Origin of the sequence: Actinoplanes sp. NPDC024001, from assembly GCF_040638955.1 — a bacterium.
GTDB lineage: Bacteria > Actinomycetota > Actinomycetes > Mycobacteriales > Micromonosporaceae > Actinoplanes.
The window spans coordinates 57,672-103,857 of sequence record NZ_JBEZZB010000008.1 but is presented as its reverse complement, the minus strand read 5'-3'; the positions used below and the strand labels follow the sequence as shown (position 1 = coordinate 103,857).

45 protein-coding genes are annotated in these 46,186 nt (G+C 70.7%); 13 read left to right on the top strand and 32 right to left on the bottom strand.

Annotated elements, in window-relative coordinates; translation table 11 throughout:
* The 10 genes from AB0F81_RS05555 to AB0F81_RS05510 all read right to left on the bottom strand — a co-directional run.
* A partial coding sequence (locus AB0F81_RS05555) for a Clp protease N-terminal domain-containing protein (protein ID WP_360191387.1) occupies positions 1-1,601 on the bottom strand: 1,601 nt, incomplete at its 3' end.
* A 408-nt stretch (positions 1,602-2,009) separates the two neighbouring features.
* Positions 2,010-2,366, bottom strand: coding sequence for an Lsr2 family protein (locus AB0F81_RS05550; protein ID WP_360191384.1), 357 nt, complete (start codon positions 2,364-2,366; stop codon positions 2,010-2,012).
* Between the two features lie 103 nt (positions 2,367-2,469).
* Positions 2,470-3,978: a lysine--tRNA ligase gene (gene lysS / locus AB0F81_RS05545; RefSeq protein ID WP_360191381.1), complete on the bottom strand. Its 1,509-nt coding sequence runs from the start codon at positions 3,976-3,978 to the stop codon at positions 2,470-2,472.
* 94 nt (positions 3,979-4,072) lie between these two features.
* Positions 4,073-4,831, bottom strand: coding sequence for a type III pantothenate kinase (locus AB0F81_RS05540; RefSeq protein ID WP_360191378.1), 759 nt, complete (start codon positions 4,829-4,831; stop codon positions 4,073-4,075).
* Positions 4,832-4,877: 46 nt separating this feature from the next.
* Complete coding sequence (gene nadC, locus AB0F81_RS05535) at positions 4,878-5,735, bottom strand: carboxylating nicotinate-nucleotide diphosphorylase (protein ID WP_360191375.1); 858 nt, start codon at positions 5,733-5,735, stop codon at positions 4,878-4,880.
* A 73-nt stretch (positions 5,736-5,808) separates the two neighbouring features.
* Positions 5,809-7,455 (bottom strand): L-aspartate oxidase, encoded by a 1,647-nt coding sequence (locus AB0F81_RS05530; RefSeq protein ID WP_360191372.1) that lies wholly within the window; start codon positions 7,453-7,455, stop codon positions 5,809-5,811.
* Positions 7,456-7,517: 62 nt separating this feature from the next.
* Positions 7,518-8,411, bottom strand: coding sequence for a septum formation family protein (locus tag AB0F81_RS05525; protein WP_360191369.1), 894 nt, complete (start codon positions 8,409-8,411; stop codon positions 7,518-7,520).
* Between the two features lie 81 nt (positions 8,412-8,492).
* Positions 8,493-8,921 (bottom strand): aspartate 1-decarboxylase, encoded by a 429-nt coding sequence (gene panD / locus AB0F81_RS05520; RefSeq protein WP_360191366.1) that lies wholly within the window; start codon positions 8,919-8,921, stop codon positions 8,493-8,495.
* Positions 8,922-9,755, bottom strand: a complete 834-nt coding sequence (panC, locus tag AB0F81_RS05515) for a pantoate--beta-alanine ligase (protein WP_360191363.1) — start codon at positions 9,753-9,755, stop codon at positions 8,922-8,924. It abuts the gene before it with no gap.
* A complete protein-coding gene (locus AB0F81_RS05510; RefSeq protein ID WP_360191360.1) occupies positions 9,752-10,612 on the bottom strand; it encodes a Rossmann-like and DUF2520 domain-containing protein in 861 nt (286 codons plus the stop codon). The genes panC and AB0F81_RS05510 overlap by 4 nt, the downstream gene beginning before the upstream one ends.
* Positions 10,613-10,773: 161 nt before the next feature.
* On the opposite strand from AB0F81_RS05510, the gene AB0F81_RS05505 reads away from it, so the two are divergent.
* A complete protein-coding gene (locus tag AB0F81_RS05505; RefSeq protein WP_360191406.1) occupies positions 10,774-11,745 on the top strand; it encodes an SAM-dependent methyltransferase in 972 nt (323 codons plus the stop codon).
* A 12-nt stretch (positions 11,746-11,757) separates the two neighbouring features.
* Positions 11,758-12,945, top strand: a complete 1,188-nt coding sequence (locus AB0F81_RS05500; RefSeq protein WP_360191357.1) for an NADH-quinone oxidoreductase subunit D — start codon at positions 11,758-11,760, stop codon at positions 12,943-12,945.
* 107 nt (positions 12,946-13,052) lie between these two features.
* Here the strand turns inward: AB0F81_RS05500 and AB0F81_RS05495 are convergent, their stop codons facing one another.
* The 4 genes from AB0F81_RS05495 to AB0F81_RS05480 form a co-directional block, all read right to left on the bottom strand.
* Positions 13,053-15,314 (bottom strand): hypothetical protein, encoded by a 2,262-nt coding sequence (locus AB0F81_RS05495; RefSeq protein WP_360191354.1) that lies wholly within the window; start codon positions 15,312-15,314, stop codon positions 13,053-13,055.
* A 78-nt stretch (positions 15,315-15,392) separates the two neighbouring features.
* Complete coding sequence (locus AB0F81_RS05490; protein WP_360191351.1) at positions 15,393-16,391, bottom strand: glycine betaine ABC transporter substrate-binding protein; 999 nt, start codon at positions 16,389-16,391, stop codon at positions 15,393-15,395.
* A gap of 141 nt (positions 16,392-16,532) precedes the next feature.
* Positions 16,533-17,249 (bottom strand): ABC transporter permease, encoded by a 717-nt coding sequence (locus tag AB0F81_RS05485; RefSeq protein WP_360191348.1) that lies wholly within the window; start codon positions 17,247-17,249, stop codon positions 16,533-16,535.
* Positions 17,246-17,941, bottom strand: coding sequence for an ABC transporter permease (locus AB0F81_RS05480; protein WP_360191402.1), 696 nt, complete (start codon positions 17,939-17,941; stop codon positions 17,246-17,248). The genes AB0F81_RS05485 and AB0F81_RS05480 overlap by 4 nt, the downstream gene beginning before the upstream one ends.
* 29 nt (positions 17,942-17,970) lie before the next feature.
* Between AB0F81_RS05480 and AB0F81_RS05475 the strand changes: the two genes are divergently transcribed.
* Positions 17,971-18,936, top strand: a complete 966-nt coding sequence (locus tag AB0F81_RS05475; protein WP_360191346.1) for an ATP-binding cassette domain-containing protein — start codon at positions 17,971-17,973, stop codon at positions 18,934-18,936.
* A gap of 3 nt (positions 18,937-18,939) precedes the next feature.
* Here the strand turns inward: AB0F81_RS05475 and AB0F81_RS05470 are convergent, their stop codons facing one another.
* The 7 genes from AB0F81_RS05470 to folP form a co-directional block, all read right to left on the bottom strand.
* Positions 18,940-19,431 (bottom strand): hypothetical protein, encoded by a 492-nt coding sequence (locus tag AB0F81_RS05470; RefSeq protein WP_360191344.1) that lies wholly within the window; start codon positions 19,429-19,431, stop codon positions 18,940-18,942.
* Between the two features lie 45 nt (positions 19,432-19,476).
* On the bottom strand, positions 19,477-19,758 hold the full coding sequence (locus AB0F81_RS05465) for a hypothetical protein (RefSeq protein WP_360191341.1): 282 nt from the start codon (positions 19,756-19,758) through the stop codon (positions 19,477-19,479).
* A gap of 14 nt (positions 19,759-19,772) precedes the next feature.
* Positions 19,773-21,017: an ABC transporter permease gene (locus AB0F81_RS05460; RefSeq protein ID WP_360191338.1), complete on the bottom strand. Its 1,245-nt coding sequence runs from the start codon at positions 21,015-21,017 to the stop codon at positions 19,773-19,775.
* A 127-nt stretch (positions 21,018-21,144) separates the two neighbouring features.
* Positions 21,145-21,675, bottom strand: coding sequence for a DUF3180 domain-containing protein (locus AB0F81_RS05455; protein WP_360191336.1), 531 nt, complete (start codon positions 21,673-21,675; stop codon positions 21,145-21,147).
* Entirely contained in the window at positions 21,672-22,199 is a 528-nt protein-coding gene (gene folK, locus AB0F81_RS05450; RefSeq protein ID WP_360191333.1) for a 2-amino-4-hydroxy-6-hydroxymethyldihydropteridine diphosphokinase, read from the bottom strand. The genes AB0F81_RS05455 and folK overlap by 4 nt, the downstream gene beginning before the upstream one ends.
* The gene (folB, locus tag AB0F81_RS05445) at positions 22,196-22,558 is read right to left on the bottom strand and encodes a dihydroneopterin aldolase (RefSeq protein WP_360191331.1); all 363 of its coding nucleotides are present in this window, start codon (positions 22,556-22,558) and stop codon (positions 22,196-22,198) included. The genes folK and folB overlap by 4 nt, the downstream gene beginning before the upstream one ends.
* Positions 22,559-22,586: 28 nt before the next feature.
* Positions 22,587-23,399: a dihydropteroate synthase gene (folP, locus tag AB0F81_RS05440; protein WP_360191399.1), complete on the bottom strand. Its 813-nt coding sequence runs from the start codon at positions 23,397-23,399 to the stop codon at positions 22,587-22,589.
* A gap of 363 nt (positions 23,400-23,762) precedes the next feature.
* On the opposite strand from folP, the gene AB0F81_RS05435 reads away from it, so the two are divergent.
* The 7 genes from AB0F81_RS05435 to AB0F81_RS05405 are packed head-to-tail and all read left to right on the top strand — an operon-like array spanning position 23,763 to position 32,095.
* Entirely contained in the window at positions 23,763-24,026 is a 264-nt protein-coding gene (locus tag AB0F81_RS05435) for a hypothetical protein (protein ID WP_360191328.1), read from the top strand.
* A 1-nt stretch (position 24,027) separates the two neighbouring features.
* Entirely contained in the window at positions 24,028-24,390 is a 363-nt protein-coding gene (locus AB0F81_RS05430) for a hypothetical protein (protein ID WP_328463031.1), read from the top strand.
* Positions 24,391-24,427: 37 nt separating this feature from the next.
* Complete coding sequence (locus tag AB0F81_RS05425; RefSeq protein WP_360191325.1) at positions 24,428-27,880, top strand: ATP-binding protein; 3,453 nt, start codon at positions 24,428-24,430, stop codon at positions 27,878-27,880.
* Position 27,881: 1 nt separating this feature from the next.
* Entirely contained in the window at positions 27,882-29,834 is a 1,953-nt protein-coding gene (locus AB0F81_RS05420) for a DMT family transporter (protein ID WP_360191322.1), read from the top strand.
* 7 nt (positions 29,835-29,841) lie between these two features.
* Positions 29,842-30,384 (top strand): hypothetical protein, encoded by a 543-nt coding sequence (locus tag AB0F81_RS05415; RefSeq protein ID WP_360191319.1) that lies wholly within the window; start codon positions 29,842-29,844, stop codon positions 30,382-30,384.
* The gene (locus AB0F81_RS05410; RefSeq protein ID WP_360191316.1) at positions 30,381-31,496 is read left to right on the top strand and encodes a M23 family metallopeptidase; all 1,116 of its coding nucleotides are present in this window, start codon (positions 30,381-30,383) and stop codon (positions 31,494-31,496) included. Before AB0F81_RS05415 ends, AB0F81_RS05410 begins: the two co-directional genes overlap by 4 nt.
* Entirely contained in the window at positions 31,493-32,095 is a 603-nt protein-coding gene (locus AB0F81_RS05405; protein WP_360191313.1) for a hypothetical protein, read from the top strand. Before AB0F81_RS05410 ends, AB0F81_RS05405 begins: the two co-directional genes overlap by 4 nt.
* On the opposite strand, the gene AB0F81_RS05400 is transcribed toward AB0F81_RS05405, so the two are convergent.
* Genes AB0F81_RS05400 through AB0F81_RS05380 form a run of 5 tightly spaced genes read right to left on the bottom strand, consistent with a single transcriptional unit; the run spans position 32,096 to position 34,599 of the window.
* Entirely contained in the window at positions 32,096-32,614 is a 519-nt protein-coding gene (locus AB0F81_RS05400) for a hypothetical protein (protein WP_360191310.1), read from the bottom strand. It lies immediately after the preceding gene.
* A gap of 29 nt (positions 32,615-32,643) precedes the next feature.
* A complete protein-coding gene (locus AB0F81_RS05395; protein WP_360191307.1) occupies positions 32,644-32,928 on the bottom strand; it encodes a hypothetical protein in 285 nt (94 codons plus the stop codon).
* A gap of 17 nt (positions 32,929-32,945) precedes the next feature.
* Positions 32,946-33,938: a hypothetical protein gene (locus AB0F81_RS05390; RefSeq protein ID WP_360191304.1), complete on the bottom strand. Its 993-nt coding sequence runs from the start codon at positions 33,936-33,938 to the stop codon at positions 32,946-32,948.
* Positions 33,935-34,291: a hypothetical protein gene (locus tag AB0F81_RS05385; RefSeq protein WP_360191301.1), complete on the bottom strand. Its 357-nt coding sequence runs from the start codon at positions 34,289-34,291 to the stop codon at positions 33,935-33,937. Before AB0F81_RS05385 ends, AB0F81_RS05390 begins: the two co-directional genes overlap by 4 nt.
* Complete coding sequence (locus AB0F81_RS05380) at positions 34,285-34,599, bottom strand: YbaB/EbfC family nucleoid-associated protein (RefSeq protein WP_360191299.1); 315 nt, start codon at positions 34,597-34,599, stop codon at positions 34,285-34,287. The genes AB0F81_RS05385 and AB0F81_RS05380 overlap by 7 nt, the downstream gene beginning before the upstream one ends.
* A gap of 128 nt (positions 34,600-34,727) precedes the next feature.
* Between AB0F81_RS05380 and AB0F81_RS05375 the strand changes: the two genes are divergently transcribed.
* The 3 genes from AB0F81_RS05375 to AB0F81_RS05365 are packed head-to-tail and all read left to right on the top strand — an operon-like array spanning position 34,728 to position 38,274.
* Positions 34,728-37,325, top strand: coding sequence for an FtsK/SpoIIIE domain-containing protein (locus AB0F81_RS05375; protein ID WP_360191296.1), 2,598 nt, complete (start codon positions 34,728-34,730; stop codon positions 37,323-37,325).
* Complete coding sequence (locus AB0F81_RS05370) at positions 37,322-37,996, top strand: hypothetical protein (RefSeq protein ID WP_360191293.1); 675 nt, start codon at positions 37,322-37,324, stop codon at positions 37,994-37,996. The genes AB0F81_RS05375 and AB0F81_RS05370 overlap by 4 nt, the downstream gene beginning before the upstream one ends.
* Positions 37,997-38,013: 17 nt before the next feature.
* Positions 38,014-38,274: a hypothetical protein gene (locus AB0F81_RS05365; RefSeq protein WP_360191290.1), complete on the top strand. Its 261-nt coding sequence runs from the start codon at positions 38,014-38,016 to the stop codon at positions 38,272-38,274.
* 42 nt (positions 38,275-38,316) lie between these two features.
* Here AB0F81_RS05365 and folE read toward each other — a convergent pair whose 3' ends face one another.
* From folE to dacB, 6 genes are all read right to left on the bottom strand, one after another.
* Entirely contained in the window at positions 38,317-38,961 is a 645-nt protein-coding gene (gene folE / locus AB0F81_RS05360; protein WP_360191396.1) for a GTP cyclohydrolase I FolE, read from the bottom strand.
* Positions 38,961-40,976 (bottom strand): ATP-dependent zinc metalloprotease FtsH, encoded by a 2,016-nt coding sequence (gene ftsH / locus AB0F81_RS05355; RefSeq protein ID WP_360191287.1) that lies wholly within the window; start codon positions 40,974-40,976, stop codon positions 38,961-38,963. The genes folE and ftsH overlap by 1 nt, the downstream gene beginning before the upstream one ends.
* A 252-nt stretch (positions 40,977-41,228) precedes the next feature.
* A complete protein-coding gene (gene hpt / locus AB0F81_RS05350; protein ID WP_360191285.1) occupies positions 41,229-41,804 on the bottom strand; it encodes a hypoxanthine phosphoribosyltransferase in 576 nt (191 codons plus the stop codon).
* Between the two features lie 64 nt (positions 41,805-41,868).
* The gene (tilS, locus tag AB0F81_RS05345; RefSeq protein WP_360191282.1) at positions 41,869-42,837 is read right to left on the bottom strand and encodes a tRNA lysidine(34) synthetase TilS; all 969 of its coding nucleotides are present in this window, start codon (positions 42,835-42,837) and stop codon (positions 41,869-41,871) included.
* Positions 42,837-43,877, bottom strand: a complete 1,041-nt coding sequence (locus tag AB0F81_RS05340; RefSeq protein ID WP_360191279.1) for a zinc-dependent metalloprotease — start codon at positions 43,875-43,877, stop codon at positions 42,837-42,839. Before AB0F81_RS05340 ends, tilS begins: the two co-directional genes overlap by 1 nt.
* Before the next feature lie 54 nt (positions 43,878-43,931).
* Entirely contained in the window at positions 43,932-45,290 is a 1,359-nt protein-coding gene (gene dacB / locus AB0F81_RS05335) for a D-alanyl-D-alanine carboxypeptidase/D-alanyl-D-alanine-endopeptidase (protein ID WP_360191276.1), read from the bottom strand.
* Positions 45,291-46,186: the final 896 nt, after the last annotated feature.

Sequence of the window (46,186 nt, the reverse complement as noted above, 5' to 3'; positions counted from 1 at the left end):
GCCCGGGTCCGCCGGATCGCCTTGGAGACCGCCTGCACCGCGTCCTCCTGGCCGATGACCCGCTTGTGCAGCTCATCCTCCATGCGCAGCAGCCGGGAGGTCTCCTCCTCGGTGAGCTTGTAGACCGGAATGCCGGTCCAGTTGCCCAGCACCTCGGCGATCTGCTCGTCGTCGACCTCGGACACCACGTCCAGGTCGCCGGCCTTCCACTCCTTCTCCCGCTGCGCCTTCTGACCCAGCAGGGTCTTCTCCTTGTCGCGCAGCTGCGCGGCACGCTCGAAGTCCTGCGCGTCGATCGCGGACTCCTTGTCGCGGCGCACCTGGGCGATGCGCTCGTCGAAGTCGCGCAGGTCCGGCGGCGCGGTCATCCGGCGGATACGCATCCGGGCGCCGGCCTCGTCGATCAGGTCGATCGCCTTGTCCGGCAGGAACCGGTCCGAGATGTAGCGGTCGGCCAGCGTCGCCGCGGCCACCAGGGCGGCGTCGGTGATGCTGATCCGGTGGTGCGCCTCGTAACGGTCGCGCAGGCCCTTGAGGATCTCGATGGTGTGCGCGAGGGACGGCTCGCCGACCTGGATGGGCTGGAAGCGGCGCTCGAGCGCGGCGTCCTTCTCCAGGTGCTTGCGGTACTCGTCCAGAGTGGTGGCGCCGATGGTCTGCAGCTCACCACGAGCCAGCATCGGCTTGAGGATCGACGCGGCGTCGATCGCGCCCTCGGCGGCACCCGCACCCACCAGGGTGTGGATCTCGTCGATGAACAGGATGATGTCGCCGCGGGTGCGGATCTCCTTGAGTACCTTCTTCAGGCGCTCCTCGAAGTCACCGCGGTAGCGGGAACCGGCGACCAGCGCACCCAGGTCGAGCGTGTAGAGCTGCTTGTCCTTGAGCGTCTCGGGCACCTCGCCCTTGACGATCGACTGGGACAGGCCCTCGACGACGGCGGTCTTGCCGACGCCCGGCTCGCCGATCAGCACCGGGTTGTTCTTGGTCCGGCGCGACAGCACCTGCATGACCCGCTCGATTTCCTTCTCCCGGCCGATGACCGGGTCGAGCTTGCCCTCCCGGGCGGCCTGGGTCAGGTTGCGCCCGAACTGGTCGAGCACCAGCGACGTGGAGGGGGCCGCCTCACCGGTGGCCGTGCCGGCCGCGGCCGGCTCCTTGCCCTGATATCCGGAGAGCAGCTGGATGACCTGCTGGCGGACCCGGTTGAGGTCGGCGCCGAGCTTGACCAGCACCTGGGCGGCGACGCCCTCACCCTCGCGGATCAGGCCGAGCAGGATGTGCTCGGTGCCGATGTAGTTGTGGCCCAGCTGGAGAGCTTCCCGCAGGGAGAGCTCAAGAACCTTCTTGGCGCGCGGCGTGAACGGGATGTGCCCGCTCGGCGCCTGCTGGCCCTGACCGATGATCTCCTCGACCTGCTGCCGCACTCCCTCGAGGGAGATGCCGAGGCTCTCCAGAGCCTTCGCGGCAACGCCTTCGCCCTCGTGAATCAGGCCTAGCAGGATGTGCTCAGTACCGATGTAGTTGTGGTTGAGCATCCGGGCCTCTTCTTGGGCCAGGACGACAACCCGTCGCGCTCGGTCGGTGAACCGCTCGAACATGCCCTCGTGCTCCTCACGTGCCGTGCGCCAATGCTGAGCCTGTCTCAACAGCTGGCGGGGCCAGCGCACGGGCATCGGTGATGCCCGTGCTGTAACTCTATCGCCGCCGACGGGCTCCGCTGGGCCCTCGCAGCCCTTCGAAACGATCCGCAACGTTGATTTAGCCAACTTCGCACGCTCAACGGCTGTTCCCCCACCCGAACGTGTACGCGTACAGCGAAATCCCCACGATCCACAGGCTGTGGATAACGTCCATGATCCCTGTGGATAACCTGGGGACAGATACGCCGAGAGGGCGCGCCGATCACTTGATCAGCGCGCCCTCATCAGCCGGGAAGCCCCGCCGCATCCGAAGTAAGCCCGGCCACGACCGGAGCCGAAGGCGAAGGGCAGGACCGGGACGGCCGTTCAGGCCCGTCCCGGTCCCTTCGCGTGGAACTCGTCCACGATCTCCTGCGGGATCCGGCCCCGGTCGGAGATGTCCTTCCCCGCCTTCTTCGCCCACTCGCGGATTGCCTTGTTCTGCTCCCGGTCGGCGGTCGCCCCACCCCGGCCGCGCGCCGCGCGGCCGCCGACGACGACGCCACCGCGAGCCACCTTGGTGCCGGCGTCGACGTAGGGCTCGAACACCTCCCGCAATTTCGCGGCGTTCTTCTCCGAGAGGTCGATCTCGTACTGAATGCCGTCGAGCGCAAACTTCACGGTCTCGTCGGCGTCGCCGCCATCGATGTCATCGACCAGCTTGTGAATGATCTGCTTGGCCACGCGCGGTTATCCTCCCGAACACAGGTTCTCTCCCCAGCAATGGGAAGACAATAACGCCAGGGACGCATAGCCCGTCAATGGCGGGGGAGATAATGACGAGTGGCTACTCCGGCCGGACCAACGGGAAGAGGATCGTTTCCCGAATGCCGAGGCCGGTGAGCGCCATCAACAGCCGGTCGATTCCCATTCCCATGCCACCGGTGGGCGGCATTCCGTACTCCATGGCCCGGAGGAAATCCTCGTCGAGCTGCATCGCTTCGGCGTCGCCACCGGCCGCGAGCAGGGATTGTGCCTGCAGGCGATCGCGCTGGATGACCGGGTCGACCAGCTCGGAATACGCGGTGGCCAACTCGAAGCCGGCGACGTAGAGGTCCCACTTCTCGGTCAGGCCGGGCGTCTCCCGGTGCGGCGCGGTGAGCGGGGCGGTCTCCTCCGGGTAGTCCCGGACGAACGTGGGCGCCTGCAGGGTCGGCTGCACGAGGTGCTCGAACAGTTCCTCGGCCAGCTTTCCGGCACTCCACTTCGGGTCCACCGAGAGCTGCACCTTTTCCGCGTACCGCTGCAGCTGGGCGAGGTCGGTGCGCACGGTGACCTCCTCGCCGAGCGCCTCGGAGACCGAGCCGAAGAGGGTGATCTGCGCCCACTCGCCGCCCAGGTCCAACTCGGTGCCGTCGTGATGGGTCACCACGTGCGATCCGGAGACGGCGAACGCGGCCTCCTGAATCCACTCCTGCACCTGCTGCTGCATCACGTTGTAGTCCGCATACGCCTGATAGGCCTCGAGCATCGCGAACTCCGGCGAGTGCGTGGAGTCCATGCCCTCATTCCGGAAGTTGCGGTTGATCTCGAAGACCCGCTCGATGCCGCCGACCACGGCGCGCTTCAAAAATAGTTCCGGAGCGATCCGCAGATAAAGATCAGTGTCCAGTGCGTTGCTGTGCGTCACAAACGGGCGAGCGGCCGCGCCACCGTGCAGCAACTGCAACATGGGCGTTTCCACCTCGAGATAATTGCGGCGGAACAGCGACTCGCGCAGGCTGCGGATCACGGTGGACCGAGTACGCACCACCTCGCGCGCCTGGGGCCGGACGATCAGATCGACATAACGCTGCCGAACCCGGGTCTCCTCGGAAAGCGGCTTGTGCGCGACCGGAAGCGGGCGCAGCGCCTTGGCGCTCATCGTCCAGGAATCGGCGAGAACGGAAAGCTCGCCGCGGCGGCTGGTGATCACCTCACCGGTGACGGCGACCAGGTCACCGAGGTCGACCAGGCGCTTCCAGTCGTCGAGCGCCTCGGCGCCGACCTTGTCCAGGGAGAGCATTGCCTGCAGCTCGGTCCCGTCGCCGGCGCGCAGGGTGACGAAGCAGAGCTTCCCGCCGTTGCGAATGAAGATCACCCGGCCGGTGACCGACACGTGGTCGCCGGTGGCGGTGTCGGTCTCCAGGTCGGCGTAGCGGGTGCGGATCTCGGCCAGCTCGGCGGTCCGGGGCACGTTGACCGGGTAGGGCGCGACGCCGTCGGCCAGCATGCGGTCCCGCTTGCCCCGGCGGACCCGCATCTGCTCGGGAAGGTCCTCGGCGGGGTCGGTCGCTGGCGTGTTCTGCTCGGTCACGGCACGTCTTCCTGTGGATGGCGGGAAAGAGTCCTGGAAAGGGTACTCAGTGTCTTACCGGGGCGGAAAACCGAATTAAAAACCGCATAACGCGTCAGACGTTCCGCTCGTACACCATCCGCAGGCCGATCAACGTGATCATCGGCTCGTGCGCGGTGATGGTGTGGCACTCGTCCTTCACCAGCCAGGCCAGGCCGCCGGTGGCGATGACCGCCCGGACCGGGCCGATCTCCTCGATCATCCGCTCGACGATCCGGTCCACCTGCCCGCCGAAGCCGAAGTAGAGGCCGGCCTGCAGACACTCCACGGTGTTCTTGCCGATCACCGAGCGCGGCTTGGTCGGCTCGACCTTGCGCAGCTGGGCGGCGCGGGCGGCGAGCGCGTCGAAGGAGATCTCGATCCCGGGGGCGAAAGCGCCGCCCAGGAACTCACCCTTCGCGCTGATCAGGTCGAAGTTCGTGGTGGTGCCGAAGTCGACCACGATCGACGGTCCGCCGTAGAGGGCGTGCGCGGCCAGGGTGTTCACCACCCGGTCGGCGCCGACCTCCTTGGGGTTGTCGATGGCCAGCTGCACACCGGTCTTCACCCCCGGTTCGACGATCACGTTGGGCAGGTCGCCGTAGTAGCGCTTGAGCATCGTGCGCAGGTTGCGCAGCGCGGCCGGCACGGTCGAGCAGGCCGCCACGCCGGTGATCTCCACGGCGTCCCCGGCGAGCAGGCCGCGGAACATCAGACCCAGCTCGTCGGCGGTCGACGCGGCATCGGTCTTGATCCGCCAGTTGTGCACCAGCTTGTCGCCGTCGAAGGTCGCCAGCACGGTGTTGGTGTTGCCGATGTCAATGCAAAGCAGCACGACCGCCCCTAAAAATCAAAATCAAGAGCCCCATTGTGTACGGGGCTCAGCGCGGCCGGAGGTCCAGGGCGATGTCCAGGATCGGCGAGGAGTGGGTCAGCCCGCCCACCGAGAGGTAATCCACCCCGGTCGCGGCGTACGCGGCCGCCGTCTCCAGCGTCAGGTTGCCGGTGGCCTCCAGCTCGGCCCGGTCCCCGACCGCGGCGACCACCTCGGCCAGCGCCTGCGGCGTCATGTTGTCGCAGAGCAGGAAGGTGGCGCCCGCCTCCACCGCCTCCTCGGCCTCGGCCAGCGTGGTCACCTCGACCTGCACCGCCACGTCCGGGAAGGTCTCCCGCACCAGCCGGTACGCGGCGCTGATGCTCCCCGCCGCCAGCTTGTGGTTGTCCTTGATCATCGCGACGTCGTAGAGGCCCATCCGCTTGTTGGTGCCCCCGCCGACCCGCACCGCGTACTTCTCCAGCGCGCGCAGCCCGGGCGTGGTCTTGCGGGTGTCCAGCACGGTCGCCTTGGTGCCGGCCAACAGATCCGCCCACCGGCGGGTGTGCGTGGCGACCCCGGACATCCGGCAGATCAGGTTGAGGGCGGTGCGTTCGGCGGTCAGCAGCGCCCGGGTCGGCCCGGCGATCACGGCGAGCACGTCCCCGCGGCGTACCTGGTCGCCGTCGTTCGCGATCTGCTCGAAGGTCGCCGCGCCGGTGGAGGTCACCGCGAAGACCTCGGCGGCCACCGGCAGGCCGGCCACCACGCCGTCGGCGCGGGCCACCAGCTCGGCGGTGTCGACCTGGTCGGCCGGGATGGTGGCCTCGCTGGTCACGTCGACCGGCGGGGTGCCGAGGTCCTCGGCCAGCGCGGTCAGGACGATCCGCTCGATCTCGGCGAGGGCCAATCCGTACTCGTTCACGCGGTGCTCCCTGAAGGCAGTGTGTGGATTTCGGGTGCGATCCGCACCCGAGATCCACACGGAGGGATGGCGGTCACGCCATCTCCTGGAAGGTCTGGGTCAGCCGGCCGTCGGGCGAGACGGCGTCGAGCAGGTGGCCGCGCCATTCGTCGGCCGCCGTCGGGTGGTCCTCGCGCCAGTGGCAGCCGCGGGTCTCCCGCCGGCTCTGCGCGGAGGCCACCAGCGCGGCCGCCACGGTGAGCAGATTGGTCGCCTCCCAGGCCGCGGTGTTCGGCTTGGACCGCTGCTCGGAGAGGCGGGTCAGCTCCTTGGCGGCGGTGGCGAGCGAGTCGGCGGAGCGCAGCACCCCGGCGCCGCGGGTCATCGCGCGCTGCAGGTCGGCGCGGATCGCCGGGTCGGCCACCCAGGCGGATGCGGCGGCGGCGCGCACCGGCTCGGACTGCGGGGGCAGGTCGTGGGCCACGTCGTCGGCGATCCGCTTGGCGAAGACCAGGCCCTCCAGCAGCGAGTTGCTTGCCAGGCGGTTGGCGCCGTGCACGCCGGTGCAGGCCACCTCGCCGCAGGCGTACAGCCCCGGGATGCTGGTGCGGCCGTGCAGGTCGGTGCGGACCCCGCCGGAGGCGTAGTGCGCGGCCGGCGCCACCGGGATCAGGTCGGTGGCCGGGTCCACCCCGGCGGCCCGGGTGGACGCCATGATGGTCGGGAAGCGGCCCTCCAGGAACTCTTTGCCGAGGTGCCGCGCGTCCAGGTAGACATGGTCGGCGCCGGTCGCCCGCAGCACCCGGTAGATGCCCTTGGCGACCACGTCCCGGGGCGCCAACTCGGCGAGCTCGTGCTGCCCGACCATGAACCGCTCGCCGCTCTCGTCGACCAGGTGGGCGCCCTCGCCGCGCAGCGCCTCCGAGATGAGCGGGCGCTGCACCGAGTTGACCGTCCCGCTCACGAAGGACGTGGGGTGGAACTGGACGAACTCGACGTCGGTCACCTCGGCCCCGGCCCGCAGCGCCAGGGCGACGCCGTCGCCGGTGGAGACCGACGGGTTGGTGGTGGACGAATAGATCTGGCCCATCCCGCCGGTGGCCAGCACGACGGCCCGGGCCAGGATGGCGCCGACGCCGTCCTCGCTGCCCTCGCCGAGCACGTGCAGGGTGAGCCCGCAGGCCCGGCCGTCCGCGGCCCGCAGCAGGTCCAGCACCAGGGCATGCTCGACCAGCCGGATCCACGGGTCGCGGCGGACCGCCTCGTGCAGGGCGCGCTGCACCTCGGCGCCGGTGGCGTCGCCGCCCGCGTGCACGATGCGGTCGGCGCGGTGGCCGCCCTCGCGGGTCAGCATCAGGGAGCCGTCGGGGTTGCGGTCGAACTCGGCGCCGCGGCGGATCAGCTCGCGGATCCGCGCCGGGCCCTCCTCGACCAGGACCCGCACCGCTTCCGGGTCGCAGAGCCCGACTCCGGCGATCTCGGTGTCGTAGGCGTGCGCCTGCGGGGTGTCCAGGGGATCCAGCACCGCCGCGATCCCGCCCTGCGCCCAGCGGGTCGACCCGTCGTCGATGTTCACCTTGGTGACGACGGTGACGTGCAGGCCGTGCTCGCGCAGGTGCAGTGCGGCGGTCAGGCCGGCGATGCCGGAGCCGACCACCAGGACGTCGGTGGTCTCGGTCCAGCCCGGCTCAGCTGCGGCGAGCCGGCGGGGCAGCGCCGGAAGATCCGCGAGAGGTGACATGTGTTTCAGTACACTCCGCGTTCACGGGTCAGTCGCGGCGGGGGCACCATCAGTGGTCATCGTTACTTGTACTGGACCGGAAGGGCTTTCGTCCCCTTGCCCTTGAGCGACGACTTCAGCGCGGTCCCCTCGAGCCAGAGGTAACAGCGCACGCCGTGGTCGCCCTGCGCCCAGACGTCGGCGTTGCCGGGCAGTGACACCACGCCGGTGCGGTACTGGAGGTCCCTGTCGTTCGGCACCCCGACGTAGTCCGCCACCACGCCGCGGCAGCCCTCGTGGAACTCCTCCCAGGCGGTGTCGCCCTTGGGGTAGGAGGCCTTGGCCGGCGCGTTCCAGATCCCGGCGAACTCGGCGTCGTGCTCGTCGGTGCACTCGGCCGGGGGCATGGTGTCGATCGCCCCGGCGTCGTCCAGCTTGATGGCGTAGCAGGTCAGCATCAGGTCGGAGGTGCCGTTCACGAGGGCGCCGCGCAGGCTGCCCTGGCGCTGGACGAGGGCGCCGTCGTCCTCGATCGAGTCGAGTTCGACGACCTCGCAGCGGAACCAGCGGGCGCCACCGGTCCACGCGGCCGGCGACGGGTGGGTGACCCCGATCCAGAGCCGCGCGTGCCGCCACGGGCCGCCGACGTACTCGGTGGTCTTGGTATCGCAGGTCTGATAGGCCGCGCGGGCCGCCTTGGAGGTGTTGTCCGGCGGCTCCGCGGCGTCGGTCTTGAACTCACCGACGAAAACGGTCTCGGTGCGGTGCAGGACGTCGCAGTCGACCTCTTCGTAGGTGGCCCGCGGCCCGGCCTTGGCGAAGTTGGAGAGGTGGCAGGTCTCGGCGGCCGGCTGGAAGCCGCTCGCCGCGGCCATGGCGCCCCAGTTGTTGGTCAGGTCGCCGTCGACGTCACCGGCGTCGCCGCAGCCCGCGGCGGCCAGCAGCAGGCTCGCGGCGGCCAGTCCCCATCTGCGCATGAACCCCGCCTCCCGAGCCGCCGGTGTCCGGTTTGTCGATCATAGGATGATCGGTACGGATACCGGCGGCGTTCCGGAAAGTCAGCGGGCGCTCAGCGTGAGATCCCCCCGAACCAGGTCGTCGGCCATTCCGGCGACCGCCTCGGCCGGGTCCGCGCCCAGCTCGATGATCTTGTTAGCGGCGTCCACGTGCACGATCCGCGGCCGGTACGCCCGCGCCTCGGCGTCCTCCATCTGCCCGTAGGAAATCAGGATGACCAGGTCACCGGGGTGCACCAGGTGCGCGGCGGCGCCGTTGATGCCGATCACGCCGCTGCCCCGCTCGCCCGGGATCACGTAGGTCTCCAGCCGCGCCCCGTTCGTGACGTCGACGATCGCCACCTGCTCGCCGGGGATCAGATCGGCCGCCTCCAACAGGTCCTCATCGACGGTGACCGACCCGACGTAGTGCAGGTCGGCCTGCGTGACGGTGGCGCGGTGGATCTTCGACTTGAGCATGGTGCGGAGCATTCAGGCGCCCTTCTGGAGACGGAGCGGAACATTGTCGATCAAACGGGTGGTGCCGACCTTGGCTGCCACGAGCAGACGCGCCTCACCCTCGTCCGGGGCGGAACCGAGATCCGCACCGGTCAGGGCGAGGTAGTCCACGCGTACGTCTGGCTCCTCTGCCAAGATCTTGTGAGCTGCGGCCAGGACCGACTCGGGGTCGCTGCGCGCTGCGCCCTCGCGCAGAGCGCGAGAGAGCGCCAGCGCGGCCCGGCGCTGGTCCGGCGTGAGATAGCGGTTGCGGCTGGACAGGGCCAGGCCGTCCGGCTCGCGTACGGTGGGCACGCCCACGATCTCCACCCCGAGTTCCAGGTCGTCGACCATGCGCCGGATCAGGGCGAGCTGCTGGAAATCCTTCTCCCCGAAGTACGCGACGTCCGCACGGGTCAGCATCAGCAGCTTCTCGACCACGGTCAGCATCCCGGAGAAGTGGCCCGGGCGGCTCGCCCCCTCGAGGATGTCGCCGAGCGGCCCCGGGTGCATCGTGATCGACGGCGCGCCACCGGGATAGACGTCGTCGCGACCCGGGGCGAAGACCACCGCCACACCCTCGGCCGCGCAGGCCGCCACGTCGGCGTCGAGCGTCCGCGGGTACTTCTCGAAGTCCTCGTTCGGGCCGAACTGCAGCGGGTTCACGAAGATCGTGACCAGCACGAACGCGGACCGCTTACGAGCCTGGCGCATCAGCTCCCGGTGACCCTCGTGCAGCGCGCCCATGGTCATCACGACCGCGATCTCACCCTGCGCCAGGTCCAGCACGGACGCGAGCTCGGCACGGGTGTGCACCAGCGAGGTCATCGGGCCTCCATCGTCACAGCGGTACGGGCAAGGACGTCGAGCAGCGCGGCAGCGTCCTGCGGCCGGAGCCGTCCGGAGGCGATCGCCCGGTCGGCGGTCCGGCGCGCCATCGCCAGGTAGGCCGGGACGGCGTCGGCCGGAATCCGGTTCAGGTGCTTGGCGACGGTGCCGGCGTCACCCCGGGAGACCGGGCCGGTCAGTGCCGCGTCGCCCATCCGCAGTGCGTTGTCGAGCGCCGCGGTCAGCAGCGGCTCCAGCACCCGGCCGGGCCGTTCCACACCGGCCGAGCGCAGCAGTTCGGCCGCCTCGTTGACCAGCGTGACCAGGTGGTTCGCGCCGTGCGCCAACGCCGCGTGGTAGACCGGGCGGGCGTCCTCGGCCACCCACTCCGGCACCCCGCCCAGGTCGGCGACGAGCCGGGTGGCGAAGGCCCGGTCCGGCGTGGTGACCCCCCAGGCGATGCCGGGCAGCCGGTCCAGGTCGGAGTCCGCGCCGGTGAAGGTCATCGCGGGGTGCAGTGCCATGCCGTTCACATCGCCCAGAACGGCGAGTCCGTGAGCCCCTGAGGTGTGCGCCACGATCTGGCCGGCACGCAGCGCGCCGGTCTGGTCCAGGCCGGCGACCACCCCGGCCAGGGCGTCGTCGGGTACGGCGAGTAGAAGCAGGTCCTCGGCGGCGCGAGCGACCTCGTCAGCGGGAAGAATCGCGGCGTCCGGCAGCAGGCGCGCGGCCCGCTCACGGGAGGCGGCGGACACCGCAGCGGCGGCGACCACCCGGTGCCCGGCCGAGCTGAGGGCCGCGCCGAGCACAGCACCCACCCGGCCGGCGCCGACGACGCCGACGGTCAGAGCATTCATCTGTGGATCCAGTCCTCGAGTCGGGGTACCGGTCGAGCGCCAGTATGCGCCGGAATCACACGTTCGTCGCAACCCCTAGGGCCTATCTGATGGATCACGCGCCCCCGTCCGTTCGGCCGGGGGTGGGCGGTCCTGAGGCGCTGCCTACGCTGACTCCCATGGTGGCGATCGGCTGGCGGCTCGCGATGCAGGCGGCGCTCTACGGGTCCGGCGGCTTTTTCGTACGGCCCCGCAGCGGCCCGGCCGACCACTTCCGCACCAGCGTGCACGCCTCCCCGCTGTTCGCCGGCGCCGTGCTGCGGCTGCTCGAACGCGTCGACGCGGCCCTCGGCCACCCGGAGACGTTCGACCTGGTCGACGTGGGTGCCGGGCGCGGTGAGCTGCTCACCGTCCTGCGCCGGCTGATGCCTGACGATCTGGCCCGGCGGGTCCGGCCGGTCGGCGTCGAGGTGGTTCCCCGGCCGGACGGGCTGGACCCGGCGATCCGCTGGCGGCGCGACATCCCGGAGCCGGTGACCGGGCTGCTGATCGCCACCGAATGGCTGGACAACGTGCCGCTCGACGTGGTCGACACGGACGACGCCGGGCGGCTGCGCAAGGTGCTGGTGGACCGGGCCACCGGCGCCGAGACGCTGGGGCCACCCGCCGACCCGGCCGACCTGTTCTGGCTGAGCCGCTGGTGGCCGGAGCCGGGGCGGATCGAGATCGGCTGGCCGCGGGACACCGCCTGGGCGGACGCGGTGGCATCGGTACGCCGGGGTGCCGCCCTCTGCGTCGACTACGGGCACCAGCGTGCGGAACGGCCGGCGTTCGGCACGCTCACCGGATATCGCGACGGCCGGCAGGTGCCGCCGGTCCCGGACGGGAGCTGCGACGTGACGGCACACGTGGCCATCGACGCGGTGGCGGTCGCGGCGGGAGTCCCGTACCGAATGGTCCGCCAGCGTGCGGCGCTGAAAGCGCTCGGTGTCGACGGCGCCCGGCCACCGCTGGGGTTGGCCCGCACGGACCCGGCGGCGTACCTGCGTGCTCTCGCCGCGGCCGGCGCCGCCGGCGAGCTGATCGACCCGGCCGGGCTGGGCGAGCACTGGTGGCTCTGGCACACCGTCGGCGTGAATGTGCCGCTTGTCTGACACCATGCTCTGATGGCCTATCCAACCACCCCGCCCCCCGCCCAAAAGCGGACTGAAGGCTCGGCCGTCCAGGAGATGACGGTCGGGACCGGCGCCGGCCTGGACACGGCCGACATGGTTCTCAACATCGGGCCGCAACACCCCTCCACGCACGGTGTGCTCCGGCTCAAACTCACCCTCGACGGCGAGCGGGTCGTCGCCTGCGAGCCGATCGTCGGCTACATGCACCGCGGCGCGGAGAAACTCTTCGAGGTCCGCGACTACCGGCAGATCATCATGCTGGCGAACCGGCACGACTGGCTGTCGGCGTTCTCCAACGAGCTCGGCGTCGTGCTGGCCGTGGAACGGCTGATGGGCATCGAGGTGCCCGAGCGGGCGGTCTGGCTGCGGATGGCGCTGGCCGAGCTGAACCGGGTGCTCAACCACCTGATGTTCCTCGGCTCCTACCCGCTGGAGATCGGCGCGATCACGCCGATGTTCTACGCCTTCCGCGAGCGGGAAACCCTGCAGGCGGTCATGGAGGAGGTCTCCGGCGGCCGCATCCACTACATGTTCAACCGGGTGGGCGGGCTGAAGGAGGAGGTCCCCGCCGGGTGGACGAAACGGGCCCGGCAGGCGGTCGCGGCGGTGCGCCGGCGCATGCCCGACCTCGACAACATCATCCACAAGAACGACATCTTCCTGGCCCGCACCGTCGGCGTCGGCGTCCTCACCGCCGCCGAGGCGGCCGCCTACGGCGCCTCCGGTCCGGTCGCGCGCGCCAGTGGCCTGGATTTCGACGTACGCCGGGACGAGCCGTACCTGTTCTACGACCAGCTCGATGTGCCCGTGGTGACGCGGACGGCGGGCGACTGTCACGCCCGTTTCGAGGTGCTGCTGGAGCAGGTCTTCGTGTCGCTCGACCTGATCGACCAGTGCCTCGACCGGGTGGACCGCACCGGCGGGCCGGTCAACGTGCGCCTGCCGAAAGTGGTCAAGGCGCCGGAGGGACACACCTACGCCTGGACCGAGAACCCGCTCGGCGTCAACGGTTACTACCTGGTCTCCCGCGGCGAGAAGACCCCGTGGCGGCTCAAGCTGCGCACGGCGTCCTACGCGAACGTGCAGGCCCTGGCGACGCTGATCCCCGGCTGCCTGGTGCCGGATTTGATCGCGATCCTGGGCTCGATGTTCTTCGTCGTGGGCGACATCGACAAATAGCGCGCCTGGGTTGGCGCTTGCTCGTTGCCTACGGCCGCGCAACGTCTGTTGGCTGCCTACGCCCCTGCCAGCTGCTCACGTCCGCGCGACCTGCACCCGTGCAACGCCTACTGGTAGCCGCCGTAGGAGGCGAAGTCGGCGAGCGTCCCGACATTGGTGTCATTGGCCGAGGGGCGGTGCCGGCGTGCCTTGTAGCCCGGCTGGTCGGCGGACTGCCCCGCCACCTGGTGGCCGTTGGCGCCGTAACCGTCGTCCCCGTAGCCGCCCGCGCCCGCCTGGCCGCCGCCCTCGTAGCCGCCGGCCTGGCCGCCGCCTCCGTAGCTGCCGCTCTTCTCGTAACCGCCCGCTTGGCCGCCGCTTCCATAGCCACCCGACCGACCGTCGCTCCCGTAGCCGCCCGCCTGGCCGTGGTTGCCGTAGCCGCCTGCCTGGCCGTCGCTCCCGTAGCCGCCCGCCTGGCCGTGGTTGCCGTAGCCGCCTGCCTGGCCGTCGCTCCCGTAGCCGCCTGCCTGGCCGTCATTGCCGTAACCGGCTGCCTGGCCGTCGTCGCCGTAGTGGCCCGCCGCGTCAGCGTCCTGGTAGCCGTTTTCCGGCTGGTCGTAGCCCTGGTAGTCGTAGCCGTTACCGTCCGCGTAGTCGCTGGCCGGGCCATAGTCGCCGGGGGACGTGTCCGGCGGGCCGTAGTGAGGGCCTGGCCGCACGGCGGCAGCCGCACGGGGTGAAACCGTGCCTTGGGACGGCACCGCGGCTGCGGCACGGGGCCGGACCGATGGACCACCCGGGGCGGGCACTGCGGCCGAGCGAGCGACCGGCGCGGAGCCGGGCATCGGGCCGTGGCCCGAAACCGGAGCGGAGCCGGTCCTAGCGCCCTGACCAGGCACTGCGGCCTTACCGGGCATAACACCCTTACTCGGCATCCCGGCCTGACCCGGCATCGGGCTCTGGCCCTGCATCCCAGCCTGACCTGGCATCGCGCCCTGGCCGTTCATCCCAGCCTGACCCGGCATCGCGCCCTGGCCGTTCATCCCAGCCTGACCAGGTGTCGCACCCCGGGCCGACATCCCGGCCTGACCCGGCATCGTGCCCTGGTTGGGCACGCGGGCCGAGCCGCCTACCGCGGCGGAACCCGCACCGGCCGGCGGAGCCGACCGCTGCACCGAAGCGGAGCCGGCAGCCGGGACAGCGGCGGAGGCCCGCCCGGCCGGGGCGACGCCCGGCGCACGCGCCGGCGAAACCGGCTGCGCCGGTCCGGGAACCGAGGCACGTCCCCCGGTGCTGCGGCCGGGGTTCGTCGGCCGCGCAGCCGGGCCACCGCGATGGCCGTACTCGCCGGATCCGTATTGGTCCGGCCGGCCGCCCGGAGCCGCGTAGCCCGGTTCACCGTCATAGCCGGAGTCGGCATCCGCGGCGAAGGCCGGGCCGGGATGGGCGTTGAAGCCGCCGCTCGGGCCGTGGGACGGGCTCACGTCGGAGCCGTAAGAAGAATCGGGACCGTAGCCCGGACCCACACCAGGCCCGTCCGGGCCGTAGGAAGAGTCACCGCCGTAACCGGCATCCGAACCATCGGGGCCGTAGCCGGCGCCGGAGGCGTCCGGACCGTAGCCCGTGCCCGGCCCGTTCGGGCCGTATCCGGACTCAGGCCCGTAGGACGAGTTCGGGCCGTAACCCGCGCCCACAGCAGATCCGGCCAGGTCGTAGCCCGAGCCATCCGGGCCGTAAGAAGAGTCAGGGCCGAAGCCGGAACCAGCAGCAGACCCGTCCGGGCCGAAGCCCGAGCCCTCCGGGCCGAAGCCCGGCCCCGCGTCCGGGCCGAAGGCCGGCCCGGCAGCAGCCCCGTTCGGGCCGTAACCGTCCGGGCCGGCAGCGTATTCAGCAGGGCCGAAGCCCGCGTCGTAGCCGCCCGGACCGAAACCACCCTCCGCATCGTGCCCGGACTGCGCAGGGTAACCAGCGTCTGGCGATGCGACCGCCACCTGCGCGCGGCCGCCGGGTTTGCGTGGGTTCAGCGGCGGGTGTGCCGCCTCCGGGCCGGCGGCGACGGCGGCGAGTTCGGCGCGGATCTCCCGCCGGAACGCCTCCATCTCCTCGGCGACGCGGTCGTCCACGTCCATGCCGAGCAGCACGGGATCGTTGCGGACCAGCATCGACGCTCCGATCAGCACGACGCTGACGGCGATCAGCAGCACAGCGAAGCGCACCGAGTTGGACGCGTCGCCGATCAGCACCACCGCGAGAGCCAGCGGGGCGAGGATCACGCCTGCCCAGATGAGGCCACGGAGCAGCCGTGCGTTGTGTCCCACTGGGGAGTCCCGTTCCGGCATGGGCGCAGATGTTACCGAGAGTGCGCCTGAGGCGAAACGGCCGAACACCGGACGGCACAGACAGTTTTGGAGCTCGGCCGTTCCCCCGGTCCCCCCGCCGGGTGAAACCCGGCGGGGGGAGTCAGGTCAGCCGGCTGCCAGTGCGCCGTCCGAGCTGAAGACCAGGCCGACCGAGATCGTGCCCTGCTTCAGACCGGTCTTGGTCAGCGGACCACCGGCGTCGAGCGTGCTGAAGCTGCCGGCCTGGAACCCGTAGGTCTCGACGAGACCCTGCTGGCACTTCGGCCGCTGCGGGCACTCGGCCGGGCCGCCCAGCACAGTCGCCGCGCCGGAGCACTTGGCCGCCAGGTCGGAGAGGGTCTTCACCCCGTACTTGTCGGCGAAGGCCTGCGTGGTGGCGAAGGCGTTCTGGTCCTGCGCCGGGCTGGCCGCGCCGAAGGCGAGGCCGGTCTTCTCACCGAGAGCCTTCAGGTTGGTGACCGTGGTGTTCAGGTCGGAGGAGGACGGGTCCTTGGCGTCCTTGCCCTCGACCTTGCCGGCCAGGAAGTACGCCAGGGTGGCGGCATACTCCGGGACGACCTGGATGTCGCCCTTCTCCAGCGCCGGCTCGTAGAGCTCGCGGTTGCCGATCTGCTGCACCTTGACCGTGTAGCCGGCCGCGGTCAGGGCGATGCCGTAGAGCTCGCCGAGCGTCGCGCTCTCGCTGAAGTTGGCGGCGCCGACGGTGATGTTGCCGCCGGGGCCCTTGGCGATGCCGGCGGTCAGGTTGTTGGCGGTGGCGAATTCCTGAGCGGCCGCCTTCGACGACTTGCGGTCGATGTCGACGGCCTTGTTGAGCTCGATCAGCTTGGTGGTGTCGAGCGCGTTGGACACCTTGTCCAGCGCGGCGATCAGCTCGGGGGTGGCGGCCTTCTTGTTGACGGCCGGGATGACGTTGTCGGTGTTCTGCAGCTTCTTGTCGTCGTCGAGCACGACCAGCGTGTCGCCGGCGACCGGAGCACAGCCCTGGCCCGCGGCGGCCGCCGACGGCGGGGCTTCGGTGCCGGAAGAGCCGGCGTCACCACAACCGGCGAGGACGACGGCCACGGCGAGTGCGCCGGCCGTACGGAAAAGAGTCTTGCGCATACTGCCGCCTTCTGTGTCCCGGCGGGCCCGGATGGCCGCGCCGCGTGTCCGACGGGCAGCCGGAATTGCGACGCCCGTTAACGGTTCTCAGGTATTCCTACCCGCAAGGTATGACAAGATCATCATTCCGATGCGGGAGCGTTATGCGGCGGGTGCCGCCGCAGCCTGCGTACGCCTGCCCCGCACCCGGAGCGCAGGTGGCGTGACCAGGCGTTGGACCACCGCGAGCAGGCCCTCGACGATAAGTGCGAGCAACGCCACAGCGATGCCCCCGGCGACGATCTGACCGCCACCGCCGTTGCTCATCCCGATGCCGAACCCGGCGCTGATGATCTGCCCGAGCCCGCCGCCGTTGACGAACGCCGCCAGCGCCGCGGTGGCGACCACCTGGACCGCGGCCGTCCGCAGCCCGGCCGCCAGGTACGGCACCGCCAGCGGCAGCTCGACCTGGCGCAGCAGCTGCCCGCCGGACAGCCCCATGCCGCGGGCCGAGTCCCGGGTCTCCGGGTCCACCGACCGCAGCCCGGTGTAGGCGTTGGCCAGCAGCGGCGGGATCGCAAAGACGGCGAGCGCCACCACCACCGGCGGCTTGCCGAAGCCGAGCGGCGTGAGCGGCAGGATGGTCAGCAGGGCCAGGGTCGGGATCGCCAGGGTCAGGTTGGCCACGGTGATGACCGCGCCGCCGCCACGCCCGCGGTGCCCGAGCCAGATGCCGATCGGCCAGCCGACCAGGCAGCCGAGCACGACCGCCCAGAAGCTGATCACCAGGTGCTCGCCGAGCCGGTCGAGCAGGCCACCCGGGTTGGTCCAGTTGAGCGGGTCGTTGAGCCAGACGAAGCCCTCTTGGAAGTAGTTCACGCGGCCCGCCCCCGGCTCCACGGGGTCAGCAAGCGGCCGAGACCGGCCAGGAGCAGGTCGAGCACCAGGGCCAGGGCCACGCAGAGCAGGGCCGCGGTCATGATCTGCGCCTTGTAGAAGTTGTTCCGGAAGCCGCTCAGGATCAGGTCACCGAGGCCGCCCTGACCGATCAGCGAGCCGACCGTGACCAACGCCACGGTCGAGACCGTCGCCAGCCGGACGCCGGTGACGATGCCGGGCAGCGCGAGCGGCAGTTCGACCCGCCACAACCGGCCCAGCCGCCCGTATCCCATGCCGGACGCCGCTTCCAGCACCTCGGCCGGCACCTGGGTGAGCCCGGCCAGCGCGTTGCGGACGAGCACCAGCAACGCGTACATGACCAGGGCGATCAGAACCGAGGTGGTGGTGGTCGTGCCGACCAGCGGGGCGAGCAGCGCGAGCAGTGCCAGCGAAGGGATCGTGTAGAGGACGCCGGAGAGTGCGAGAATCGGCGCGGTCAGCGGTCTGATCCAGTAGGCGGCGACGGCGAGCGGCAACGCGACCACGAACGCGATGAGGACCGTCTGGGCGGTCAGTCCCGCGTGGAAGGTGAGCGCGGCGCCGAGCGTGTCGGCGTTCTCCTGGACATACCGCCAGGAGAACCACGGGTTCCCCGGGCCGTCATCGGCGGGTGCGGCGACCGGCGTGAACAGCGCCGGGCCCCACGACAGGAAGGGCATACGTGGACGCTACCTCGGCATCGATCACGTTGGAGGACGTCGGCAAGGTGTACCCGGACGGCACCGCCGCCGTCTCCGGGTTCAGTCTCGAGGTTCGGGCCGGCGAGCTCACCGTCCTGATCGGCCCGTCCGGTTCGGGCAAGTCGACCGTGCTGCGCATGATCAACCGCCTGATCGAGCCGACCAGCGGCGTGATCTCGATCGACGGCCGCAACGTGCTCGAGCAGGACCCGGTGGAGCTGCGCCGGCAGATCGGCTACGTCATCCAGAACGTGGGACTTTTCCCGCACCACACGGTCCGGGCCAACGTCGGCACCGTGCCGCGGCTGCTCGGCTGGGACCGCAAACGCGTCGAGGCCCGCGCCGACGAGCTGCTGGACCTGGTCGGCCTGGACCCGGCGCGCTACGGCAAGCGGTACCCGCACGAGCTCTCCGGCGGTCAGCGCCAGCGGGTCGGGGTGGCTCGGGCGCTCGCCGCGGACCCGCTGGTGCTGCTGATGGACGAGCCGTTCTCCGCGGTGGACCCGATCGTGCGCGCCCGGCTGCAGGAGGAGTTCCTCCGGCTGCAGGCGGCGGTCCGCAAGACGATCGTGCTGGTCACCCACGACATCGACGAGGCGGTCCGGATGGGCGACCGGATCGCGGTGCTCGCCGAGGGCGGCCGGCTGCTGCAGTTCGCCCCGCCGGCCGAGCTGCTGAGCAGTCCCGCGTCGCCGGAGGTCCGCGACTTCGTCGGCGCCGACCGGGGCATCCGCCGGCTCGCGGTCACCGCGGTCCGTGACGTGATGACCCCGTACGACGGCGCCGCCACCGACAGCCTGCCGAGCGTGGACGTGTCCGCCACCCTGCACGACGCGCTCGCCGTGATGCTCACCGACGCGACCGAGACCGTCCTGGTGACGCAGGACGGCCGCCCGGTGGGAACAGTCTCCCGGGCGGCCGTTTTCGAGGTTCCCGCGACGGTCTGACCCTCATCGGGTGCCGCGCCAGCCACCCAGGCTGGCGAGGCCGACGATCCAGCCGACGAAGAGGCCGTACTGGGCGCCGGAGCCGGCCGCCCGGAACGCGCCGAGCAGTGAGGGGTTGGTGAGGAACAGGGTGGCCAGCAGCGCGGCGAAGCCACCCGCGAAGATGTACGCGGCCCAGCCGGCGAAGAACTGGCTGATCGTGCCGCGCGCCCGGGCCAGCTGGGAGCCGGGCAGCAGGACGAGGAAGAGCAGGGTCAGCAGGACCACCAGGATGGCCTTGAGGTCGCCGACGATCACGTCGCGCAGCGCGTCGTCGGAGTCGAAGCTCCAGTACGGCCAGGCCAGCAGCCGTAGCCACCAGCCGCCGGCCGTCTCCGGATCGGTGTTCTCCAGCGCCCAGTCCGAGTACCACGGGCTGCCGAAGACGAGTACGAGGACCAGGGCGGCAAGGGTGCCCGCACCCGGTGCGGTCTTATATCGATTGCCGAGAGCCATGGCCCCGCTATTGCCCCAGGGGGCCACGGCTTCAAACGACGAGCGTCACTTACTCAGGTAGTCGATGAAGGCCGCTCGCAGCAGGGGCTCCTGCTCGCCGAGGTCGCGGCCTTCCAGCTCACGCCAGAGCGCGACCGCCTCGTCGACCGTCGGGCCGATCGAGTTGGGCGCGCCGTCGAGGGCAGCGGCCTCGTCGGCGTCCGGCAGGTGGCGCACCACCGACCAGTAGAACTTGATGTCGTGGTGCTCGCGTGCCTTCGCGAAAGCGCGCTCGCGCAGCACCTCGGTGGGCAGGGCGTCCAGTTCGGCGAAGCTGGGCGTGGTCATGAACGAAGCATAGGTCAGCGCCCGGCACCCCACGGGCCGTCGTCCCAACGGTCGCTGCGGGCGGGCGGCGTGGCCGGGGTGCTCCAGGTCTCCGGGGAGGCCGGCGACCAGTTGGCGGCGGTGCCCCCGGACGGTGCGGCGTTCCACTCCTCGCCGCTGCCCAGGGCGAACGGGCTGCCGTACGTCTCCACCAGGCGGGTGACGATCAGGCCGACGCCCATCAGGGCCCCGGCGATCGCGAAGAGCGCGATGTCCAGCTCGCGCCGCGACTCGTAGTCGAGGAAGAGGGTCAGCGCGGTGACCGCGAAGAGGGTGCCGAAGATCCCGCCGCGCCGCCCGTACGCGCTGGTGCCGGCGAGCAGGGCCAGGCCGACGCCGATGCCGGTCCACTCCAGGCCGGTGCCCGGGACGATCGGCTCGCCGGTCTTCGCCGCCTGCGCGGCGATCAGGATCCCGGCGCCGACCGCGAAGACCGAGGAGAGCAGCAGGGCGATCACCACGGGTACGGCGGCAGCCGCCCCCGGCCGCCGCGCCGGGTCACCGGTCGGGCGCATCCGGCCGACGAACCGCCGCACCGGGCCGACCGCGCCGAGCGCGGCCCCCAGGACGGCCAGCACCGCGAACCCGCCGAAGAACAGGAACGCCTGGTCGGTCGGGTCCCAGTCGCCCTGCACGTCGACCGGCGCCACCCGCAGCTGGACGTAGACGACCGCGCCGAAGCCGGCACCGAGCGTGGCCGCCCAGCCGGGCACGTGCAGGCCGGCCACCAGCACGGACACCGCCAGCGCACCGGCCGCGGCGATGATCAGGGCGGGCACCACCGCCTGGGGCAGGCCGCGGTCGCTGTTCTCCGCGTACTGCATGGCGGCGGCCAGGGCGATCGGGCCGATCGCCAGGTTCGGCACGCCGGCCCGCAGGCTCAGGCCCCCACCGAGGGCCAGCAGGCCGATCGCGGCGCCGGTGACGAGCAGCGTGTCGAGCGCCGGGCGCTCCAGCGCGCCGGAGTCCTCACGCCACAGGAAGAAGCCGAGGACACCCGCGGCGACCAGCAGCACCACCTCCCAGCCGAGGTGGATGCCGAGCCGGTCGCGCTCGTCCTCCACGGCGGGGACGGGACCCGTGGTCACCGGCGCGCGCAGCGACTGGTCGAGGGTCGTGCCGGCGGTGTCGTCGTACTGCACGCGGCGACGGTACGCCGCGGGGTCGGTCGGGGTGTCGTCGCCACCGGGCCGGCGGAAGGTGGTCTCGTCGTAGGCCATGCTCCGCGCCTCCTCACGCCTCCACGAGCGGTTCGAGGCGCACGCTACTCCGGCCGAGGGCCGCCCGCCGCAAAGCATACGGATAAGACATGGCCTCAGTTCAGAGGCTAGATATGTTCGACAACCGTCAACGTCGGCCGGTCGGGCGGTCCGAGTCGTCGTCCTCCCGGTCCGGCTGCTCCGGGACCCGGCACGCGCGCTCCAGCCACAGGGCCGCCCCGATCAGGGCGAGGCCGGCGACGAGCGCCCCGACGGTGGCCGGCACGTCCTCCCGGGCGGCCCGGGTCGGTTCCAGCAGCAGCCAGCCGAGCAGGCCCGCGGCGAAACCCGCGAAGAGCGCGCCGACCAGCGAGGACGCCTTGGCCAGCGCCACATAGCGCGCGACCGCGAGGGGCTCGACCGGGGGCGCGCCGGGCTTGCGCTGGATGCGGGCGCTGGTGTTCTGCGCCAGCAGGCCCTCGGCGACGGCCAGCACGGCGAGCACCAGCACCGGCGACCACGGCAGCGCGGGCAGACGCGAATAGGTGAAGCTGAGCACCAGCCAGCCGACCGCGGCAGCGGCCAGCGCGGCCACGACGAGCACCGAGATGCTCGTGGGCCGCAGCGACGGGTCGGTGCGGCGCCCGCCGGGAGATCCGCTCTGAGGGTTGGCGCTCACGCCTTCGACTCTAGCGACAGATCCGGACACCGGCTCACCGTGGCGACGTCGCCGGCGATCTCCGGCGCGCTCAGCAGACCGGCGACCGGCCCGTGCCCGGGCAGCCGGCCCTGCGGATCCACGTCGAGCCACGGCCGCAGCACGAAGGCGCGCAGGTGGGCGCGCGGATGCGGCAGGATCAGCTCCGGCTCGTCGCTGAGCACCGGACTGCCGTCCGCCGCCCAGACCGCGATCACGTCGACGTCCAGGGTGCGCGGGCCGAACCTGCGATCCGGATCCCGGACCCGGCCTTCGGCCGTCTCGCACGCCTGCGCCCGCTCCAGCCAGTGCCGCGGCGTCGCGGTCGGCTCGTCCACGAGCACCACGGCATTGAGGTACGACGGCTGCGCGGTGTCGCCCCACGGGGGTGTCTCGTACACCCCGGAGACCCGGACCACGCTCGCACCCAGCAGGTCGACGGCGGCCCGCAGGTGGGTGAGGCGGTCGCCGAGGTTGCTGCCGAGCGAGAGCAGGGCGCGGGTCACGAGCGGCTCCGGCGCAGGGTGACGGCGACGTCGGCGAACTCGTGCGGGATCGGCGCCTGCGGCTTGTGCACGGTGACCTCGGCGGACGCCACCCGCGGATCGGCCAGGCAGACGTCGAGCAGCCGGTCCGCCAGACGTTCGATCAGGTTGACCGGCTCACCGGTGAGCACCTCGACCAGGCCGCCGGCCAGTTCGCCGTAGTGCACCGTGTCGGCGATGTCGTCGGTCTGCACGGCCCGGCTCAGGTCCAGGTCGAGGCGGACGTCGACGACGAAGTCCTGCCCCTGCTCCCGCTCGAAGTCGTAGACGCCGTGCCGGCCCCGGGCGCGCAGGCCGCTCAGCGTGATCTGTCCAGTCATCGATCTCCTTCTGGCTGACGGGCGCGGCTCACCGCGTACCCCGCAATCGTGGTGAGCCGGTGGCGCGCCAGACCGCAAGCGCGTCGACGGTCGCGCCCACCTCATGGACCCTGACCCCCCAGGCGCCGGCGGCGACCGCGAGGACCGAGGTGGCCAGGGTGGCCGCCTCGCGGCCGGCCACCGGCCGCGGCGTGCCGTCCGGATCGGCCAGCAGCCGGCCGAGGTAGGTCTTGCGGCTGGCCGCGAAGAGCACCGGGAAGCCGAGTTCGATCAGGACGTCGAGGTGAGCGCTGAGGGCCCAGTTGTGCTCGGCCTGCTTGGCGAATCCGAGGCCGGGGTCGAGCACGATCAGGCCGGGGTCGACGCCGGCGGCGATCGCCTCGTCGGCGCGGGCCCGCAGCTCGTCCCGGACCTCGGTGACGACGTCGGAGTAGACCGCGAGTTTCTGCATGTCGCGGGAGTGGCCGCGCCAGTGCATCAGGATCCAGGGACAGCGGGCGGCGGCGGCGACCGCCGCCATGCCCGGGTCAGCGAGGCCGCCGGAGACGTCGTTGATCACCGCGGCGCCGGCCGCGAGCGCGGCCTCGGCGACCGCCGCACGGGTGGTGTCGATGCTGATCGGTACGCCCTCGGCGGACAGCCGTGCGATCACCGGCACCACCCGGGCCGTCTCGGTGGCGGCGTCCACCCGCTCCGCGCCGGGCCGGGTCGACTCGCCGCCGACGTCGATCACATCCGCGCCCGCACGGAAAAGTGCGATGCCATGTTGAACCGCGGCGTCGAGGTCGGTGTATCTCCCACCGTCAGAGAAGGAATCCGGCGTGACGTTGAGGACGCCCATCACGACCGGGTGATCCCGGCGGAGCAGTTCAGCACCCGTGAGCTGCGGGTCTGGCGGCGTAGTCGGCACACGGAAAGGGTACGGGGCGGGTGAGTTTCGAACAGGTGTACGATCCCACGTGACTCAAATTCAACCACTCAATCACCTTGGGTAACAAAAAGGGCGCTTGTTGCTCGCAAGTACGGGCCGTACTCTTCGGAACTGGGCATCATGAAGTGACCGAAGAGAGCAGATGAGCATGGCAGTGCCCGAACGGCTCACTCGACGTGGTGAGTCAGAGGTAGCACGATATGGGCGTTGCCGTACGGGTTCACAACTGCAGCGTGTCCGTAACCCCCATACCGGACACGGGGAGGTTTACCGATGATCGCCACCGAGCTCGCCATCCTGGCGGCCGAGCCAGCCGGCAGCATCAACACGGAAGGCATTGTCACCTTCTTCGCGAGCAACATCGCTCCGATCCTGCTCGCCGTCCTCGGCGTGATCTTCATCGGCCGAGCCAGCCGCGGTGAGATCTCGAAGGTGCTGACCAGCTCGGCGATCGCGATCGTGGGCCTGGCGTTCATCGCCGGCGCCGCGACGCTCTTCTTCGTCGGCGAGTCGATCATCAAGCTGATCTTCAACTGAGATGCGGCTCCGGACCGACGACGACATCTACCGGGCACGCCTTGTCTATCTGGGCCCGCCCGGATACACGCTGCCCGTCCACCTGCCGTATGCGCAGTACGGGATGTTCGTCGTGCTGGTGCCGCTCTTCATGTTCATCCACTACCTGATCACGCTCGACTTCGACCCGTTCCCGGCATGGGAGATCGCCCTCGCCATGGTCACCACGTCGTACGTGTTCCGCCACGTCGACCCGGACCGGCCGGCCCGGGTCGTCATTCGCACCGCGCTCACCGACTGGCGCCGCACGCGCGAGCCCGCCGTGGAGCAACGCGATCCAAGACTTGTCGCCACTCGCATCCGGGTTCGGGAGGAGTTGGTATGACCGGTTGGGCCGTCGTGCGTCTCAGTGGGGTTTCCGCATGACCGGAACTCCTCCGCACGGGCATCCCCGCGCGGATGCCTCGTCCACAGGCAGGCAGAGTAACGGTGTGCGTCCGGACAACTACTCCTCGCCTGAAGATTCCGAAGAGCTGGTGACCGCGCCCGGACACGGGGGCGTGGGGGTCTTCCAGGCGCCGCAGCCGGTCCGCCCGCGAGGCTCGGCGGTCGACACCACCATGGACATCGACTCGCCCTTCCTCGACCTGTTCGGCGGGACGGCCACTCCGGCGCGTACCCCCACTACCCGTCCGAGTGATCTTTACGCGAAACCGGCCGATCCTGATCCGGATCGTGGGTTCGGCTTCAACGACCGGCCGGCCGCCGCGCCGCCGGAGCCCGCCGAGGCCTCCCCCGGGCGGAACGGCGCGGCGCCCCAGCCCGCCGAGGCCCCGCCCAGCTGGAACGGCGCGGCGCCCCAGCCCACCGAGGCCCCGCCCAGCTGGAACGGCGCGGCGCCCCAGCCTGCCGAAGCCTCGCCCGGCTGGAACGGCGCGCCGTTCACCCGCGCGCCGGTGGGGCCCAAGGCCGACTTCTTCCCGGAGCCCCCGCCCGCATTCGCCGTCGCCCCGGCCCCCGAGGCCGACGCGCCCGTGGTCGACGAGGACGACTGGTCCGAGTTCGACGACTGGCCTCCCCGGTCGGCCGCGCCGGCATCACCGACACCGGCGCCCGCGTCGGCCCCTTCGCTGCGCACGGCACCGGCCGAGCCCGTCCCGCTGTGGCAGCAGGCCGCCTCCGCCCCTGCGCTCCCCGTGCCGGTGCCCGAGAAGGCTCCGGCCGAGCGCCGGGAGAAGGCGCCCGCCAAGCGCGAGAAGAGCAAAGCGGTCAAGCGCCGCGAGCCCAAACCGGCCAAGCCGGTCCCGCTGCGGCCGCAGAAACTCAAGTTCAGCGACCGCGACCCGGCCATGGAGCTGGCGATCAGCGAGATCGCCGGGCACCTGACCTTCACCCAGAGCACCGTGACGGCGTGGTACCACCTGCCCGAGGTGCGCTGGGCCTTCCGGCCCGACGCGGAGCGCGAGGCGCTGCTCAGCGCCATCTCCGAGCAGTACGCGGGGCTGGCCGGTTTCCGCCTGCACCTGCGCCGCACCACCCGGCCCTTCCCGGCCGACGAGTGGGCCCGCACGGTCGACTCGTTCACCGCCAAGCCGCTGCCCGACGTGCACGGCGCCACCTCGTGGTCCGACCACCTGGTCGCGGCGCAACGCCACCTGCTCTCGGTCAACCACGCCGAGGGGCAGACGTTCCTCGGGGTGACGTTCGCCCGGCGCTCCCTCGGCGACACCTTCTCCGAGCGCATCCTGCGGATGTTCGGCCGGGGCACCTCCGACGGCGAGCGGCGCAAGCTGGGCCGTACCGTCGAGCAGTTCGACGAGGTGCTGAACGCGTTCGGCATGCGCGGGCGGCGGGTCACCCCGCAGGAGCTGGAGTGGCTGCTCTACCGCTCGGTGGCGCTCTGCATGGCGCCGCCCGGGCTGCTCTCCCCGGTGTCCAACGGCCACTGGGAGACCGGTGACCTGCTCGCCCTCACCGAGCAGGTGGAGCGCTACCGGACTCCTTACGGCTCCACGGTGAAACTGGTCAACCGGATGTCCGGCGAGGAACGCCACGTCGCCGTGCTCTCCGTCGGCCGGATGGAACCGCTGGAGATCCCGGAGAAGCACGAGCCGTGGATGCACTTCCACGAGCGGCTGCCCTGGCCGATGGAACTCTCCTCGCGGATCGACATCCTCGGCTCCGGCAGCTCGTTCAAGAACCTCGAGCACCGGCTCCGGATGATCCGCTCGCAGCAGCTCGACTACGCGGAACACGGCATCGACGCCCCGCCGGAGCTGGAACGGCTCGCCAAGCGGGCGCTGGTGATCGGCGACGAGATGACCACCGGCCTGCCGGTCGAGTCGGCCCGCGCGCACGGCTGGCACCGGCTCGCGGTCGGCGGCGCCACCCGCGAGGAATGCCTGGAACGCGCCCGCCGGCTCATCCAGCTCTACTCGCGCGAGCTGCGCATCTCGCTGCAGCACCCCAAGGGCCAGGACCAGCTCGCCCGCGAGTTCATCCCCGGCGAGCCGATCGCCAACACCGGTTACGTACGCCGGATGCCGGTCAAGTTGCTCGCGGCGGCACTCCCCCAGGCTGCGTCCACGGTCGGTGACCGGCGCGGTGACCTGATCGGGCGGACCGCGGGCACCTGCCGCCGGCCGGTCTTCCTCGACCTGCACTTCCCGATGGAGGTGCGGGAACGCTCCGGCCTCGGCGTCTTCGTGGCCGAGCCCGGCGGTGGCAAGTCGACGCTGATGGGTGCCCTCGGCTATCTGAACGCGCGCCGCGGCGTCCAGGTGACCCTGCTCGACCCGTCCGGGCCGCTCGCCCGGCTGTGCCAGATGCCGGAACTGCGGCCGTACTCGCGGGTGCTGAACCTGACCGGCTCCGAGCAGGGGACGCTGGCGCCGTACGCGCTGATCCCGACACCGGTGCGCTCCGAGTTCCCGACCGGCCCGGCCGGCGACCGCGAGTTCGAGATCGCCGTCTCCAACGCCCGCGCCGAACGCCGCATGCTGGTCCAGGACATCTGCTCGATGCTGGTGCCGCCGCAGGTCGCCAAGGAGGCGTCCACCGCCACGCTGCTGCGGCACGCGGTCCGGCAGGTGCCGGCCGAGGAGACCTCGACCCTCGACGACGTCGTCCGTACGCTCCAGGGGCTGGACGACGACGAGGGCAAGGAACTCGCGAACCTGCTCCTCGACACCGCCGAGATGCCGCTGGCGCTACTCTTCTTCGGGCACCCGCCGCAGCACCTGCTCGGCGCGGACGCCGCGCTCACCGTGATCACCATGGCCGGCCTGCGCCTGCCCGACCTGAAGATCGAGCGGGAGTACTGGTCGGCCGAGGAATCCCTCGCCCTGCCGATGCTGCACACCGCGCACCGGCTGGCGGTCCGCCGCTGCTACGGCGGCTCGATGTCGTCGCGCAAGATGGTCGGCCTCGACGAGGCCCACTTCATGGAAGGCTGGCGGTCCGGCCGCTCGTTCCTGGTCCGGCTCGCCCGCGACTCCCGGAAATGGAACCTCGCCGCGCTGGTCGCCTCGCAGAACCCGCGCGACATCCTCGGCCTCGACGTGCAGAACCTGGTCTCGACCGTCTTCGTCGGCCGCATCGCCGAGGACCAGGAGATCGCCTCCGAGGCGCTGCGGCTCCTGCGGGTGCCGGTCCACGACGGCTACGAGGCGACCCTCGCCTCCCTCTCCCAGGTCGACACGTCCTCGCAGCACCGCCTCGGCTTCCGCGAATTCGTGATGCGCGACGTCGACGGGCGGGTGCAGAAGGTCCGAGTCGACGTGTCGTATGTCGAAGGCCTGCTCGAACACCTGGACACGACACCGGGCACGCCACCGCCGGCGGTAATTCCCCTCCCGTCCGACCTGGAGGTCTGAGATGCTGCGGCGCGGTTTGGCGCTGATCACGACGATGGCCATCGTCGTAGTGGCATCGATCGCCTGGGCGGTGGCCGCCCCGTCATCCGCCTCCGCGGCGCCGCCGGTGAAGGCCCCGAACGGTGCCTGCAGCGTGGAGGAATGGCAGCAGGACATCCAGGGCTGCGTGAAGCGGCTGGCAGAGGTGGGCAGCACCCGCGCGCAGTGCTTGAATCCGCCTACTCCGAACACCCCGGACTCCGGGCTCGCAGGCTGGTTCGCCGAGCGGCCGGCCTCCTCGACCAGCAGTAGCTTCCCCGGCCTCTACAGTGACTACGGGTACGCCGGCTACAGCTATACGACCTACGATCTCGACGGAGGATGCGCCTCCACCATTGTCGAGGCCGATAGCAAGATCGAAAACACGATCGCCAACGGCGAGTTCATGATTGCGACCGCAGTCATCGGCGCCTCCAACGCCCTCCGCGAACGCGCATGGAACCCGGAAACGCTCTGGGGTTGGGCCGATCCGTTGGTCGACCAGGCCACGAAGGCCGTCTACCAGAAGGTCTTCACGGTTTTCGGCGTAGTGACCCTCGCGGTGATCGGCATCTACCTTCTGTGGCGTTCTCGGCAGGCCGAGTTGGGGATCGCCACCACCACGGCAGGATGGGCCATCCTGATCATGGTGGTCGTCACCGCGATTGCATCGTGGCCGGTGCGCTCCGCCAACATCGCTGATCAAACGCTCATCGGCACCCTCGGAGTCGTGCACGACGCTGTCGGGCCTCGTCCCGAGCAAGCCACTGTGCCCTGCGCTCTTGGGCCCGCCGCGTGCACCGACAACCGGCCGCCGGCCGTGCGGGCCAGCGATACAGCGACCGAAACCATGCTCTACCGGAATTGGCTTCGAGGTCTTCTCGGGTCCGCGGACAGTGAAACCGCCCAAAAATACGGTGAGGCGCTCTACAACGCTCGCTCCCTCAAATGGGAGGAAATCGAGAAGATTCGCACCAATCCCGCGACGCGCGACGCAACTCTGGACCGCAAGAAGGACCAGTGGATGCGCATCGCCGAGCAGATCAAGCAAGAAGATCCCGAGGCATACGAATACCTCCAGGGGATCAACGGCATGGAACGTGTCGGCGCCGGCTTTATCGCCATGCTGGCCGCGTTCATGTTCGCGATGTTCGACATCACCGCGTCTCTCCTAGTCCTCCTCGGGTTCTTGATCTTCCGCTGGGCCGTTATCGCGGCGCCCATTCTCGGAACGATAGGGCTTCTTCGCCCAGCCAGTTCCGGCATTCGGCGCCTGGGCAATGCGGTGGTCGCCGCAGTGTTCAACATCGCCATCTTCGGCACAGGCGCGGCTATCTATCTCTTCGCTGTTGATCTGATCATGAATACGGCAAGTCTCGCCGGCTGGCTGCAAGTTGTGCTCGTGTGGCTCTGCGGTGTCGTCGGCTGGCTCCTGCTCCGCCCCTATCGCCGGATCACACAACTCGGCGGCAAGGACAGCGCGGCCGCGATCGCGTCGGCGGGCTCGTGGCACCGTCGTTTCTTCCGGGACATGCGCGAGGCCGCCAAGCTGGACGTCGCTGACGGGGGCGGCACCCGAGAGCCCACGTTCGGCAAGGACGGCCGAACCGTCTATGTCGAACAGCGCAATCTCCGTCCCGAGGCTCGCCTCGAGGATCCGTCGCATTCGGCAGCTACACGCGCCGAGACGACTGGCGAAGGCGGTTCCACCTCTGTCCTGTCGCGTCCGGACGGCAACGAGTCCACGCATGAAAAGGCCGCGGTCGCCGCCGCCGAGCCGCGCAGTCTGACGAGTTCGGCAAAGTCACGAGCCACGTCCGATTGGACTGAGCCTGACGTGGCCGAGCGTCCCGCTTCGTTTGCCATCTACCGGCCGGAGACCGGCTCCACGACGCAGGAGCCGGCCACTCCGCGGGTGCGTTCCGAGGCCAGGTGAGCAGAGTTTGGCGGGGTTCATCGAGCGCGGCCTCACCGGGATCTTCCGGTCCCGGTGGGGCGTCGCATTCGTGCTCGTCGGCATAGTTCTAGCGGTTGTCGGCGTCGGACGCCTATTCTCCGATGGATCGGCCGCTGACTACGTGGGCGGCAACAGCGCCGCACCTGCGATCAGCGTGAATCCGCTGGAGGACGACAGCGTCGTATCGCCAGAACCGCCACCAACCCCGAAGACCAGTCCCGGACGGGCGCAGCCGGAGGCAGTCGCATATGCGTTTGCCTCGGCATGGGTGGATCACACCGACACAACCACGAAAAAGTGGCGTGAACGGCTTTTACCGAATGCCACAAAGAGCCTCGCTGAGCAGCTTCGCGGAGTTGACCCGGCCGGGGTGCCGGCCGAGAGAGTGATCGGTCGCCCCAGCCTCGTGGCGGTCAACGAGTCGATGGTCAACGCAATCGTCACTACAGAATCCGGCAAACTTAGCCTCCGGCTCGTGTCACCGGAAGGGAACTGGCTGGTCGACGGCATCGACTGGGAGCCGGCGTGAGAGTCCCACGGCCGCGTAGGGTCGTCCTCCTGATCGCCTTGGTCGTAACGCTCGTGCTGCTCTGTTGCGGAGGAAGCGTGACAGTTCTGCTGCTCGGTGGTGTCAACGACGACAAGCAGAACAACTTGAACGCAGCATTGGGCTGCGGCAAAGGCGGTCCGGTCGATCCCGACTCCAAGCTCCCGCGGATCCGGCCCTACGGTGCTGAGCAGGTCCGCAACGCAGCCATCATCATCAACGTCGGCTCGGAGTTGCAGCTGCCGCCGCGCGCATGGGTGATCGCGGTAGCGACCGCGATGCAGGAATCCCGCCTCGTGAACCTCGGCCACCTCGGCGCCCGCAACGACCACGACTCGCTCGGACTCTTCCAGCAGCGGCCCAGTTCCGGGTGGGGCACACCGGAGCAGGTACGAGATCCGGTCTATGCGAGTACCAAGTTCTACACAAAGCTCCAGACGATCGAGGGCTGGCAGACCATGCCGCTGACCCAGGCCGCCCAGGCCGTACAGATCAGCGCCTACCCGGATGCCTACGCCAAGCACGAGCCTCTGGCGACGCAGATCGTCAACCTTCTGGCTGACGGCGCCGCCAACGCGGTGGGCGATTCGGTAAACCTTGTGTGCGCCGCGGCCGGGCAAACAGCTGCATCCGGCTGGACGATCCCGCTACGCGCCGGTGTCGGCTCCGGCTTCCGAACCTCCGAGCGTCCCAACCACCACGGTGTCGATCTCAGTATCGGCAAGTACACCCCGATCGCGGCTGCCGCAAGCGGCGTAGTTTCGCTGGTGAAATGCGACGAGGACTTCAACGGCAACAAGAGCTGCAATGTGGATGGTTATCCCGGCAAAGGCGGCTGCGGCTGGATGGTGGAAATCTTGCACGCCGGCAACGTGATGACACGGTACTGTCACCTGGTGCAACGACCCTTCGTCCGGGAAAACCAACAGGTGGCCGCCGGCGACGTCATTGGACGAGTGGGATCGAGCGGCAACTCGTCCGGCCCTCATCTGCACTTCGAGGTGCACATGAACAACGACCGGTCCAGTGCGGGTGCGGTCGATCCGGTGCAGTTCATGCGACAGCAGGGCGCTCCTCTGGGCGGCGAGGGATGAGTCGAGAGTCCTCGTCGAATTCGTCGTCTCACCACCAGAACTGGATCTCGGAAGCGCCTCGCCCGATAGTTCCCACACCGGCGACCATGGGCGGCAACCTACGAGGACGCCGTGTGGTGATCGGCCTTCCCGGGCACGGTTGGCGTGGCGACTGCCGAGCGGACGAAAAGGTGGTCCAAGGAAGTCGTACCTACGTGCCGGTGATTCCCGAGTCTGAGTGGTACCGCGCCGAAGCCGAGCAGGTGGAAGTGTTCGCGCCGCTCGTTCCCGTCGAGCGGGTCTGGGTCGAAGAGTTCGGGATGGCCGGCTTGACCCTCCAGGAAGATGACCGATCACGCCTCGTATCGTTGGACGAGCCGCCTCGCCGATCACCGACTCCGGCCTTGGACGCCGATCACCTGACCGGTCGCCGGGTCGTTGAGATCGAGGCTGACGGCACGGAACGACGCGACTTACGAGCGGTTACCGAAATCCACACCAGCGACGACGGCCACGTCTGTGTGCGGGTCTGCACGGAACTCGACTGGTATCGGTGGCAATGGACCGGCCGCTCACCACGCACCGCTGAGATACCCGCCGATCGCCTTTGGGCTGAGTGATCAGACCCGGGTCGCCCCACAAACGCGCCAACCGTCCTGGTCGACTATCGCGATCTGCCAGGAGCTGCTGTCCCGTCCTGCCTGACCGGTGATGGTCCGGGTCAGATCAACGTTCACCACGCCGGTGGATCCCGTCGTCTGCACGTCGAGGCTGGACCAGGTGACCGCGATCCCGACGGAGAACTCCTTCTCACGGCTCACCGTGTCGTCACGGTACTGACGGAGTTGGGTGAGATCTCCGCCGGAGTCACATTGGTAGAGCTTCGCTTCCTCATCGTCCTTGGTGACAAGGTAGGCACCGAGGAAGTTGTCGACCACCGCGTCGGGCTCTGTGCGTTCGATTTTGGTGGCGTCGTCGTAGAGGGCTATGAAGAGGCTTACGCCGCCCAGGCAGAGTAGGGCCAGGGTGCCTGCGGTCAAGGCCAGGGCGAGCCGCGCGCGGCGGCTTTGCAGGCGGCCGCGAGGGCGGAAGGGCTTGGGGGGAACCGTGGCCTCGGTGTCCGGCTCGCGCGACTGCATGCCTACGACAGTAATCGTCCACACCGGCGTCACTCCGGCTGCGGCTGGTGGAACTCGGCGGCGGAGCCCCAAAAGGCGTTGATCTCCTCGATCACCGGGCGGACCGTGGCGGCCACCTCCGGAGGGAGCGGGTCGCCGTCGTCCCAGTGGAGGACGGCCGGGAGGTAGAAGACGTCGCCGTGGAGGCCGCGTTCGACGGGCAGGGTCATCACTCGGCCGGCGAGTTCGAACTGGACGGCGTCGCGGCCGTGGCTGCGCAGGATGGCTCCGGAGTCGTGCTGGGCTTCCTGGCTTCGCAGCTCGTGCACCGACACGTGGGCTCCACCTCGGGTCATACCGGATCGATCAGGTTGATGCTGGTGACTTTCGGGTTGTCCTGCAGGGCGGGCAGTTCGCGGTTGAGCCAGATGCTGCGGTGGCTGGGGGCGTGACTCCAGGCGGTGACCTCGCCCTCGGCGTTCTGCGCGTACCTCTCCGAAAGTCTGCCCCAGATCCTGTCGGCGTGCTCCTTGGTGACGGGCGAGCCGGCCTCGTACAGGGATCGGCTGTCGAAGACGCTGCCGCCGGTGGTCTGTTCCAGGGTGACCGTGGTGACGCCGTCGGTGTTCGCCTCGGCGAACGCGCGCATGCGCGTGCCGTCGTAGGCCGCGCCGGAGTAGAAGGTGGCGCCGTTGACCGGGCTGGTCACGTCGGCCCGCTCCACCTCGCGCATCAGCCGGTGGAACTCGGAGTTCTGGCCGAAGTGTTTCGCCAGCTGGCCGGCGCTCTGCGCGGCGGCCCGGCTGCCGGCGGTCTGCAGCAGGTCGGCCGCGCGGGTGAACATCTGCGCGACCTCGCCCTCCACCACCTGCAGGGACCGGTGGATGATCTCGCGGCAGGCGAGGCGGGAGGCGGCGACGAAGACCGGGATCTCGGCGAGGGTGGCCCCGGCCGTGACGAAGGCGGTGGCGACCGCCTGGCCGACCTGGAAGGTCAGGAGGGTGAGCTGGGCGATGAAGGCCGTCTTGAGGGCGACGGTCACACCGGCCATCGCGATCAGGCCGGCGCCGATCAGCTCGACGGCGGTGGCCGCGTCCTCCAGGTGGCGGCCGGGGCCGTCGGGGCCGGTCCACCACTGTTCGAAGGCTTCGACGGAGGCGCCTTCGTTCTCCATCCACACGCGGCGGGCGGCCGCGTCGGCTTCCGCGGCGTGGATGCGCAGCCGCGCGCCGTGCTCGATCCAGGCGCGGCCGTCGGCGTAGAGGCGGTCCTCGTCGGTCTGCGGCCAGGTGAGGCCGACCCAGCCGAGCGGCTCGGTGAGTTCGGCGGGCAGCTCGATGCTCATGTCCCCGGGCCGCCTTCACACGCGGCCGGGCCCGGGGGAACGAAGGCCGCCAGGGCGGCGGCCGACTCCGCGTCGGTGCCGGTGAGGGCTCGGGCCTGCACGGCCAGCGTGAGCGCGGCATCGCCGACCTGCTGCACATAGGAGCCGAGCGCGGTCAGGGCATGTCCCAGAACAGCCTGGTACGCGACCGCGAACGCGGTGCCGCTCTCGTCGTCGCCCCACGGGTTGCCCGGCCCGTGCACGGTGTTCTCCAGCAGCGCCACGTCGTCGGCCATCCGCTGGGCGATGCCGGCCAGGGCGCCACCGGCCGCGGCGACCGTTTGGGCGTCCAGGTGCAGCCGTACGCTCACCATCGCCGGTCCGCCCGCCGCGTCAGGTCGTACAGGGCGAGGGAGATCTCCGCGAACCTGCGGTCAGCGGCCTGGATGACCTCGGTGGTGTCCTGCGGCGCAGCGGCGGCGTAGCCCGCCGCAGCCGCGGTCGCCTGCTCGCGCACCTGGTCGTGGGCGAGGGTGAAGGCGCTGATGAGCGCGTCCCGGAACTCGTCGGCGGGCATGGACATCGCCTGTGGGTCGACGTCCAGGTCCCAGAGGCGGCCGTCACCGTCGAGCTCGACCCGGATCCGTCCGCCGGCCGTCTCGGCCACTCCCCAGACTTCCATCTCGGCCTCCCATCGATGGCGAATACACCGGATGCACGCTCCGGGTTCAAAGCAACACGGTGAGGCGCGAAAGGGACGCAACGCGGCGGCCGGGCGGGTCTGGGATAGGTTTTATCCGCGGACAGGAGGTGGTGGCAGTGGCGGATTCGACTCTGCGGGTCCGGCAGGCCGCTGCTTTGCACCGGCAGGCGGCGGCGACGGTGGACGCGGCCGCTGCCGCGCTGGAGGCCTATGCCCCGGCCGTCGTCGACCCCCGGGAGCAGCATCGGCTTGCCGAGCGGTTGCGGTTGGCGGCTGACCGGCTGGCGCCGGGATGGCTCGGCGCCACGTTGGACGCTCTGGCGCCCACGGCGCCGCTGGGTGGTGCCGGCACGCCGCAGTTCGTCCGGCTCGGGGTCGCCCAGCCGTTGGACGACGTCCGTTTTCCAGCCGTCGTGCCGCTGCTCGGCACGGGTCATCTGACCGTCGACGCGACCGCCACCGATCCGCGCGTGTTCGGCTTGCTGCGGTGCCTGCTGCTGCGCCTGTTCGCGGCGACGCCGGCCGGTTCGCTGCTGGTGCGCACCGTCGACGGGGTCGGCGGTGGCGGGGTGTTCGCGCCGTTCGAGGAGCTGGCCGACGCCGGGCTGATGGCGCCGCCGGCGACCGACCGGCAGGGCCTGCGGGACGTGCTCTCCGAGGCGGAGAAATGGCTGCGGCCGGTGCGTGGCGGCGCCACCCGGCGCAGCCGGCGCGACCGGATGATGCTGGTGGTGATCGCCAGCCTGCCGGAGCTCACCGAGGGCGAGGAGCTGCGCCGGATCGCGGCGCTCGCGCAGCAGGGGCCGGACTCCGGGCTGCACCTGATCGTGGCCGGCTGGCCGCCTCCGCCGCTGACCGCGGAGACCACCCAGGCACCGCTGCCCCGGACCACCGCGATCTCGGTGCGGAACCCGTTCGCGATCATCGGGGATCCGCCGGGCGGCACGTTCGGCTCCACGCCCGAGGCGCTGTGGTTGAACGCCCCGGTGTTCCTGGACGAGGACCCGCCACCGCACCTGATCGACGCGGTCTGTCACGAGCTGGCGGCGGACACCGCCGAGGCGTCCCGGGTCACCCTCGCCGACCTGCTGCCGGAGCCCAACGAGGAGCTGTGGGGCGGTGACGCGGCGACCGGGGTGGAGACCGTGGTCGGCCATCACGGTGACGTTCCGCTGGTGCTGCGGTTCAACGATCTGACCCCGCACTGGATGGTCGGCGGCCGGTCCGGCGCCGGCAAGACCGCCTTCCTGATCAACGTGCTGTACGGGCTGGGCGCCCGCTACGGCCCCGACCAGCTCGCCCTCTACCTGCTGGACTTCAAGGAGGGCGTGTCCTTCGCCGAGTTCGTGCCGACCCAGCGTGACCGCACCTGGCTGCCGCACGCCCGCGCCGTCGGTGTCGAGTCCGACCGGGAGTACGGCCTGGCCGTCCTGCGCGAGCTGGACGCCGAGATGGGCCGCCGCTCGATGGCCTACAAGCGGGCCGGCGTGTCGCGGTTCGCGGATCTGCGGGCGGTCGTCGCCGAGGAGGGCCGGGGCACGCCGCTGCCGCGGATCCTCTGCGTGATCGACGAGTTCCAGGTGCTGCTGGCCGGCAACGACCCGATGGCCGTCGAGGCGGTGGCCCTGCTGGAGTCGCTCGCCCGCAAGGGCCGGTCGTACGGCATCCACCTGGTCCTGGCCAGCCAGACGGTGCTCGGCGTGGAGGCGCTCTACGCCAAGCGGGACTCGATCTTCGGCCAGTTCCCGGTGCGGATCGCGCTGCCGGGCGGCGGTGACGTGCTGGAGCCGACGAACGACGCGGCGGCCGGCCTGCCGATGGGCAGCGCGGTGGTGAACACGGCCGGCGGTCTGGGCGGCCCGCGCGGCGCCACCCGCGGTCACGAGCGGGTGGTGCGCTTCCCCGACCCGCACTCCGACCAGCCGCTGCTCAGCGACCTGCGGCACCGGCTGTGGGGTGCCCGCGACCCGGAGGCGCAGCCGCCGCGGGTCTTCGCCGGCTACGCCCAGCAGCACCTCGCCGACGACCCCACCTACCGGTCGGCGCTCGCCGGCCGGGTGGGCCGGCCGGCCGCCCTGGTGGGCCGCGTGATCGACGTGAACTTGTCGACCGCCACCTTCCCCCTGGACTCCTCACCCGGACGGCACCTGGCGATCCTGGGCTCGCAGTCGACCGGCACCGAGGTGCTGGACGCGGCGGCCCGCAGCGTCGCCGCCTTCCACGCGCCGCGGACCGCCCGGATCGTGATCGCGTCGCTGGTCGCCGAGGGCGACGAGACGGCGCAGGCGCTGGCCGCCGAGCTCAGCCACCGGCAGGAGGTGGTGGTCGTCGACGCCGCCGGGCTCGCCGCGGAACTGGACCCGGACCGTCCCGGATACCGGGTGGTGTTCGGGATGGACGCGGCGCCACCGGGCAGCCTGACCGGTCTGCGGCAGCTGCTGCGGACCGGGCCGAGCCGCGGGGCGCATCTGCTGTCCTGGTGGCGCGGGGTGCGGCGGTTCGGCGAGGAGACCGGCGGCAGCATGGGCCGTGAGGACGTGGCCGGCCTGCTCTTCCTCAACGTGCCGCAGACGGACGTGACGCTGATGCTGGGCCGCGCGGTGGACTGGCATCCCCGGGCGAACCGGGCGCTGCTGCACGACCGGCACGCCGACCGCACGGTGACCGTGGTTCCGTTCCTCCAGCCAGAGGGTGACGATCAGTGACCGAGCAGGCGGAGCAGCGCGGCGTCGTTCCGGCTCAGGCGGGGCCGCCGGCCGACCCGTGGGCGGAATATCTCGCCGCGGCGCAGCAGCTGGACGCGCAGCGCCGGGCGGCCAGCTCGGCGGCGGGCGAGCACGCCGCGACGGTCACGGCGGCACGACAGGAGCTTTCCGCCGTACGGGCTCGGTTGGCCCCGCAACGAGCCCGGCTGGTGCGTGACTTCGGCGTACCGGAGCTCGAACTGACACCGCAACCGGCTGACCAGGCCGCGGCGATGGAGCGGGTGGCCGGCGGCCCCGCCGCCGTGCTGACGGCGCTGCGCGACGCCCGGGCCACCGCGGACGCCGCGGACAACGCTTTCGTCGGCCCGGCGCCGCTCGGGCCGAACCGTCCCTGGCTGCGCAACCTGCTGATCTACGGGCCGTTCGCGGCCGTGGTGCTGCTGGTGCAGATCGTGCTGTTCCTGGTGGCCGGTTCCCCGCCGGACTACGCCCTGCTCTGCGGGCTGAGCATGCCGCTGCTGGCGTTCGGGATGGGCTGGGCCACGATCGGGTTCGTCTACGGCGACGAGGGGCGCAAGGTCGACCGCACCCCGCTCGTCGGTGTGATCGTCTGTCTGGTCCCGGTGCTGCTGACCTGCATGATCCGCGGGTTGGAAGCGATCTTCAACTGAGGCTGAGGGAGGCCACGATGGCGAACGTGGAAGAGGTCAAGGCCAACGTGGCGGCGTCGGTGGACGGCGCTCAGCGGGCGGTGGCCGGCATCCAGGCGGTCTCGGATCAGCTGGATCAGGCGCTGGTGCTGCTGCGGATGACCGCGATCGGGTCGTTCCATCCGGCTGCGGCGGCCGCCATCGCGAGCCTTGAGCAGGCCCGCGAGCGGATGGACGAGGCGACGCAGCTGACCCGGGCGGCGATGGACTCGGCGAACATGTACCGCAGCCTCATCTAGAACGATCGGGCGGCCGGCGCCGCGCGGGCCAGTGGGTCAGGCTTACCGGGCGTTGATCAGGGCCATCGCTTCGGCGCGGACCTTGCCGTCGGTCTGGAAACCGCCGCGCACCGCGCTGGTGACGGTGCGGGCGCCGGCCTTGCGGATGCCACGCATCTCCATGCAGAGGTGCTCGCACTCCAGGACCACGATGGCGCCGCGGGCGCCGAGCTGCTCCATCAGCAGGTCGGCGATCTGCGAGGTGAGGCGCTCCTGCACCTGCGGCCGGCGGGCGAAAACCTCGACGAGCCGGGCCAGTTTCGACAGGCCGGTGATGCGCCCGTCGGTGCCGGGGATGTAGCCGATGTGCGCGACACCCTTGAACGGCAGCAGGTGGTGCTCGCACATGCTCTGCAGCTCGATGTCGCGGACCAGGACGAGTTCCTCGTGGTCCGCCTCGAACGTGGTGGTGAGCACGGTCGCCGGGTCGACTCGCAGGCCGGCGAAGAGTTCCGCGTAGGCCCGGGCGACCCGGGCCGGGGTGCGCTGGAGACCGTCACGATCCGGGTCCTCACCGATCGCGATGAGGATCTCCCGGATCGCTTTCTCGATCCGCCCGAGGTCGACGGCCTGCTCCACCGGGGTTCCGGTGAGCTTGCCGTCGACCAGCCGGGCGGCGAGATAGTCGAGCTCGTCTTGCGTAGTAATTAGTTGCTGCCTTCCGCGCCGTTGGCGTTCGGGTTCGGCCCGACGGCGATCTGCCCGTCCGCCTCCGCCTGCGCCTTGAGCTTCTCCCGCTCGGCGGGGGTGAGCACCGGCGGCGCCTCCGACGGCAGCCGCTTGCCGAAGCCGTTGAAGGGCGACATCGGCGGGCGCTTCTGCACCCGGGCGCAGATCCGGTTCATGTCTTCCTGAGTGATGGTTTCCTTCTCCATCAACTCAAGCACCATGTTGTCGAGGACGTCGCGGTATTCGACGAGGATTTCCCACGCTTCGTCGTGGGCGAGCTCGATCAGCGCGCGCACCTCGCCGTCGATGTCGGCGGCGACCGCGTCCGAGTAAGCCTTCTCGTGGCCCATGCTGCGGCCCATGAACGGCTCGTCACCGGTGGTGCCGTACTTCACGGCGCCCAGCTTGGAACTCATGCCGTACTGAGTGACCATGGCCTTGGCCAGGCCGGTGGCCTTCTCGATGTCGTTGCCGGCGCCGGTGGTGGGCTCGTGGAAGACGAGCTCCTCGGCGGCCCGGCCACCCAGCGCGTACGCCAGGGTGTCGATCATCTCGGCGCGGGTCTGCGTGTACTTGTCCTCGGTCGGCAGCACCAGCGTGTGGCCCAGCGAGCGGCCGCGCGGCAGGATCGTCACCTTGTGCACCGGGGCGGAGTGCGGCAGCGCGTAGGCCACCAGCGCGTGCCCACCCTCGTGGTACGCGGTGATCTTCTTTTCCTTGTCGCTCATCGCCCGGGTGCGCCGCTCGGGGCCGGCGATGACCCGGTCGATCGCCTCTTCGAGGAACTCGTTGGAGATCGCCCGCTTCTCGTTCCGGGCGGTCAGCAGCGCGGCCTCGTTGATGACGTTGGCCAGGTCGGCGCCGGAGAAACCGGGCGTCCGGCGGGCCACCGAGTCGAGGTCGACGTCGGGCGTGAACGGCTTGCCCTTGGCGTGCACCCGCAGGATCGCCTTGCGGCCCTCCATGTCGGGGTTGTCCACCGGGATCTGCCGGTCGAAACGGCCGGGACGCAGCAGCGCCGGGTCGAGGATGTCGGGCCGGTTGGTGGCCGCGATCAGGATGACCCCGCCCTTGGTGTCGAAGCCGTCCATCTCGACGAGCAGCTGGTTGAGCGTCTGCTCGCGCTCGTCGTGGCCGCCGCCCATGCCGGCGCCACGGTGCCGGCCGACGGCGTCGATCTCGTCGACGAAGACGATCGCCGGAGCGTTCGACTTGGCCTGCTCGAACAGGTCACGGACCCGGCTGGCGCCGACACCGACGAACATCTCGACGAAGTCGGAACCGGAGATGGAGTAGAACGGCACCCCGGCCTCGCCGGCGACGGCGCGGGCCAGCAGCGTCTTACCGGTACCCGGGCTGCCGAAGAGCAGCACGCCCTTCGGGATCTTCGCGCCGAGTGCCTGGTACTTCGCCGGGTTCTGCAGGAAGTCCTTGATCTCGTGCAGCTCCTGCACGGCCTCGTCGGCACCCGCCACGTCGGCGAAGGTGGTCTTCGGCGTGTCCTTGGTGATCATCTTCGCCTTGGACTTGCCGAAGTTCAGCACCCGGGAGCCGCCACCCTGCATCTGCGACATGAACAGCAGCAGCAGAACCACGAGGATCGCGATCGGCAGCAGGTTGATCAGCAGGCTGAGGAGGATGTTGTCGCCGGAGACCGTGGCGTTGACCGTGCCGCTGATCCGGCCGGCCGCCTTGGCCTCGTTGACCTCGTTCCAAATCTCGTCGCCGACCTCGTACGGGTACTGGGTCTCGATCTTGTCGGTCGACTTGCCGTTGAACCGTTCCTGATTAGCCAGATCGATCTGGAGCGTCTGCTCCTTGTCCTTCTGGACGACCTTCTCGATGCCGGGCTGGTTCAGGCGCTCAAGGGCGACCGAAGTGTCTACCCGCTGGTAGCTGGGACCACTGGTGAAGAAAGAGCTCAGCGCGACTACGCCGATGATCACTAGAATGATCCAGACCACCGGGCGGCGGAAGAAACGCGTACGTTCCATACTGTTGTCGGGCGCCAAGCGCCCGGACCCTCCTGATCGGCGTCCTGGTCAACCTCAACGTCGCCGCGCACCCGCGGCCCCGCAGGCGCTTGTGACGACTACGCCATTGGTCACTCGACCGTACACCGTAGGTGCCGTTTGCGAACCCGTGAGGCAGTAGGGCGAACCCCCCGTACCCGGCGGTAAGTCAGGGCGGTTCATGTGCAAAACCGCCCATAACGACCAATACTGAGAACACGCTGAGAAAGCGGTTCAGCTACGGGCGTACACCTCAGGCTTGAGAACCCCGACGTACGGCAACTCCCGGTAACGCTCCGCGAAGTCCAGACCGTAACCGACCACGAACTCGTTCGGGATGTCGAAGCCGACGTAACGCACCGGGACCTGCACCTTCACCGCATCCGGCTTACGGAACAGCGCGACCACCTCGACGCTCGCCGGGGACCGCGACTCCAGGTACTTCATCAGCCAGGACAGGGTCAGACCGGAGTCCACGATGTCCTCGACCACCAGCACGTGCCGGCCGGTGATGTCGCGGTCCAGGTCCTTGAGGATGCGGACCACGCCCGAGGTGGTGGTGCCCTGCCCGTACGAGGACACGGCCATGAACTCCATCTCGGTGGACGGACCGTGCCGCCCGAGCGCCCGGGCGAAATCGGCCATGAACATGACCGCGCCCTTCAGCACGCAGACCAGCAGAATCCCGTCAGCGGCATCGGTGTGGTCCGCGGAGACCTGCTTGGCAAGTTCGTCGATCTTGTCCCGGATCTGTTGCTCCGAGATGATCACGTGGTCGATGTCGGCGTCGTACCAAGAGCCATCAGCCATGGGGATAAGCCTGCCCCATCGAGGTTACGGATGGTCGAACGGGGCCGGATTCCGGTCAGCAAGCTCACTTGCTATATGCCGGAACCACCCGAACGAGGTCGCCCGAGCGGCGTGCCACACCGATTCCGCCGGGCAGATGCACCGGACCCTGGCCGTGCCAGCCGGTCACCAGCGCGTCCAGCGACGTCACGTGCCGGTAGCCCAGCGCACCGCCCGGCGCGCCCAGCTCCCGGGCCCAGCGATGCAGCACCCGGCCGCGGATCGCCGGCATCAGCCCGGCGAGAACGGACACGGTGAGCCCGGCGGAGGAGCGAGCCGTCTCCAGCGCCGCATCCGCGAGAGCGTCCAGCGCGGCGGTGTCCTCGGCCAGCAGGGTCGCGGTGCGGGCCAGGTTGTCCAGCACGGCCGGGCCGAGCGCGTCGACCAGGGCGGGCAGGACCGAGGCGCGGACGCGGGACCGCGCGTACGCCGGGTCGGTGTTGTGCGGGTCCTCCCAGGGCGCCAGACCGAGCGCGGCGCACGCCTTGCGGGTCTCCGCCCGGGAGACGTCGAGCAGCGGCCGGCGGAACACCCCGCGGCTGGCCGGCATCCCGGCGAGCCCGCGCGGCCCGGCGCCCCGGGCCAGCGCCAGCAGCACCGTCTCGGCCTGGTCGTCGCGGGTGTGCCCGAGCAGCACCGCGGCCGCTCCCAGCTCGGCGGCGGCGGTGCTCAACGCCGCATAACGCGCGGTGCGGGCCGCGGCCTCGGGCCCGCCGGGCAGGCCGGCCACCGAAACCGTCTCGATCCGCACCGGGTCGAAACCGGCGTCCCGGGCCCAGGCGGCCACCGACCGCGCCCGCCGGTCGGAACCCTCCTGCAGGCCGTGATCCACGGTGATCAGGCCGACCCGGCCCCGGCTCACGAACTGGGCGGCCGACGCCAGCGCCAGCGAGTCCGCGCCGCCCGAGCAGGCGATCAGCACCAGCCCGTCGGGAGGCAGCGCACCGCGCACCGCGGCCCGCACCGCCGCCACCGGCGGCGGGATCCGGGCCATCAGCCGTGAACCCGGGCGACCCACGCGTCCGGGTCGCCCAGCTCCTCCAACCGGGGCAGAGACAGCGGCGACGTGAAGATCTTGTTGAAGCCGGTCATCCCGACCCGCTCCACGACGCCGTGCACGAACTTGCGGCCCTCCGCGTACTGCCGCATCTTGACCTCGACGCCGAGCAGGCGGCGGATCGCCTTCTCCAGCGGGTTGCCGCTCTCGCGGCGGCGGTTGAACTTGGAACGGATCGACTCCACCGTGGGGATCACCTCGGGGCCGACCCCGTCCATCACGAACTCGGCGTGCCCCTCCAGCAGGGTCATCAGCGCGGTCAGGCGGTCCAGCACGGCTTTCTGCCCGGGGGTCTGCACGATGTCCAGCACCGAGAGCCGGCTCTCCGGGTCGCGCACCGCGTCGGAGAGCGTCGCCACTCCCCGGCGCAGCCGCTCCAGCAGGTGCTCGCCACCCTGCGAGGCGTCGACGAAAGCCTGCACCTCACCCAGGAAGTAGCCGCGCATCCAGGGCACCGCGGTGAACTGGGTCCGGTGCGTCACCTCGTGCAGGCAGACCCAGAGCCGGAAATCCCGGGAATCCGCGTTGATCTTGCGCTCGACCTCGACGATGTTCGGCGCGTTCAGCAGCAGCTGGCCGGGGTCGGCGGAAAACACCTCGTACTGCCCCAGGACGCGGCCGGACAGGTAGGCCAGGATCGTGCCGGCCTGCACGCCGGTCACCCGGGAGCCGATCGCCTCGGCGAGCGGGCCCGGCGGCTTGTCCCCGGAGAGCCGGCTGACCAGCGGGCCGATCACCTGCTGCAGACCGGCGATGTTCACCTTCGCCCAGTCGCGGCGGTCGACCACCCGCACCGGTGGCACCTCCACCTGTGGGGCCAGCCCCGTGTAGGCCGCCACGTGGCCGGCCGCCTCCTCGGTGAGCGCCCGCAGCTCGGACACCACCTGGGTGGCCTCCTCGAAGGAGACCGCGGGGCCGGATTTGGAGAGGGCGCCCGCGGTGGCGGCGGCCAGATCCCAGTCAACGAACTGCGCCATGCAGCCCACCGTACCCGCGCGGCTCCACACCGCACTCAGGTGAAACCCCCAGGTTCAGCAGCCGCACTGCACCAGCCGGGCCGCCACCCTGTCCAGCGCCGAGCGTGCGGTCAGCGCGTTCGCCCCGCCCTTCGCCATGATTGCGAAGGCCAGCACCCGGCCGTCCTTGGTGATCAGGACACCGGCCAGCGTGTTGACGCCGCTCAGCGACCCGGTCTTGGCCCGCACGATGCCCTGCGCGCTCTGGTTGGGGCTGGGTGTGACGAACCGGGTCCGCATCGTCCCGGACCAGCCCGCCACGGGCAGGCCGTTGAACATGTTGCTCAGCGCGGCCTGCTCGCCGCCGGCCGCCAGCGACAGCGTCTGCACCAGCAGGTCGGGGCTGATGGCGTTGCGGTTGGACAGGCCGCTGGCGTCGTACAGTGTCGCCTCGGCAGCAGGCAGGCCCAGCTCGCTCAACTTGGCCTTCATCGCCTCGGCCGCGCCGGCGAAGCTCGCCGGCTTGCCGGCGGCGAGCGCGACCTGGCGCCCGATCGCCTCGGCCAGCACGTTGTCGCTCTGCTGCAACATCCACTCGACCACCTGGACCAGCGGCGGCGACTCGACCTTGCCGAGCTCGGTGCCCGCGGCCGGCGCGCCGGCCGCCGCGGACGCCGGCGCCGCGGCCGCTTCCGGAGCCTTGCCCTTGGTCACCGCGGCCGCCGGGACGCCGATCATCTTGGCGAACGCCCGCCCCGCGCCCAGCGCCGGATCCGAGAACCGCGGATCCCCACCGAACTCGTTGTGCACCGGCTCCACCCGGCCACCGTTGATCATGAACGCCTGGATCCGGGACACCTGCCCGGCGCCGATGTCCCCCGCACCCCACCCGGTCGCCGTCTCCGGCCCGGTGAACAGCGAGGTGTCGATCACGAGCTTCGTCGGCTTCGTGGCGCCGAGCGCCTTCTTCACCTGTTTGGCCAGATCGTCCAGCCGGGCCGCGCCGGGGAACAGCTTGTTCGCGGTCGTGCCCAGCGACGCGTCACCCCCACCGATGATCACCACCTCGCCCGGGGCGCTGCCCGCGACCACGCGGGTCTCCAGCCGGTAGGCCGGCCCACGCGCCGCCAGCGCGGTCGCCGCGGTCAGCACCTTCGTCGTCGACGCGGGGGTGATCATGCGGTTGGCGTTGCGTTCGTAGAGCACGGTGTCGGACGCCACGTCCAGCACCGAGACGTTCACCGCGGTGCCGAGCGCGGCCGCGCTCACCAGCGGATCCAGCGCGGCCTTCACCGCCGCCGTGTCCGGCGTGACACCGTCGGCCTCGGCCGCGGCCAGCACCGGGGTCGGGCTGGGATCGGGCGTGGTCGGCGCCGGCGTGGGCGCGGTCGTCGGCGTGGCGCCGAGCCAATCATCGACCGGCCCGGGTCGCACGACGAGACCGACAGCCGCCACTGCCGCCAGCAGCGTCAGGGCTACCAGAGCAGAGACCCATTTCGTACGCGTTCTCGATGAGGACCGTGCCTCGCCGGGGCGGCCTTCGTCGCCGGTCCCGGCGTCAAGGCCGGCGCCGGGCTTAAGCACGTCGCCATCCGCCCGGGGCGCGGCGGCAGGCCAGGCGCCGGGTCGATGCACGTCACCATCCGGCTGCGGCCCGGCCGCAGCCCAAGCGCCGGGCTTGAGCGTGTCCCCGTCCGGCTGCGGCCCGGCCGGAGCGCGGCCGCCGTTTTGCGGCACGGCCGCAACCCCGGCTCGCCCAGCGGCTGGTTGCGGCATGCCCGATTGCGCGGCGCCTTGCGGCGCGGCACCCTGCGGCATGCCTGGTTGTGCGGCACCCTGCGGCACGCCTGCCATGCCGGTCCTTGCCTGCGGGCCACTGGTGGGCTCGGCCTGCCGGTGGAGGTCAGCGCCCCACGGGGACGCGCCGCCGGCAACCCCGCTCGGGCCCGTGCCGAGCGCGGTGGTTGGCGGGACCGACGCCCGCCCCGCGCCGCCGGCCGGGCCGGTGCCGCTCGCCGGATGGGCGGTCGCCGGGCGAGTGCCGCCGTCAGGATCCCCAGCGCCGGCCGAGCCCAGGGCGACGGTCCGCTCGCCCACCGGCTCGCGTGCCGGCACGTTGAGCGCTTGAGTCTCGTCGGCTGGTGCGCTGGGCTCCGGAGCCGGCCCTTGCGCCCGATTCTGCGGTGTCCCGGGGATGGCCGGGCGCCCGCCCGCGCCACCGGCCGCCTGCGGTCCGCCCGACGTGCCCGGTTTCGGCACGGGGTTGCCCAGGCGATCCAGAGCCTGCGTCTGGTCGCTCGCCGCAGTGTTGGCTGCCCCGGACTCCCAGC

What these genes read in the sequence shown, in the direction of transcription:
- AB0F81_RS05425 (WP_360191325.1), top strand. Translation starts at nt 24,428, where the DNA reads ATGACCGGAACTCCTCCGCACGGGCATCCCCGCGCGGATGCCTCGTCC.
- AB0F81_RS05470 (WP_360191344.1), bottom strand. Translation starts at nt 19,431, where the DNA reads ATGGCTCTCGGCAATCGATATAAGACCGCACCGGGTGCGGGCACCCTT.
- AB0F81_RS05430 (WP_328463031.1), top strand. Translation starts at nt 24,028, where the DNA reads ATGCGGCTCCGGACCGACGACGACATCTACCGGGCACGCCTTGTCTAT.
- AB0F81_RS05385 (WP_360191301.1), bottom strand. Translation starts at nt 34,291, where the DNA reads ATGGTGAGCGTACGGCTGCACCTGGACGCCCAAACGGTCGCCGCGGCC.
- AB0F81_RS05525 (WP_360191369.1), bottom strand. Translation starts at nt 8,411, where the DNA reads ATGCGCAGATGGGGACTGGCCGCCGCGAGCCTGCTGCTGGCCGCCGCG.
- AB0F81_RS05420 (WP_360191322.1), top strand. Translation starts at nt 27,882, where the DNA reads ATGCTGCGGCGCGGTTTGGCGCTGATCACGACGATGGCCATCGTCGTA.
- folP (WP_360191399.1), bottom strand. Translation starts at nt 23,399, where the DNA reads ATGGGCGTCCTCAACGTCACGCCGGATTCCTTCTCTGACGGTGGGAGA.
- AB0F81_RS05365 (WP_360191290.1), top strand. Translation starts at nt 38,014, where the DNA reads ATGGCGAACGTGGAAGAGGTCAAGGCCAACGTGGCGGCGTCGGTGGAC.
- AB0F81_RS05510 (WP_360191360.1), bottom strand. Translation starts at nt 10,612, where the DNA reads ATGAATGCTCTGACCGTCGGCGTCGTCGGCGCCGGCCGGGTGGGTGCT.
- AB0F81_RS05435 (WP_360191328.1), top strand. Translation starts at nt 23,763, where the DNA reads ATGATCGCCACCGAGCTCGCCATCCTGGCGGCCGAGCCAGCCGGCAGC.
- AB0F81_RS05380 (WP_360191299.1), bottom strand. Translation starts at nt 34,599, where the DNA reads ATGGAAGTCTGGGGAGTGGCCGAGACGGCCGGCGGACGGATCCGGGTC.
- panC (WP_360191363.1), bottom strand. Translation starts at nt 9,755, where the DNA reads ATGACCTCGCTGGTGCACACCCGTGCCGAGCTCGCGTCCGTGCTGGAC.
- AB0F81_RS05400 (WP_360191310.1), bottom strand. Translation starts at nt 32,614, where the DNA reads ATGCAGTCGCGCGAGCCGGACACCGAGGCCACGGTTCCCCCCAAGCCC.
- AB0F81_RS05490 (WP_360191351.1), bottom strand. Translation starts at nt 16,391, where the DNA reads ATGCGCAAGACTCTTTTCCGTACGGCCGGCGCACTCGCCGTGGCCGTC.
- AB0F81_RS05460 (WP_360191338.1), bottom strand. Translation starts at nt 21,017, where the DNA reads ATGGCCTACGACGAGACCACCTTCCGCCGGCCCGGTGGCGACGACACC.
- AB0F81_RS05405 (WP_360191313.1), top strand. Translation starts at nt 31,493, where the DNA reads ATGAGTCGAGAGTCCTCGTCGAATTCGTCGTCTCACCACCAGAACTGG.
- folB (WP_360191331.1), bottom strand. Translation starts at nt 22,558, where the DNA reads ATGACTGGACAGATCACGCTGAGCGGCCTGCGCGCCCGGGGCCGGCAC.
- AB0F81_RS05530 (WP_360191372.1), bottom strand. Translation starts at nt 7,455, where the DNA reads ATGTCACCTCTCGCGGATCTTCCGGCGCTGCCCCGCCGGCTCGCCGCA.
- ftsH (WP_360191287.1), bottom strand. Translation starts at nt 40,976, where the DNA reads ATGGAACGTACGCGTTTCTTCCGCCGCCCGGTGGTCTGGATCATTCTA.
- hpt (WP_360191285.1), bottom strand. Translation starts at nt 41,804, where the DNA reads ATGGCTGATGGCTCTTGGTACGACGCCGACATCGACCACGTGATCATC.
- AB0F81_RS05390 (WP_360191304.1), bottom strand. Translation starts at nt 33,938, where the DNA reads ATGAGCATCGAGCTGCCCGCCGAACTCACCGAGCCGCTCGGCTGGGTC.
- AB0F81_RS05340 (WP_360191279.1), bottom strand. Translation starts at nt 43,877, where the DNA reads ATGGCGCAGTTCGTTGACTGGGATCTGGCCGCCGCCACCGCGGGCGCC.
- AB0F81_RS05500 (WP_360191357.1), top strand. Translation starts at nt 11,758, where the DNA reads ATGGCCTATCCAACCACCCCGCCCCCCGCCCAAAAGCGGACTGAAGGC.
- tilS (WP_360191282.1), bottom strand. Translation starts at nt 42,837, where the DNA reads ATGGCCCGGATCCCGCCGCCGGTGGCGGCGGTGCGGGCCGCGGTGCGC.
- AB0F81_RS05465 (WP_360191341.1), bottom strand. Translation starts at nt 19,758, where the DNA reads ATGACCACGCCCAGCTTCGCCGAACTGGACGCCCTGCCCACCGAGGTG.
- panD (WP_360191366.1), bottom strand. Translation starts at nt 8,921, where the DNA reads ATGCTCCGCACCATGCTCAAGTCGAAGATCCACCGCGCCACCGTCACG.